At 71.2% G+C, this 56573-nt stretch carries 55 protein-coding genes and 1 pseudogene (1 of these 56 only partly in view); 41 read left to right on the top strand and 15 right to left on the bottom strand.

The window, feature by feature from the left end; translation table 11 throughout:
• The 10 genes and pseudogenes from ACIA77_RS09740 to ACIA77_RS09695 all read left to right on the top strand — a co-directional run.
• Window positions 1-822 (top strand): annotated as a pseudogene (locus tag ACIA77_RS09740) (AMP-binding protein) (its annotated part extends 269 nt beyond the left edge of the window); the annotation flags it as partial.
• Window positions 823-1056: 234 nt separating this feature from the next.
• Window positions 1057-1314, top strand: coding sequence for a hypothetical protein (locus ACIA77_RS09735; RefSeq protein ID WP_395885636.1), 258 nt, complete (start codon window positions 1057-1059; stop codon window positions 1312-1314).
• On the top strand, window positions 1311-2429 hold the full coding sequence (locus tag ACIA77_RS09730) for an LLM class flavin-dependent oxidoreductase (RefSeq protein WP_395885378.1): 1119 nt from the start codon (window positions 1311-1313) through the stop codon (window positions 2427-2429). Before ACIA77_RS09735 ends, ACIA77_RS09730 begins: the two co-directional genes overlap by 4 nt.
• A gap of 27 nt (window positions 2430-2456) precedes the next feature.
• Complete coding sequence (locus ACIA77_RS09725) at window positions 2457-3257, top strand: alpha/beta fold hydrolase (protein WP_395885377.1); 801 nt, start codon at window positions 2457-2459, stop codon at window positions 3255-3257.
• On the top strand, window positions 3254-3967 hold the full coding sequence (locus tag ACIA77_RS09720; protein ID WP_395885376.1) for an SDR family NAD(P)-dependent oxidoreductase: 714 nt from the start codon (window positions 3254-3256) through the stop codon (window positions 3965-3967). Before ACIA77_RS09725 ends, ACIA77_RS09720 begins: the two co-directional genes overlap by 4 nt.
• 142 nt (window positions 3968-4109) lie before the next feature.
• The gene (locus ACIA77_RS09715; RefSeq protein ID WP_395885375.1) at window positions 4110-5198 is read left to right on the top strand and encodes an LLM class flavin-dependent oxidoreductase; all 1089 of its coding nucleotides are present in this window, start codon (window positions 4110-4112) and stop codon (window positions 5196-5198) included.
• Window positions 5199-5257: 59 nt separating this feature from the next.
• Window positions 5258-5758 (top strand): flavin reductase family protein, encoded by a 501-nt coding sequence (locus ACIA77_RS09710; protein WP_395885374.1) that lies wholly within the window; start codon window positions 5258-5260, stop codon window positions 5756-5758.
• Complete coding sequence (locus tag ACIA77_RS09705; protein WP_395885373.1) at window positions 5755-6999, top strand: bifunctional 3,4-dihydroxy-2-butanone-4-phosphate synthase/GTP cyclohydrolase II; 1245 nt, start codon at window positions 5755-5757, stop codon at window positions 6997-6999. Before ACIA77_RS09710 ends, ACIA77_RS09705 begins: the two co-directional genes overlap by 4 nt.
• 51 nt (window positions 7000-7050) lie before the next feature.
• Window positions 7051-7491, top strand: coding sequence for a GAF domain-containing protein (locus tag ACIA77_RS09700; protein WP_395885372.1), 441 nt, complete (start codon window positions 7051-7053; stop codon window positions 7489-7491).
• Complete coding sequence (locus tag ACIA77_RS09695; protein ID WP_395885371.1) at window positions 7455-8882, top strand: helix-turn-helix domain-containing protein; 1428 nt, start codon at window positions 7455-7457, stop codon at window positions 8880-8882. The genes ACIA77_RS09700 and ACIA77_RS09695 overlap by 37 nt, the downstream gene beginning before the upstream one ends.
• Window positions 8883-9466: 584 nt before the next feature.
• On the opposite strand, the gene ACIA77_RS09690 is transcribed toward ACIA77_RS09695, so the two are convergent.
• Both ACIA77_RS09690 and ACIA77_RS09685 read right to left on the bottom strand, forming a co-directional pair.
• Window positions 9467-10105, bottom strand: a complete 639-nt coding sequence (locus ACIA77_RS09690) for an HNH endonuclease family protein (RefSeq protein WP_395885370.1) — start codon at window positions 10103-10105, stop codon at window positions 9467-9469.
• 130 nt (window positions 10106-10235) lie between these two features.
• Window positions 10236-10916 carry a hypothetical protein gene (locus tag ACIA77_RS09685; RefSeq protein WP_395885369.1) on the bottom strand — a complete coding sequence of 227 codons (681 nt, stop codon included), beginning with the start codon at window positions 10914-10916 and terminating at the stop codon, window positions 10236-10238.
• A gap of 73 nt (window positions 10917-10989) precedes the next feature.
• Between ACIA77_RS09685 and ACIA77_RS09680 the strand changes: the two genes are divergently transcribed.
• Entirely contained in the window at window positions 10990-12276 is a 1287-nt protein-coding gene (locus ACIA77_RS09680; protein WP_395885368.1) for an adenylosuccinate synthase, read from the top strand.
• 33 nt (window positions 12277-12309) lie between these two features.
• Here ACIA77_RS09680 and ACIA77_RS09675 read toward each other — a convergent pair whose 3' ends face one another.
• From ACIA77_RS09675 to ACIA77_RS09660, 4 genes are all read right to left on the bottom strand, one after another.
• On the bottom strand, window positions 12310-13950 hold the full coding sequence (locus ACIA77_RS09675; protein ID WP_395885367.1) for a Na+/H+ antiporter: 1641 nt from the start codon (window positions 13948-13950) through the stop codon (window positions 12310-12312).
• A gap of 97 nt (window positions 13951-14047) precedes the next feature.
• Window positions 14048-15592: an amino acid permease gene (locus tag ACIA77_RS09670; protein WP_395885366.1), complete on the bottom strand. Its 1545-nt coding sequence runs from the start codon at window positions 15590-15592 to the stop codon at window positions 14048-14050.
• Between the two features lie 128 nt (window positions 15593-15720).
• Window positions 15721-16701, bottom strand: coding sequence for a serine hydrolase domain-containing protein (locus tag ACIA77_RS09665; protein ID WP_395885365.1), 981 nt, complete (start codon window positions 16699-16701; stop codon window positions 15721-15723).
• 98 nt (window positions 16702-16799) lie between these two features.
• Window positions 16800-17936 (bottom strand): glycerophosphodiester phosphodiesterase, encoded by a 1137-nt coding sequence (locus ACIA77_RS09660; RefSeq protein WP_395885364.1) that lies wholly within the window; start codon window positions 17934-17936, stop codon window positions 16800-16802.
• 208 nt (window positions 17937-18144) lie between these two features.
• Between ACIA77_RS09660 and purD the strand changes: the two genes are divergently transcribed.
• The 9 genes from purD to ACIA77_RS09615 all read left to right on the top strand — a co-directional run bounded on the left by purD (window position 18145) and on the right by ACIA77_RS09615 (window position 27113).
• Complete coding sequence (gene purD, locus ACIA77_RS09655; protein ID WP_395885363.1) at window positions 18145-19410, top strand: phosphoribosylamine--glycine ligase; 1266 nt, start codon at window positions 18145-18147, stop codon at window positions 19408-19410.
• Window positions 19411-19495: 85 nt separating this feature from the next.
• Window positions 19496-19885 carry a hypothetical protein gene (locus ACIA77_RS09650; protein ID WP_395885362.1) on the top strand — a complete coding sequence of 130 codons (390 nt, stop codon included), beginning with the start codon at window positions 19496-19498 and terminating at the stop codon, window positions 19883-19885.
• The gene (locus ACIA77_RS09645; protein ID WP_395885361.1) at window positions 19866-20465 is read left to right on the top strand and encodes a DUF3558 domain-containing protein; all 600 of its coding nucleotides are present in this window, start codon (window positions 19866-19868) and stop codon (window positions 20463-20465) included. The genes ACIA77_RS09650 and ACIA77_RS09645 overlap by 20 nt, the downstream gene beginning before the upstream one ends.
• An 8-nt stretch (window positions 20466-20473) precedes the next feature.
• Complete coding sequence (locus tag ACIA77_RS09640; RefSeq protein ID WP_395885360.1) at window positions 20474-22024, top strand: hypothetical protein; 1551 nt, start codon at window positions 20474-20476, stop codon at window positions 22022-22024.
• The gene (locus tag ACIA77_RS09635; RefSeq protein WP_395885359.1) at window positions 22021-22779 is read left to right on the top strand and encodes an ESX secretion-associated protein EspG; all 759 of its coding nucleotides are present in this window, start codon (window positions 22021-22023) and stop codon (window positions 22777-22779) included. Before ACIA77_RS09640 ends, ACIA77_RS09635 begins: the two co-directional genes overlap by 4 nt.
• A gap of 144 nt (window positions 22780-22923) precedes the next feature.
• Window positions 22924-23235 (top strand): hypothetical protein, encoded by a 312-nt coding sequence (locus tag ACIA77_RS09630; RefSeq protein ID WP_395885358.1) that lies wholly within the window; start codon window positions 22924-22926, stop codon window positions 23233-23235.
• A gap of 48 nt (window positions 23236-23283) precedes the next feature.
• Window positions 23284-25497 (top strand): transglycosylase SLT domain-containing protein, encoded by a 2214-nt coding sequence (locus ACIA77_RS09625; protein ID WP_395885357.1) that lies wholly within the window; start codon window positions 23284-23286, stop codon window positions 25495-25497.
• A gap of 142 nt (window positions 25498-25639) precedes the next feature.
• Window positions 25640-26806 carry an aminotransferase class I/II-fold pyridoxal phosphate-dependent enzyme gene (locus ACIA77_RS09620; protein ID WP_395885356.1) on the top strand — a complete coding sequence of 389 codons (1167 nt, stop codon included), beginning with the start codon at window positions 25640-25642 and terminating at the stop codon, window positions 26804-26806.
• Between the two features lie 121 nt (window positions 26807-26927).
• A complete protein-coding gene (locus ACIA77_RS09615) occupies window positions 26928-27113 on the top strand; it encodes a hypothetical protein (protein WP_395885355.1) in 186 nt (61 codons plus the stop codon).
• On the opposite strand, the gene ACIA77_RS09610 is transcribed toward ACIA77_RS09615, so the two are convergent.
• The 3 genes from ACIA77_RS09610 to ACIA77_RS09600 form a co-directional block, all read right to left on the bottom strand.
• Window positions 27110-27931 (bottom strand): SAM-dependent methyltransferase, encoded by an 822-nt coding sequence (locus ACIA77_RS09610; protein WP_395885354.1) that lies wholly within the window; start codon window positions 27929-27931, stop codon window positions 27110-27112. The genes ACIA77_RS09615 and ACIA77_RS09610 overlap by 4 nt on opposite strands.
• Before the next feature lie 85 nt (window positions 27932-28016).
• Entirely contained in the window at window positions 28017-28598 is a 582-nt protein-coding gene (locus ACIA77_RS09605) for an HAD family hydrolase (protein ID WP_395885353.1), read from the bottom strand.
• On the bottom strand, window positions 28595-29614 hold the full coding sequence (locus ACIA77_RS09600; protein ID WP_395885352.1) for a threonine aldolase family protein: 1020 nt from the start codon (window positions 29612-29614) through the stop codon (window positions 28595-28597). The genes ACIA77_RS09605 and ACIA77_RS09600 overlap by 4 nt, the downstream gene beginning before the upstream one ends.
• A gap of 135 nt (window positions 29615-29749) precedes the next feature.
• Here ACIA77_RS09600 and ACIA77_RS09595 point away from each other — a divergent pair, with 135 nt between their 5' ends.
• Genes ACIA77_RS09595 through ACIA77_RS09580 form a run of 4 tightly spaced genes read left to right on the top strand, consistent with a single transcriptional unit; the run spans window position 29750 to window position 32006 of the window.
• Window positions 29750-30259 (top strand): SigE family RNA polymerase sigma factor, encoded by a 510-nt coding sequence (locus ACIA77_RS09595; RefSeq protein WP_395885351.1) that lies wholly within the window; start codon window positions 29750-29752, stop codon window positions 30257-30259.
• The gene (locus tag ACIA77_RS09590; protein WP_395885350.1) at window positions 30252-30944 is read left to right on the top strand and encodes a hypothetical protein; all 693 of its coding nucleotides are present in this window, start codon (window positions 30252-30254) and stop codon (window positions 30942-30944) included. Before ACIA77_RS09595 ends, ACIA77_RS09590 begins: the two co-directional genes overlap by 8 nt.
• A 37-nt stretch (window positions 30945-30981) precedes the next feature.
• Window positions 30982-31590, top strand: a complete 609-nt coding sequence (locus ACIA77_RS09585) for a TetR/AcrR family transcriptional regulator (protein ID WP_395885349.1) — start codon at window positions 30982-30984, stop codon at window positions 31588-31590.
• Window positions 31587-32006, top strand: a complete 420-nt coding sequence (locus ACIA77_RS09580) for a DUF4232 domain-containing protein (protein ID WP_395885348.1) — start codon at window positions 31587-31589, stop codon at window positions 32004-32006. Before ACIA77_RS09585 ends, ACIA77_RS09580 begins: the two co-directional genes overlap by 4 nt.
• A 3-nt stretch (window positions 32007-32009) precedes the next feature.
• Here the strand turns inward: ACIA77_RS09580 and ACIA77_RS09575 are convergent, their stop codons facing one another.
• Window positions 32010-32714 carry a FadR/GntR family transcriptional regulator gene (locus ACIA77_RS09575; RefSeq protein ID WP_395885347.1) on the bottom strand — a complete coding sequence of 235 codons (705 nt, stop codon included), beginning with the start codon at window positions 32712-32714 and terminating at the stop codon, window positions 32010-32012.
• Between the two features lie 164 nt (window positions 32715-32878).
• On the opposite strand from ACIA77_RS09575, the gene ACIA77_RS09570 reads away from it, so the two are divergent.
• The 4 genes from ACIA77_RS09570 to ACIA77_RS09555 are packed head-to-tail and all read left to right on the top strand — an operon-like array spanning window position 32879 to window position 38043.
• Window positions 32879-34186, top strand: a complete 1308-nt coding sequence (locus tag ACIA77_RS09570) for an ABC transporter substrate-binding protein (RefSeq protein WP_395885346.1) — start codon at window positions 32879-32881, stop codon at window positions 34184-34186.
• Between the two features lies 1 nt (window position 34187).
• Complete coding sequence (locus ACIA77_RS09565) at window positions 34188-35102, top strand: carbohydrate ABC transporter permease (protein WP_395885345.1); 915 nt, start codon at window positions 34188-34190, stop codon at window positions 35100-35102.
• 2 nt (window positions 35103-35104) lie between these two features.
• Complete coding sequence (locus ACIA77_RS09560) at window positions 35105-35992, top strand: carbohydrate ABC transporter permease (protein WP_395885344.1); 888 nt, start codon at window positions 35105-35107, stop codon at window positions 35990-35992.
• Entirely contained in the window at window positions 35989-38043 is a 2055-nt protein-coding gene (locus ACIA77_RS09555; protein WP_395885343.1) for an alpha-galactosidase, read from the top strand. Before ACIA77_RS09560 ends, ACIA77_RS09555 begins: the two co-directional genes overlap by 4 nt.
• An 82-nt stretch (window positions 38044-38125) precedes the next feature.
• Here the strand turns inward: ACIA77_RS09555 and ACIA77_RS09550 are convergent, their stop codons facing one another.
• The 3 genes from ACIA77_RS09550 to ACIA77_RS09540 are packed head-to-tail and all read right to left on the bottom strand — an operon-like array spanning window position 38126 to window position 40685.
• Window positions 38126-39133 carry a lactonase family protein gene (locus tag ACIA77_RS09550; protein WP_395885342.1) on the bottom strand — a complete coding sequence of 336 codons (1008 nt, stop codon included), beginning with the start codon at window positions 39131-39133 and terminating at the stop codon, window positions 38126-38128.
• Window positions 39130-39744: a bifunctional 4-hydroxy-2-oxoglutarate aldolase/2-dehydro-3-deoxy-phosphogluconate aldolase gene (locus tag ACIA77_RS09545; protein WP_395885341.1), complete on the bottom strand. Its 615-nt coding sequence runs from the start codon at window positions 39742-39744 to the stop codon at window positions 39130-39132. Before ACIA77_RS09545 ends, ACIA77_RS09550 begins: the two co-directional genes overlap by 4 nt.
• Window positions 39741-40685, bottom strand: coding sequence for a sugar kinase (locus ACIA77_RS09540; protein WP_395885340.1), 945 nt, complete (start codon window positions 40683-40685; stop codon window positions 39741-39743). The genes ACIA77_RS09545 and ACIA77_RS09540 overlap by 4 nt, the downstream gene beginning before the upstream one ends.
• 138 nt (window positions 40686-40823) lie before the next feature.
• On the opposite strand from ACIA77_RS09540, the gene ACIA77_RS09535 reads away from it, so the two are divergent.
• The 10 genes from ACIA77_RS09535 (at window position 40824) to ACIA77_RS09490 (ending at window position 51864) form a co-directional block, all read left to right on the top strand.
• The gene (locus ACIA77_RS09535) at window positions 40824-42938 is read left to right on the top strand and encodes a hypothetical protein (RefSeq protein WP_395885339.1); all 2115 of its coding nucleotides are present in this window, start codon (window positions 40824-40826) and stop codon (window positions 42936-42938) included.
• Window positions 42939-42952: 14 nt separating this feature from the next.
• Window positions 42953-43657 (top strand): SDR family NAD(P)-dependent oxidoreductase, encoded by a 705-nt coding sequence (locus tag ACIA77_RS09530; RefSeq protein WP_395885338.1) that lies wholly within the window; start codon window positions 42953-42955, stop codon window positions 43655-43657.
• Between the two features lie 28 nt (window positions 43658-43685).
• Window positions 43686-44834: a galactonate dehydratase gene (gene dgoD / locus ACIA77_RS09525; protein WP_395885337.1), complete on the top strand. Its 1149-nt coding sequence runs from the start codon at window positions 43686-43688 to the stop codon at window positions 44832-44834.
• Window positions 44828-45733, top strand: a complete 906-nt coding sequence (locus tag ACIA77_RS09520) for a DUF4380 domain-containing protein (protein ID WP_395885336.1) — start codon at window positions 44828-44830, stop codon at window positions 45731-45733. The genes dgoD and ACIA77_RS09520 overlap by 7 nt, the downstream gene beginning before the upstream one ends.
• 147 nt (window positions 45734-45880) lie before the next feature.
• Window positions 45881-47308, top strand: a complete 1428-nt coding sequence (gene purB, locus ACIA77_RS09515; RefSeq protein ID WP_395885335.1) for an adenylosuccinate lyase — start codon at window positions 45881-45883, stop codon at window positions 47306-47308.
• 92 nt (window positions 47309-47400) lie between these two features.
• Window positions 47401-48507 carry an alpha/beta hydrolase gene (locus tag ACIA77_RS09510; RefSeq protein WP_395885334.1) on the top strand — a complete coding sequence of 369 codons (1107 nt, stop codon included), beginning with the start codon at window positions 47401-47403 and terminating at the stop codon, window positions 48505-48507.
• Between the two features lie 232 nt (window positions 48508-48739).
• The gene (locus ACIA77_RS09505; RefSeq protein ID WP_395885333.1) at window positions 48740-49540 is read left to right on the top strand and encodes a substrate-binding periplasmic protein; all 801 of its coding nucleotides are present in this window, start codon (window positions 48740-48742) and stop codon (window positions 49538-49540) included.
• A 48-nt stretch (window positions 49541-49588) separates the two neighbouring features.
• The gene (locus ACIA77_RS09500; protein WP_395885332.1) at window positions 49589-50362 is read left to right on the top strand and encodes an ABC transporter substrate-binding protein; all 774 of its coding nucleotides are present in this window, start codon (window positions 49589-49591) and stop codon (window positions 50360-50362) included.
• Between the two features lie 6 nt (window positions 50363-50368).
• Window positions 50369-51127 (top strand): amino acid ABC transporter permease, encoded by a 759-nt coding sequence (locus tag ACIA77_RS09495; protein ID WP_395885331.1) that lies wholly within the window; start codon window positions 50369-50371, stop codon window positions 51125-51127.
• On the top strand, window positions 51124-51864 hold the full coding sequence (locus ACIA77_RS09490) for an amino acid ABC transporter ATP-binding protein (protein ID WP_395885329.1): 741 nt from the start codon (window positions 51124-51126) through the stop codon (window positions 51862-51864). The genes ACIA77_RS09495 and ACIA77_RS09490 overlap by 4 nt, the downstream gene beginning before the upstream one ends.
• Here ACIA77_RS09490 and ACIA77_RS09485 read toward each other — a convergent pair.
• A complete protein-coding gene (locus ACIA77_RS09485) occupies window positions 51861-53066 on the bottom strand; it encodes a hypothetical protein (RefSeq protein WP_395885328.1) in 1206 nt (401 codons plus the stop codon). The two genes, ACIA77_RS09490 and ACIA77_RS09485, sit on opposite strands and share 4 nt — an antisense overlap.
• 100 nt (window positions 53067-53166) lie before the next feature.
• Entirely contained in the window at window positions 53167-53958 is a 792-nt protein-coding gene (locus tag ACIA77_RS09480; protein ID WP_395885327.1) for an S-adenosyl-l-methionine hydroxide adenosyltransferase family protein, read from the bottom strand.
• A gap of 47 nt (window positions 53959-54005) precedes the next feature.
• Between ACIA77_RS09480 and ACIA77_RS09475 the strand changes: the two genes are divergently transcribed.
• The 3 genes from ACIA77_RS09475 to ACIA77_RS09465 all read left to right on the top strand — a co-directional run bounded on the left by ACIA77_RS09475 (window position 54006) and on the right by ACIA77_RS09465 (window position 56357).
• Complete coding sequence (locus ACIA77_RS09475; RefSeq protein WP_395885326.1) at window positions 54006-54893, top strand: phosphoribosylaminoimidazolesuccinocarboxamide synthase; 888 nt, start codon at window positions 54006-54008, stop codon at window positions 54891-54893.
• Between the two features lie 32 nt (window positions 54894-54925).
• Window positions 54926-55762, top strand: a complete 837-nt coding sequence (locus tag ACIA77_RS09470) for a patatin-like phospholipase family protein (RefSeq protein WP_395885325.1) — start codon at window positions 54926-54928, stop codon at window positions 55760-55762.
• A 127-nt stretch (window positions 55763-55889) separates the two neighbouring features.
• Window positions 55890-56357 carry an NADPH-dependent FMN reductase gene (locus ACIA77_RS09465; protein WP_395885635.1) on the top strand — a complete coding sequence of 156 codons (468 nt, stop codon included), beginning with the start codon at window positions 55890-55892 and terminating at the stop codon, window positions 56355-56357.
• The last annotated feature ends 216 nt before the right edge of the window (window positions 56358-56573 follow it).

Raw genomic sequence — 56573 nt, 5'->3', positions numbered from 1 at the left:
CCTGCGGCTGGAGCCGACGGAGATCGCGTACGTGCTCGGGCACGCCGAGGACGTCGTCGTGGTCGCCGACACCTCGTTGCTGCCGAAGCTCGAAGCAGCGCGCGCCGAGCGGCCGGGCCTGGTCGTCGTCACGACGGACGGGCCGGCCCCCGGCACGCTGGACTACGAGGCGCTCGTGGCCGAGGGCCCGCCGCTGCTCGACCCGCCGCGCGTCGACGAGAACGCGCTCGCGGCGCTCTGCTACACGTCGGGCACCACGGGTTCGCCCAAGGGCGTCGGGTACTCGCACCGTTCGCTGTACCTGCACACGTTCGCCGCGTGCCTCGCCGACGGCCACGCGATCAGCGAACGCGACACCGTGCTGCACGTCGTGCCGATGTTCCACGCCAACGCGTGGGGCATCCCGTTCGCCGCGCTCATGACGGGCGCCAAGCAGGTGCTGCCCGGTCCCCACCCGGTGCCCGCCCAGATCGCGAAGATCATCGAAACCGAGCGCGTCACCTACACCGGCATGGTGCCGACGGTCGCGGCCGACCTCGTGCGGCACGTCAGCACGACCGGCACCGACGTGAGCAGCTTGCGCGCGCTCGTGCTCGGCGGTTCGCCGCCGGACGACGAACTGCTGCGGGCCCTCGACGCGCTCGGCATCCCGGCGTTCCAGGGCTGGGGATGACCGAGATCTCGCCCATGGGCACGTTCTCGAAGCCGCTCCCGTCCGTGGTCGAGCCCACCGAACGGCGGCGGTCCGTGCGCAAGCAGGGCCGCCTGCTGCCGGGGCTGCAGTGGCGGCTCGTCGGCGACGACGGCACGGACCAGCCGCACGACGGCGTTTCCCGCGGTGAGCTGCTGATCCGCGGACCGTGGGTCGCCACGCGCTACTTCGGCGGCGAGCACCCGGAGAGCTTCCCGGACGGCTGGCTGCGCACGGGCGACATCGCGACCATCGACGCCGACGGGTACCTGGAGATCGTCGACCGCGCCAAGGACCTGATCAAGAGCGGCGGCGAGTGGATCAGCTCTGTCGCGCTGGAACAGGCGCTCACCGCGAACCCCGCGGTGGCCGAGGCGGCCGTCGTCGCTGTGCCGCACGAGCGGTGGCAGGAGCGGCCGTTCGCGCTGGTCGTGCTCGAACCCGGCCGCGCGGACCCGCCGGACGAACTGCTCGCCGACCTGGGCGAACGCGTGCCGCGCTGGTGGCTGCCCGAGGGCGTGCTGGTCGTGGCCGAGCTGCCGCGCACGAGCGTCGGCAAGATCGACAAGAAAGTGCTGCGGGCGAAGGTGGCCGCGGGCGGACCCTGGCAGGGGGCCGGATGAAGTTCGGCGTCTTCTACGTGCTCGAGTGCCGCGACCACGACTTCCGCCGCGCGTACCACGAGATGCTGGCGCAGATCGCCTACGCCGAGCAGCTCGGGTTCGACGAGGTCTGGCTCGCCGAGCACCACGGCAGTGACTACGGCTCGATGCCGTCACCGCAGGTCGCGGCCGCCGCCGTGGCCGAGCGGACGAGCCGCATGCGCATCGGCATCGCGGTCAGCAACCTCACCTTCGACTGGCCGGTGCGCGTCGCCGAGGACTACGCGATGGTGGACGTGCTCTCCAACGGCCGGCTGGATTTCGGTGCGGGCCGCGGGTACCAGCCGGGCGAGTTCCGCAACATGGGCGTCGGCGACCGCCAGGACGTGAGCCGCGAGGTGTTCGACGAGGCGCTGGAGATCGTGCGCGGGCTGTGGCGCAAGCGCGCGGGCGAGCCGTTTTCCTTCCACGGTAAGCACTTCGACCTCACCGACGTCGACTGCCGGCCCACGCCCGTGCAGCGTCCGACGCCGCCGATGTACGTCGCGTCGATCAGCCCCGAGACCTTCCACCTCGCGGCTGCGCAGGGGTACAACCTGCTCGTCACGCCGACGTTGATGACGTTGCCGGAGCTGAACCAGCTCGTCGTCGACATCAAGCGCTCGCTCATCACGAGCGGCCGCGACCCGCTGTCGCTCGACTTCCCCATGAACTGGCAGGTCCACCTCGCCGACACCACGGCCGAGGCCGTCGAGAACGTCACCGAACCGCTGTCCTGGTACTACCGCCACGTGCTCGACCTCGTGCCGAGCGGGCCGCACCCGCCGCACACGTACGAGCGCTACGCCGAACTCGTGGCCGCGTCGGAGGAAGCCGGTGGGCCGACGCTCGACGGGCTGCGCGAGAGCGGCGTCGTCTACGCCGGCGACCCGGCGGGGCTGGTCGCCGAGATCGAGACGCTGTACGAGGAAACCGGGCTGCAGCAGCTCATCTGCTGGATGCGTTTCGGTGGCCTCGCGCACGAAAAGGTGCTGCACTCGCTGGAACTGTTCGCCGAGCACGTGCTGCCCCGCTTCCGCGACCGCCCGCCGGTCGTGCCGCGGGCGCTGCGGGCCGAAGTCGCTGCGATCCACTGAAACCCGTCAAGAGAGAGGCGAGACGCCATGGGCTACCTAGAGGTCGAAGACGGCAGGCGCGTCTACTTCGAGCACTTCCGCGGTTCGGGCCGGCCGATCGTGCTGATCCACGGCTGGGGCGCCACCGCGCGCTGCTGGGACACGACCGCGCCCGCCTTGCGCGCCAACGGGAACGAAGTCGTGCTCCTCGACCTGCGGGCCTGCGGCCGGTCCGACAACGACTTCGCCGACGTCTCGATCTCCGCGCTCGGTTCCGACGTGGTGAAGCTCGTGGAACACCTCGGCCTGCGCGAGCCCGTGGTCAACGGCTGGTCGCTCGGCGGCGCGGTCGCCGTGGACGCGGCGGCGAAGCTCGGGGCGAACTGCTCCGGCGTGGTCTCCACCGGGGGCGCGACCCCGCGGTACACGTCCACTTCGGACTGGCCGCACGGCGGCGGCGTCGACGACGTGAAGGCCGTGCTCGGGGCGGCCGCGGCGGACCGCGCCACCACGTTCAAGGGGGTGGCCGACGCGGTGTGCGCCGAGCCCCCGACGCCGCAGATCATCAGCTGGCTGTGGGGCATGTTCATGGAGATGGGCCCGATCGGCGACGAATCGCTGAAGGACCTGGCGGAGCTCGACCAGCGCAAGATCCTCGGCGGGCTGAGCGGGCCCGTGCTGTTCCTGCACGGGCGCAAGGACGCGTTCGTGCCGTTCTCGGGCGCCGAAGCGGCGCGCGACCTGTGCGCCGACGCGAAGCTCGTCGAGTTCCCGGACGCCGGCCACGCGCCGTTCCTCGAGGACCGCGACACCTACCTCGCCGAGCTCACCGGCTTCCTGAACCGATGACCACCTGGCTCGTCACCGGCGGTTCGCGCGGGATCGGCCGCGCCGTCGTCGACCACGTCGCCGCCGCGGGCGACAACGTGGCGTCGCTGGCGCGCTCGGCCGGCACCGAACCGCCGGCCGTGCCGAACCGCGTGCTCGAGGTGAAGGGCGACGTCACCGACGAGAACTCGATCCGGCGCTGCGTCGAGGCCGTCACCGAGCGGTTCGGCTCGATCGACGTGGTGGTCAACAGCGCGGGCGTGCACCGCGGCCGCCGCATCGACGCGCTGGCCCGGTCGGCGTGGGACGAGGTGCTGGCGACGAACCTGACCGGCGCGTTCGAGGTCTGCCGCGCGATCGTGCCGCTGCTGAGCCGGGGTTCGGCGATCGTGAACGTCGGCGCGGTCGTCGGCTTGCGCGGGTTCCCCGGCGACGTCGCGTACGGCTCGGCGAAGGCGGGGCTGTCGGGGCTCACGCAGGTGCTCGCCGTGGAGCTCGCGCAGCGGGGCATCCGCGTGAACCTCGTGATCCCGGGTTTTGTGGACACCGACATGACCGCCGGGCTCACGGATCGGGCCCGGGCGCGCATCGTCGACAAGATCCCGGCCGGGCGCATCGGCACGGCGACCGAGATCGCCGAGGTCATCGTGGCCGTCGCGCGCTCCACGTACATGACGGGCGCGACCGTGCCCGTCGACGGCGGCCTGCTCGCCACGTTCGGGGGCGGCTGAGCGCCGCGCTTTGTGCGGATCTCCAACAGCACCGCGCGACGACCGTTCTGCCTGCGGCTTCGCGTGGTTAGCGTCGAAGGACGAACCAGGGCATCACCACCCGCTGGACGTGAGAACACCCAACCGAGAAGGAGAACCACCCATGGACGTCGGAATGCTGCTGGTCTTCCAGAACTGGTTCGAAGACGTCAGCGACCACGAGGTCTTCACCCGCGAGCTCGAGATGGGCGTGCAGGCGGAGAAGTACGGCTTCGACTCCGTCTGGTCGGCCGAGCACCACTTCGACGACTACTCGATGTGCCCGGACAACCTCCAGATCATGGCCTACCTCGCGGGGCGCACGTCGAAGATCAAACTCGGCACGGGCGCGGTGATCCTGCCGTGGAACGACCCGCTGCGCGTGGTCGAGAAGGCCGTCATGCTCGACCACATGTCGAACGGCCGGCTGCTGCTCGGCATGGGCCGCGGTCTCGCGAAGATGGAGTACGAGGGCTTCCGCGTCGACATGAACGAATCGCGCGAGCGCTTCGACGAAGCCGCCGCGATGATCATCCGCGGCCTGCAGAACGGCTACGTGGAGAACGACGGCAAGTTCTACAAGCAGCCGCGCGTGACCGTGCGCCCCGGCCTGGCCGGGCATTCGTGGGAAGGCCGGATCTTCGGCGTCGCGATGTCGCCGGACTCGATCCCGGCCGTCGCCGAGCTGGGCGCGCAGATGATGACGTTCATGCAGTACGACTTCGCGCAGCACCTCGAAGCCATCGACCGCTGGCGCGGGCTGCACCGCGAGAAGCACGGCACGGAGCCGGGCGCGCCGCTGATCCAGGACTTCGTGTACTGCCACGAAGATCCCGAAGAGGCCAAGCGCATCGCGCACGAGCACATCTCGCGCTACTTCCTCTCGGTGATCAAGCACTACGACTTCGCCGGCTCGCACTGGCGCGAGACCAAGGGGTACGAGGCCTACCAGGCTGGCGCCGACATGATCCGCGAAGCGGGCATGGAAGCCGCGGCGGGCGCGTACGTCGACGCGAACGTGTGGGGCACGCCCGAAGAGATCGTCGAGAAGTACGCGGCCCGGCGCGAGCAGGGTGGCGAGCTGATGGCCAACGCGGCGTTCTGCTTCGGCGGCCTGCCGCTCGACAAGGCCGAAGCGAGCCTGAAGCTGTTCGGCGAGAAGGTGGTTCCGCAGCTGCACAAGATGTCCTCGCGCGCTCCCGCGGCGGTGTGAGGCCGTGCCGTGGCCCGGGCGGCCCGGGCCACGGCACCTACCTGGTGGAGTGGGGCTGGATGGAAACCGTGACCGGGTCGGCTCTGGGCGCGCAGTTCCGCGAAGTCATGTCGGGTGTGTGCACGCCGGTTTCGGTGGTCACGGCGCTCGACGGCCGCCGGCCGCACGGCACGACGGTGAGCGCGTTCGCGTCGTTGTCGCTCGCGCCGCCGATGGTGCTCGTGTCGCTCGACCGCACGTCGGACCTGCTGACCGTGGTGCGCCGGGGCGGCCGGTTCGGGCTGAACGTGCTCGAGAGCGGGCAGGCGGAGCTCGCGAAACGGTTCGCGCGCAAGGGAATGGCGAAGTTCGACGGCGTCAGCTGGGAGCTCGACGACGACCTGCCTCGGCTGGCGGGCGCGTCCGGCTGGGTGGCGTGCCGCGTCGAAAAGCTGATCGAAGGGGGTGACCACGTGGTCGCACTCGGCCTCGTGCTGGCGGCGGATTCGGTGCCGCTGGCGCCGTTGACCTACCACGCGCGGACGTTCGGGACGCACACCCGTACGGACGGTGCGTCGTGACGATCCCCGGGGAACGGGTGCAGCACTCCGTCGCCGCGCTGGCGCAGGGCCGGCTGGTCGTGGTCGTCGACGACGCCGACCGCGAGAACGAAGGTGACCTCGTCGGCGCCGCGCGCACGATGACGGACGAGCAGATGGCGTTCCTCGTGCGGCACACCACCGGCATCGTGTGCGCGCCGATGCCCGGCGAACGCGCCGACGCGTTGCGGCTGCGGCAGATGGTCGCGGAGAACACCGACGCACACGGCACCGCGTTCACCGTGAGCGTCGACCACGTCGGCAGCGGCACCGGGGTGTCGGCGGCGGACCGGACCACGACCGTGCGGGCACTGGCCGACCCGGCCACGAAACCCGCCGAACTCCGCCGGCCCGGGCACGTTTTCCCGCTGCGCGCCCGCGAAGGCGGCGTGCTCGTGCGGGCCGGGCACACGGAGGCGGCTGTCGACCTGCTCGCGATGGCGGGTGCGGGCGACGTCGGCGTGATCAGCGAGCTCGTCGCCGACGACGGCTCGATGCTGCGCGGCCCGGAGCTGGAGGCGTTCGCGGCCCGGCACGATCTGCCGCTGCTGCGCATCGCCGACCTCGTGCGCTACCGCGGGGCGACCGAACGGCTGGTGGAACCCGTCGCGAGCGCCGCGATGCCCACGGCGTTCGGCGATTTCCGCGCGGTCGCGTACCGGTCCGTGCTCGACGGCACCGAGCACCTCGCGCTGGTGCGCGGCGACGTCGCCGCGGCCGGGCGGACGTCCTCGGGCGCGCTGGTCAGGGTTCACAGCGAGTGCCTCACCGGCGACATCCTGGGTTCGTTGCGCTGCGACTGCGGCGCGCAGCTGGAGTACGCGCTGCGCGAGATCGCCGCCGAGGGCGTCGGGGCCGTCATCTACCTGCGTGGGCACGAGGGCCGCGGAATCGGGCTGGCGCACAAGATCCACGCGTACGCACTGCAGGAGCAGGGTCTGGACACCGTCGAGGCGAACCTGGCGCAGGGCCTGCCGGTCGATTCGCGCAGCTACGGCATCGGCGCGCAGATCCTGGCCGACCTCGGCGTCCGGCGGCTGCGGCTCATCACGAACAACCCGGCCAAGTACGGCGGGCTGGAGGGATACGCGCTCGACATCGTCGGGCGGGTCCGGCTGCCCGTGGCCCAGACCCCGCACAACGTGCGCTACCTGCGGACCAAACAGGAGCGCATGGGCCACGACCTGGGAGTACTCGCCTCGGGCATGGACGGGAGCGGGTGACGTAAGGCACCCTCAGACGGAGTCCGGGTTTCAACGGTGAAGGCGGATCCCATGCGTGATGCGACGGCTTCGGTGCGCGCTTTGCCGCGCCGGGTGGACCCGTCGCACCGTGAGCGCGAGGTCATCGCGGCGTTCAGCGAGATCACCACCGAGGCCATCACCACCACGCGCCTCGAGGACCTGCTGGGGCTGCTCGGCAAGCAGCTGTGCCACCTGCTCGGCGTCACGCGCTGTTCGGTGTACCTGCGCGACAACGACGGCCGTTTCCGCGGCGCCGCCGGCTACTGCGAGAGCGAGGGCGACATCTCGGCCGCCGTGCAGGCGCAGGAGGCCGGCATCCAGGGCGACCGGTTCAGCCGCGAGGTCATCGAATCGGCCGCGCCCGTGCTCATCAGCGACGTCCCGCGCGACCCGCGCCCGCACCGGCGCACGATGGAGCACTGGCACGTGCGCCGGTGCTCGGCGTGCCACTGGTCTTCGACGGCAAGGTGATCGGCCTGATCTTCGTCGACAACGTGCAGCAAGACCACGTGTACACCGACGAAGACGTGGCGCTGGCGGAGCTGTTCGCCCGGCTGGGCGCGCTGTTCCTGCGGCAGGCGATGCTGAACGCGCACCTGAAGAACAAGGCCGCCGAGGTCGTGCGGCAGAAGAACACGCTGGCCTACCTGGCCGACGTCCACCAGAAGCTCACGAACGCCGTGCTCGACGGCGCGAGCATCCAGACCGTGGTGACCCTGCTGGGCGAGCTGTCGGCGAAGCCCGTCGTGCTCTACAACGAGGACTTCCACGTGCTCGCGTGGTCCGCGCCGCCCGGGTTGAAGATGGCGCAGCCGCCGGTGCTGGCTTCGCGGATCCGCGAGCTGCCGTCCGTGAAGCAGGCGCTGGCGTCGCTGAGCGCGAGCTGCCCGTCGACCGTCGTGCCACCCACCCCGGCCGTCTGGGTCGGCCGCCGGCACCTGATGTGCCGCCTCATCATCGAGGGCCAGCCGAGCGGCTACCTCGGCATCGTCGAGGTCGGCCGCGGTCTCGAGGAACTCGACACGAAGCTGGCCGAGCACGGCGCCACGGTGCTGTCGCTGCAGGTGCTGTCCGAGCGCCGCCAGGCGGAGGCCGAGGGCCAAGCCCGCGAAGACTTCCTGTCCGACCTGCTGCACCGCACCCGCGACGCCGAGCAGCTGTCGCGCCGCGCCCCGCAGTTCGGCGTGAACCTGGCCCAGCCGCACGTCCTGGTGCGGTTCTCGCTCGACAACGCCAGCCAGAACGTCAGCGTCTCCGCCGGCCGCAAGCTGGTGATCCGCCAGCTCGCTACGGCGCTGTCCGTGCCGGAACCCCCGGCGGTCAGCCTGCCGGGCGCCGTGGTGGCCCTGCTGACCCTCCCGTCGGGCCTCGAACCCCGCGACCTGCGCGACTCCGTGGCGTCCGTGCGCACCGGCCTGTCGCCCCGGCTGAACGTCCGCACCGCCGTCATCTCCGGCGTCTGCCACTCCCCGGAGGACTTCCCGCTGGCCCACCGCGAACTCCGCGAAATCGACGAACTGGCCTGCTCCTTCGGCTGGTCCGGCGGCGTCCTGGCGGCCGGCGAACTCGGCCTGTTCCGCCTCGTGGCCGCCAGCGGCCGCGTCAAGGAGGCGGTGCACTTCGCCCACGAGACGATCCGGCCCCTGCAGGACGCGGACCCCTCGCTGCTCGAAACCTGGCGCACCTTCGTCGCCTCGGAGGGCCGCGTCCAGGCGACCGCGAGCGAGCTCGGCGTGCACGAAAACACGATCCGCTACCGGCTGGGCAAGATCGGCAAGCTGACGGGCCAGGACCCGAGTGGGTTGGACCGCCTGTTGGAGGCGCGGCTCGCCTTCCAGATCCTGGACCTCGCCGGCTGGTGAGCTTTCGGCGGCCGTGGTTCGGGTCGGCTGTGGTTCGGGGTTTTCGACAACGGCTTGGCCACCGCCGACGGGGCGCCTTGCCCGTGACTGCGGCGTTTGGCTCAACTCGATCGGCGAGGATGGGGATGCTGGGCCAGTGAAGCTGGGCGCTCTGCTGGCGACCTCGGCGGGTTCTGCCGGCGATCGTGGTGGGTCGGTTGGCCGAGCCCGGCCGAGGAGGACGGGGACGGTGAGCCAGTGAGGTCTGCTGGCGACGATCGGAGGCTCGGCCGGCGACCGTGAAGTGCGCGGCCCGGCAGTTGGGGGTTACCTGGCCTGCGAAGCAGGGACGTCTGGCGGCGAGGTCGATCTGACCGTCAGCTGAAGCCAGGACCGGTCGCTGCGTCAGCCCAGGCGGCGAGACGTTGGCGCTGCCGTGGCGGATCGTCCGGTAGGACACGAGCTGGCGGGCGCTCGGCAGCCCGTGGTCGAGGCCGAAAGTGACCGGCCGTGGTTCACGGACCCACCGTCCGGGGGGAACGGGATCGGGGTGACAGTCGACGGACCCCAGACCCCAGCGCCGATCCCGTCCCCGGGCGGGTGCGTCAGCAGCGGCCCAGCATGTCCGTCAGCGCGGACTTCTCGGCCGAGTTGATCGTGAGCTTGAACTTCGACTTCACGGCGACCCACATCTTCGCGTAGGTGCACCAGTAACCGGTCGACGGCGGCTTCCACTGGTCGGGCGAGCGGTCGCCCTTCTCCTGGTTCACGTTGTCCGTCACGGCGATCAGCTGCGGGTCGGACAGGTCGTTGGCGTAGGCCTGGCGCTGCGCGGTGGTCCACGACGACGCGCCGGTGCGCCAGGCGTCGGCCAGGGGGACGACGTGGTCGATGTCCACGTCGGACGCCTGGGTCCAGGTCGCGCCGTCGTAGGGCGAGACCCACTTGCCCGACGTCGGGTAGCAGTCGGAGCCGGTGACGACGTTCGTGCCGTCGCGCTTGAGCACGACCTCACGCGTGTCGCAGTTGTTCCCCTGCTGGATCCAGTGCGGGAACTTGTCGCGGCTGTAGCCGGTGAGGGAACCGTCGGCCTTCACGGTGAGGCCGGCGAGCTCGCTCTGGGCGGTCGCGGCGGACGGGATGCCGGGCGGGGTTGCGTCGGCGACGCCGACCGCGGTCGCGCCGATCAGCGTGACGCCGACCAGCACGGTCAAGGAGTTACGAACAGTACGCACCGTGGGCATATTGCTGCCTCCGTGTCAGGTGAGGGACAGATTCACCATCGGCCACGGAAGTGGCGTGCGCAACACCTACGGGTGACATGTAACAGACCTTCAGTGAACAGCGCGTGCCGTTACGTCACCTGGCTCAGAACTATCGGATGAAACCGGTCACCAACCGGAGGTCCTCGGTGTGCCGGTACCAAGTCCGCTTCGTCAGCTCCCGCGGCTGCGCGACGCCGTCGGTGACCAACGACGTCGTCGGGACGCAGCCGAGCTGGAACGCGCGGCCGTGGAACTCGGCGGTGCGCTTCACGAGCTTCCCGCGCGTCACGCGCGCGACCAGGCCGTCGGCGTCCGCCGACACCTCGACGGCGGTCGCGACGCCGGCGAAGGCCTGGTGCTCGTCGCAGTACGCCTCGCCGCGCACGTCACGCAGGGTGGCGCGACCGGCGAGGACGCCGCCGGTGTCGTCGCGCACGAGCGGCACCCCGGTCGGGTTTCCGTCCAGTGCGAGTTTCAGCGCCTTGTCGGCGTCCGCGGGCAGCCCCCACCGCGCCGCGACCGCCGAATCCCGCTCGGTGGGCACGAACCCCACCGACACGCCCGTTATCCGATCGGTGCGCAACAGCCGTACGAGCACCGCGGCGAGGTCCGCGTCGGTCCCGGCGATCACCACGTGGTCGTGTTTCCGCAGCAAGGGGTCCATTTCCGCCTTGCCGGGCCGCGCCTGGACGCGGACGAGCGACTCCTCATCGAGGCCGGGAAAGGAGTGCTGATCCTCACCGCAGGCCACCACGATTCCGCGCACGGCGGAGTCCTCCGTTACAGTCATGCACCGGCATTTCCCAGCGCCACCCGTGTCCCACCGGGACACTTTCCCTGTTGCCGAACACCTGGAGTGTCACATGCCGGCGATCGTGCTGATCGGTGCCCAGTGGGGGGACGAAGGCAAGGGCAAGGCGACCGACCTGCTCGGTGACCGCGTGCAGTGGGTCGTCCGCTACCAGGGCGGCAACAACGCCGGCCACACCGTCGTCCTCCCGAACGGCGAGAACTTCGCCCTCCACCTCATCCCGTCCGGGATCCTGACGCCGGGCGTGACCAACGTCATCGGCAACGGGGTCGTCGTCGACCCGGGCGTGCTGCTCGAGGAGCTCGCGGGCCTGGAAGAGCGTGCCGTCGACACCAGCCGCCTGCTGCTCTCGGCCGACGCGCACTTGATCATGCCCTACCACGTGGCGATCGATAAGGTCACCGAGCGTTACCTCGGCAGCCGCAAGATCGGCACGACCGGCCGCGGCATCGGCCCGTGTTACCAGGACAAGATCGCCCGCGTCGGCGTCCGCGTGCAGGACCTGCTCGACGAGAAGATCTTCCGCCAGAAGGTCGAAGCGGCTCTGGAGTTCAAGAACCAGGTTCTGGTCAAGGTCTACAACCGCAAGGCGCTCGACGCGAACCAGGTCGCCGACGAGGTGCTCGCCGCGGGCGAGAAGTTCGCGCACCGCATCGCCGACACGCGGCTGCAGCTCAACCAGGCCCTCGAGCGCGGCGAGACCGTGCTGCTGGAGGGTTCGCAGGGCACGCTGCTCGACGTGGACCACGGCACATACCCGTTCGTCACGTCGTCGAACCCGACGTCGGGCGGCGCGAGCGCCGGGTCGGGCATCGGCCCGGGCCGCATCACGACCGTGCTCGGCATCCTCAAGGCCTACACGACGCGCGTCGGCTCCGGCCCGTTCCCGACGGAGCTCCACGACGAGTCCGGCGAGTACCTGCGCAAGCAGGGCGGCGAGTTCGGCGTGACCACGGGCCGCTCGCGGCGCACCGGCTGGTTCGACGCCGTGATCGCCCGCTACGCCGTGCGCGTCAACGGCATCACCGACTACTTCCTCACCAAGCTCGACGTGCTCTCGGGCCTGGAGAAGGTGCCGGTGTGCGTCGGGTACGAAGTGGACGGCCGCCGCACCAGCGACATGCCGATGACGCAGACGGACGTGCACCACGCCGTGCCGGTCTACGAAGAGCTGCCGGGCTGGTTCGAGGACATCTCGACGTGCCGGACGTTCGACGAGCTGCCCGCCAACGCGCGGGCGTACGTCGAGCGCCTCGAAGAGCTCGGCGGCGCCCGCATCTCGGCGATCGGCGTGGGTCCGGGCCGCGAGCAGACGATCGTGCGGCACGAGTTCGTGTGACGGTGCCGGGGCGCCCGCTCGCCGGGCGCCCCGCTACGCCATGCCCATGCGGTTCTGCAGGGCGTTGGTGGTCGAGAGTTCCTCCAGGTCCAGTTCGAGCAGGACCTTGCGCAGCACTTCGTCGTCGAGGCGGCCGGCGCGGTTCTCCGCGATCATCGCCGCGCGTTGCGTGATGAGCAGTTCACGCCGCGCCCGGGCGAACCGGGCTTGCGGGCTGGCCGTGCGTTCCTCGCCGGAGAGCGTGATCGCGGCCTTCGCGAAGCGGTAGCGGGTGTCGACGACGCGTGCCAGCCGTTCCTCCAGCCGCTGCGCGCGCTCCGGTGAGATGTCCGATGTGGACAGTGCGGAGCTCGTGATCTCCTTGAGCCGCGCGTGGGCCGCCTTCTGCGCGACCTCGCGCGCGGCCAGTTCTTCGGCCTGGTCGCGCGCGGCCTCGTCCGGGTCCTGCACCCCGAGCTTGCGGATCAGCGGAGGCAGCGTGAGGCCCTGGATCAGCACGGTGCCGATCGCGACGGTGAACCCGAACAGCTGGATCTCCGCGCGCCCGGGCGTCCCGATCGGCACGGCCGACGCGGCGGCGAGCGTGACGACGCCGCGCATCCCCGTCCACGACACCACCGTCAGCGCCTGCCACGACGTGCCCTCCTTCGCGCGGCCGAACAGGCGCAGCGTTCTCGGCAGGTAGCTCGACAGGAACACCGCCGGGATGCGCACGGCCATCGTCACGCCGAGCACCGCCAAGGCGACGAGCGCGAGCGTGCCGTTGTCGCGGGCCGCGTGGTCGGCACCCTCGAGCACGAACGGCAGCTGCAGGCCCATGAGCGCGAACACCAGCGCTTCGAGCAGGACGTCGATCGACGTCCACACGGACCGGTCCTGCAGGCGGGTCGCGGGCGACGCCCGCAGCGAGCGCTGGCCGAGGTACAGCCCGGCCGTGACCACGGCGAGCACGCCGGAACCGCTGAACTCGCCGCCGAACGGGTGCAGGTGCTCGGCGGTCACGTACGCCGCGAACGGCACGATGATCCCGAACGCCGACTCCAGCAACGGGTCGTCGAGCCGGGAGCGGATGAACACGACGACGAACCCGGCGACCAGTCCCACCGCGACGCCCAGCACCGTCGCCACCGCGAACACGCCGAGCCCGTGGCCGATCGACCCGGCCGTGCCGGCGACGGCCGCGAGCGCGACCTTGTACAGCGTCAGCGCGGCGGCGTCGTTGACGAGGCTCTCGCCGGTCAGCACGGTCATGATCCCGCGCGGCAGCCCGAGCTTGCGCCCGATCGCCACGGCCGTCACCGCGTCGGGCGGCGCGACCACGGCGCCGAGCACCAGCGCCGAGGAGAGCGGCAGGTCGGGCAGCAGGAGGTGCACGACGAGCGCGACCACCACGGCCGTGATCACGACCAGCACCACGCCGAGCCCGATGATCGGCCGCAGGTTCGCGCGGAAGTGCGTGAGCGAACTCTCCAGCGACGTCGAGTACAGCAGCGGCGGCAGCACGACGGTCAGGATCAGCTCGGGCTCCAGCTCGATCCGCGGCACACCCGGGATCAGCGCGACCCCCAGCGCCACCACGACGATCACCAGCGGCGCGGACAGGTTGTAGCGCCGGGCGAGCGCGGTCAGGCCGAGCGAGCCGGCGAGGACTCCGACCAGCGTGAGGGTCTCCATGCCCGCATCTTCGCCCAGACCGGGCCGCGCTCGCCCATCGATGGCGGGTTGGCGCTGGTCACAGTTGATCAGCCGGCGCGGGGCCCGGCCGGTCGCGTCAGCCCAGTTCCTTCAGTTCCCGTTCCACCGCAGCGAGTTCCGCGGCCGAACCCTGGACCTTCGGGCCCTTGAACCACTTCCGGGCCGACACCACCCACCACAGGGCGGCACCGCCGAGAACGACGAGGAACGCGATGGGCGTGTAGTTGAACGTGTCGACCGTGATGGGCGCGGCCTGGGGCAGCATGAAGAGCACGAAGATCACCACGACCCACGCCGTCGCGACGATGCCGATCGGTTTGCCCCAGCGGCCGAGGTTCCAGGGGCCCTTCTCGAAGCTGTTGCCACGGCGCACGCGCAGGAACACGGGGATCACGTACGCCACGTAGAGCCCGACGGTCGCGATCGACGTGACCGCCGCGTACGCCGTCGCGCTCCAGAGGTACGGCAGCGCCAGGATCAGCGCGCCGCCGGCGGCGAGCCACACGGCGTTGGTCGGCGTCTGCGTGCGCTTGTTGATGCTGTGCCACACCTTCGAGCCGGGGATCGCGCCGTCGCGGGCGAACGCGTAGATCATCCGCGAGTTGGCCGTCACCGACGCCATGCCGCAGAACAGCTGCGCGCCGATGCAGATCAGCAACAGGAACTTACCGGTGACCGCGCCCGTCGCGTCGATGAAGATCTGCGCCGGCGGCACCCCGGTCGCCGAACCCGCGGCGCCGTCGTAGTCCTGGATCGCGAACGTCAGGCCGATCAGCAGGATCCAGCCCGCCACCAGCGACACGAGGATCGAGTTGATGATCCCGCGCGGCCCCGCCTTCGCGGCGTTCTTCGTCTCCTCCGTCATGTGCGCCGACGCGTCGTAGCCCGTCAGCGTGTACTGCGCGAGCAGCAACCCGAGCGCGAACACGTACACCGACGAGCCCCAGCCCGTCTCGTTCGCGAAGTGCCCGAACACGAACGACGCTTCCTGGTGCTTCGCCGGCACGAACACCAGCACCCCGACGATCACCAGCACCCCGACCAGGTGCCACCACACGCTGACGCTGTTCAGGACCGCCACCACGCGCACGCCGAACGTGTTCAGCGCCCCGTGGACCACCAGGATGATCGCCAGCAGCAGGATCGTGTGCCCCGGCGTCGCGCTGAAGCCCCACTGCAGGTCGAGGAACGCGTTCAGGAACAGCGCCGCGCCGAAGTCGATGCCCGCCGTCACGGCGATCTGGCCGATCAGGTTGAACCAGCCCGTGAACCACGACCACGCCGGCCCGTTGCGCGTGGCCAGCTTCGCGGCCCAGTAGTACAGCCCGCCCGCCGTCGGGTAGCTCGAGCACACCTCCGCCATGCCGAGCCCTACGAGGACCACGAAGAGGCCGACGAGCGGCCACCCCCAGATCATCGCGACGGGCCCGCCCGTCTTCATGCCGAACCCGTACAGCGTCAAGCACCCGGACAGGATCGAGATGATCGTGAACGACACCGCGAAGTTCGAGAACGACGACATGGTGCGCTTGAGCTCTTGCGCGTAACCGAGCGCGTGGAGCCGGGCGCTGTCCTCGTCGGGCTGGTCGGGTTCGGCGGTCTGCTGGTCGGAGACATCCATCGGGCACCCACCTGAAAGGTATGTGTACAGACCTTTGAAGTTCCGCAGAAGCTAGCCCGGTGCCGCGAGGGGTGTCAAGGTTCCGGAAATTTTCACGGTGGGTCAACCACCTCCGGTGGACTGATCCACTACCGCAGCAACTCACCTCCCAGCCACCGGACCACCGGCCACGCACCCTCCGCCGTGTTGCCCACGACCGTGAACACCAACCCGTCCGACGGCCGAGACACGCTTCGGAAGGAAACGCCGTGGTCGTAGCCCTCCAGCAGCACCGTCGAGCCGTCCGCGGGGAGCCAGAACCCGAGGCCGTACCGGTGCTCCTCGCGGGTGCCGGTCTCGGGACTGTGGACCGCGGTCATGCGCGCGACCCACTCCCGCGGCACGATCCGCCCGGCGTGCAGCGCGCCCCAGAACCGGCCGAAATCGCCGGCGCTCGAGAAGATCCCGCCGTCGCCGCCGCCCACCACCGGCAGGCTGAAGACGTTGGTGCGCCCGTCTGCCAGGTACCCCGTCGCGGCGTCGCCCGGCAACGCGTCGGACCGCAGGAACTCCGTTCCCACCATTCCCGCGGGCCCGGTCACCCGCGTGCGAACCAGGTCCGCGAATGGAACACCAGTGGCCCGTTCGGCCAAGATCGCCAGCAGCGCGTACGCGCCGTTGTTGTACGCGAAGCGCGAGCCCGGCGGAAACCGCTGCGGAAATCCGTCCAGCGCAGGCAAATACGCCGCCGCCGACGACAAGAGCTGCGGCTGTGGCGGCGGCTCGGCGTCCTCGTCGCAGTAGTCGCCGATGCCCGAGCGGTGCGCGAGCAAGTGCTCCACCGTCACCGCGTCGTCGACCAGCGGCAGATCCGTGCCCAGCAACGAGCGCACCCGCGTGCCCAGGCTCAGCAGGCCCTCGACGATCAGGCTCACGACCACCAGTGCCGTGAACCCCTTGGTACCACTGGCGATCCCGAACCGCGTGTCCACTGTGTTCGGTACGCCGTACCCGCGGTGCGCCATTCCGTACGCACGCGCGAACACCCCTGCCCCGCGCCGGCTGACGGACACGACTCCGGAAAACCCGGACCGCTCGGCCAGCCGGTCGATCTCCTCCCCTGCAACCATGCCGAAGACGATAAGGGCGGCCTCCGACAAAACCGACGGGCCCGTCCACCGAAGGGGTGCCCGGGCCCGCCGAAAACCGTTGCGTCACAAGAAAAAGATCAACGACCCAGGAAATCGTGCAGCGAGATCAACGCGGTGTCGGCCTGGTCGGCGAAGAAGCCGTCCACCCCCGCCTTGAAGAAGGCCGCCTCCTCGGCGAACACGTTGCCGAACGCCGTCGGGCTGCTCGACGAGCGCAGGTTCGCCGGCAGGAACGGGTTCTCGTTGCGGAAGGTGTAGGGCTGCACCTTCAGCCCGGCGCGGTGCGCGTCGGCGACCAGCGAGGTCGGCTTGCCCAGGTTGTCCGCGGCGTCGCGCGGGATGACCTGCGACTTGTCCGGCCCGAGGTACTGGGCGTACTTCGCGATCTCACGCAGCCCGGCCGGCGTGACGAGGTCGGCGTACGTGCGCTTGTCGCCCGCGGCCACGAAGTCGGCCGGCGCGCCGGCCGCCTCGGTCAGCTGCAGCAGCGGCACCCGCACCTGCTTGTGCAGCGCCTTGAGGTTCGCCACCTCGAACGACTGGATGATCACCGGCGCGTCGGCGCGGTTGAGGCCGTTGCGGTCGAGGAACGCGACGAGCTTCGGCTCGGTCGGGTTGCCGATCGAAGAGAAGTACGTCGAGTGCTTGACCTCGGGGTAGGTGCCCAGCGTCCGGTGCAGCTCCTTGCCGAGCCGGCGGGTGAGGTCGATGACCTCCTGGTAGGTCGCGATCGGGAAGCGGCCGTTGTAGAGCGTGTTGTTCGGGCGGTTCTCCGGGATCCGCTCCTTCGCGCGCAGGGTCTTGAGCTCGGCGAGCGTGAAGTCCTCGGTGAACCAGCCGGTCATCGTCGTGCCGTCGATGACCTTGGTGGTCTTGCGCGAGGCGAACTCCTTGTGGTCCGCCACGTCGGTGGTGCCACCGATCTCCGGCTCGTGCCGGGCGACGAGCTGGCCGTCCTTCGTCGGGACGAGGTCGACGTCGACGAAGTCCACGCCCATGCGGAACGCGAGCTCGTACGACGCCAGCGTGTGCTCCGGGCGGTAGCCGGGCGCTCCCCGGTGGCCGACGATCACGGGGTCATCGTGCCCGGGCCCGTGCGCCACCGCACCCCGCGCCACCTGCTCCGTGGCCGAAGCGGGACCGATCGCCAGGCTCGCGACGCCGAGCAGGGCGAGACCGGACAGGGCGAGCACACCCACGCGTTTGCGCTTCATTCAGGACCTCTCTCTACCGGGGCACCCGTCCTTTTCGACGGGTTTGCCACGACTACCGCGCCACCCTCACGGCCGCAAGCGTCGGGCGGGCGGAACAGGACGGACAAGAGGCTGACAAACCGGTAAACGGTGCATGGAATCCGGTTTTGGACACCGCAGGTGGACGGCGAAATACCCACGCGGACCAGGGACCGTTACGCTGTTCGGCGTGCGCGTACTGGTAATCGGGTCCGGCGCCCGGGAGCATGCACTCGTCCTCGCGGTGTCCGGCGATCCCGCCGTCACCGCGCTCGCCTGCGCCCCCGGCAACGCCGGGACGGCCGCGGTCGCCGAGCAGATGGGCGTCGATTCGGCTGATCCCGACGCGGTGGCCGCGCTGGCGCGGGAGTGGAAGGCCGACCTCGTGGTGGTCGGCCCCGAGGTCCCGCTGGTCGCGGGCGTCGCCGACGCCGTGCGCAAGTCGGGCATCGCGTGCTTCGGCCCGTCGGCCGCCGCCGCGCGGATCGAGGGCTCGAAGGCGTTCGCCAAGGACGTGATGGCGACCGCGAACGTCCCCACCGCGCGCAGCGAAGTGGTGGACACCCCCGCGCGCCTCGACGCCGCGCTGCAGCGCTTCGGCCCCACGTGGGTCGTGAAGGACGACGGCCTCGCCGCCGGCAAGGGCGTGGTGGTGACGCAGGACGTCGAGGTCGCGCGCAAGCACGCGCTGATGCTCCTCGACGGCGGGCACCCCGTGCTCTTGGAATCCTTTTTGGACGGGCCCGAAGCGTCGCTGTTCTGCTTCGTCGACGGCCGCACGGTCGTCCCGCTGCTGCCCGCGCAGGACTTCAAGCGCGTCGGCGACGACGACACGGGCCCGAACACCGGCGGCATGGGCGCGTACGCCCCGCTGCCGTGGACGCCGGAGAACTTCGTGGACGACGTCGTCACCCGCGTGGTGCAGCCGGTGGTCGACGAACTCGACGCGCGCGGCGCCACCTTCTCCGGTTTGCTCTACGCGGGCCTCGCGCTGACGTCCGAGGGCCCGCAGGTCATCGAGTTCAACTGCCGCTTCGGCGACCCGGAGACCCAGGTCGTGCTGGCGCTGCTGCGCAGCCCGCTCGCCGGCCTGCTGCACGCGACGGCCACCGGCGAGCTCGCCGAGCAGCCGCCGCTCGAGTGGTCGGGCGGCGCCGCCGTGACGGTCGTGATCGCGGCCGACGGGTACCCCGGCAAGCCGCGCACCGGCGACGTCATCACCGGGGGCGAGCTCGAAGGCGTGCTGCACGCGGGCACGCGGCGGCGTGACGACGGTGCCGTGGTGTCGGCGGGCGGGCGCGTGCTTTCCGTGGTCGGCACGGGCAAAACGCTCAAGTCGGCGCGCAAGCACGCGTACGAAACGGTGGAGCGCGTGCACCTCGCGGGCTCGCACCACCGCACGGACATCGCCCTCAAGGCCGCGAACGGCGAGATCACCGCGCCGGTGAACGTCTGAGTTCCCACCTCCTGGGCACGCTGCGGTTGGTAGCCTCGTAGCGGGGCCGAACGGTCACTGTCCGTATCCACCCGAGGGGGAGCGCATGCCGGGGAGCACTCCGCTGTCCGACCTGGCGTCGTCGGTACCGTCCGCGCCCGGCGTCGCGGACCTGATCGTGGCGCCGGAGAAGGTGCTCGACGTGGCGCGGGTCGTCGAAGAGCAGGCCGACGCGCTGGAGGACAAGCTGCTCACGCGGCTCGGTGAGCTGCGCATCGACACCCCGTCGGCCGACACGGTGAGCACGAACTCGGTGGCGGCGTGGAACATGATCGTCGCGGAGGGCGAAGGCTCGTACGCCGGTGAGGCGCGCGCGTACGTCGCCAACCTGCGCCGGCTCGTCGCCCAGCTGCGCGACGCCGCTCAGAAGTACCACGTGAACGACCAGGAGCAGGCGGCGGCGTTCGGGGACCGCGGTGCGCACGGCACCCACTAGCGCGCTGGTCGCGGCGCTGGCGCTCGGCGTGGCCGGGTGCTCGTCCGCCGATCCCGGCACGGCGTACCCCGTCGAGACGGCCGTGAGCTCGGCGTCGCAGGCCGCGAAGGCTTCGCAGCTGCCGCCGCGGCCCGCCGACCTGTCGCTCACCGGCGTGGACCCGTGCGAACTGCTCGGCCAGGCGCAGCTCGACGAGCTGCAGGTGAACTCCGTGCCGCGCAAGGTCGCCGATCCGCAAGACGGCCCGACGTGCGTGTTCGACGCGGACAAGGCCGAGCCGTTCCACGCCTACCACCTGCGCACGGTGAACGCCGACCTGCAGGAGTGGCTCACCGGCACGCGGCGGAAGAACAGCATGACCACGGCGCCGTTCGCCGTCGAGAGCTACCCGGCGCTCACGAACTACCGCGCGGCGGGCACCCCGTCGGACTGCGAGGTGCTCGTCGGCGTCGCGAAGGGGCAGACGCTGGCGGCGCAAGCGTTTGCGGTCACGCAGGGCTCGGACAGCCAGCAGCAGCTGTGCGATCTGGCCGGCCGCACGGCCGACCTGGCCGTGCAGTACCTGAAAACACGGAGCTAGGAGGGCGCGTGGAGATCTCCGACCTCGCGGGCAGGATCCGCGACCACCGCTTCGACGGCTGGACCGACACCGCCATCGCCGACGAGATCCAGAAGTTCTCCGACGGCGACGGCATCGGCAGCATCGGCACGGCCGTCGACGCGCTCAAGGCCGTCGCGACCGCGCTCGCCGAGACCGACCAGACGCTGCGGACGCAGCTGACCAAGCTCGGCGTCGAGTGGCAGAGCCAGGCCGGCGGCGCGGCCGGGCAGGTCCTCACCGAGCAGGCCGGTTTCTCGCAGGACGCCACGCGCAAGGTGGCGCACGCGGCGGAACTGCTGTTCACGCAAGGCGAAGCCTTCAACCGCACCAAGTTCAAGCTGCCCGACCCCGACACGCTCCTGAAGGGCGCGGGCGGCTACACGCTCGGCGACAACCTGCTCAGCCTGATCGGCTTCGAGACCGACCACGCCGACGCCGTCGACGCGGCGCAGAACTCGCGCAGCCAGGCGCTCGAGGCGCTGAACGCGTACGCGCAGCAGAGCGGGGAGAACCTGCTGCAGGCCGAGCCGCTGAACCAGCCGCAGTCGTTGTCGATGACGCAGCCGGACGACCAGCAGAGCGCGCTGGGCCTCGCGGGGTCGGCCGTGGACTTGACGCCGGACGGCGGCGTGCGCCCGGCCTCGGCGTCGGTGCAGTCGCGGCACGTCGAGCCGCCGGTGGTGCAGCCGGTGGCGCAGCACGTCGATCCGCCGACGCCCGCGTACGGGATCCAGGCGCCGGTGCGGCCGGGTGGGTCGGCCGGCCCGGGTGGGTACACGGCGCCCGCCGCGGCCGGGATCCCCGCGGTTCCGCCGCCTCCGCCGGTGCCGGGCCGGCCGCCGATGGGGACGCCGCCGCCTCCGGCCGGGTGGGAGGTGCCGCCCGGACGTGGCGGGCAGGCGCCGCAGCCGGGATTCGGTTCGCCCGGTGGCCCGACGTGGGGTGGCTCGGGTGGCGGGCCGGGTGTTTCCGGTCGTGGGTTCGTACCCGGTGCTCCCGGGGGCGCGGCTCCCGGTGGTGCACCTGCGGGCGGTTCGTCGACGGGCGTCGACGGGGTCCTCGGCCGGGCGCCCGGCGGGGGAACCGGTGGTGGTGACCCGGCGCTGGGCCGCGGCCGGCTGGTCGGCAGTGGGCCGGCCTCGCCCGTCGTGCCCGAGGGCAGCGCGGGATCGCCGATCGCGCCGAAGCCGGGCGTGTCACCCGGAGAGCTCGGCGCGGGCGCCGCGGCGCTGGGCGCGGGGGCCGGGGCCAGCGCGCTGGCCGGCGACCGCGAACGGCAGGGCCGCGGGTTCGGCGGCCCCGCGAAGGGACCGGTGAGCCCGCTGCCGGTGGAGCTGCCTGAAGAAGAGGCGACCGCGCTGCGCAAGACCGAGCAGATCACGCCCGAGCAGCCGTCGGGCGACCCGAAGTTCCTGGGCCCCGCGGCGACGCAGAGCGAAGACGACGGCGAGCACGTGCGCCGCTTCGGCGTCGACGACAAGGACCTGTTCACCGACCGCCGCCTGGTCTCCGACGACGTGATCGGCGACGACGCGTGAACCTGGTGCTCTCGACGCTCGAGTTCGACGTGCTGTGGGAATCGCTCGAGCTGGGCCGCCGCCCGGCCGCGCTCGGCGTCCCGTCGCCCGGTGCCACGCACTCCGCCCGCGCCGCGCTGGTCGAGGAAGCTTGGGCGGGGCTCAGCCGCCGTCGCCTCGCGCGCGGGCGCCGTCCGTCGGGCGAGCTGTTCGACCGGCTGCACCTACTGGCGAGCCCGCAGCTGGCCGTCGACGTGTGGGTGTGGGCCGACCGCGAAATCCACGGCCGCGCCGTCAGCCGCGGCAGCCAGGCCGTGCTGGGCGTCGTCGACCGCGACGAGGTCTGGCTCATCCCCGCCGACGAGGGTTCACTGGCCGAAGCCGCCGTCCCCGTCGCCGGCGACCTCGCCCCGGGCGTCGGCCAGAGCGTCTCGGTGCCCCACACCGCACTCGTCGGCGCCGACACCGAAGCCGGCGGCGACGCGAAGGCTTTGGTCACCGCCTTGGAAGACCGCGGCCTGGCGCTGTGGGAAGCGCAGGAGCTCGCGGGCATGCTGCTCGGCCAGCAGGCCCGCGGCCAGTTCACCGCCGAGCGCACCCTCCGCGACGGCACGATCCGCCGTTCGCCCCACCCCACCGCCTTCTTCGACACCGACGCCGGCCGCTACCTCTTCCACCTCACCCCGGACTCCGACGGAGCCACCTGGGCCACGATCACCCCGGCCGACAACGCGGTGCTGATCGAGCGGGTGCGCGAATTGCAAGCCGCGTTGTGAACCGTTCCCGGCACGCTGGGGTGGATTCCGCGAAGATCCGTACCGGCGGTGCGCGGCAGGTCTTAAAGTGGGCCGGGAACCGACCTGGTCACCGTCACGTCTGATCGGGCGGACACCAGTTTTTCGCGAAGGGGGAACCGGACTGTGCCTGTCTACGACGTCGACTCGATGGCGATCGCGGCGCGTCAGGTGGAGAAGCTGAAGGACGAGTTCCAGAAGTCCAAGGCGAAACTCACCGGTATGGACCACGAGAAGGACAGCCCGTTCGGCGGGATGCCCGGTTCGGCCGACGCGCACAGCGCGGTCGGCGAGTTCAAGAACGGTGTGCACAGCCAGTTCGACGCCGCCGGGGAGCACATGGACGCGCTTTCGTCCGCCATGCGCCGAGCCGCCGGCCTCCTGGCCGAAATGGACGACGTCGCGAAGAGTGACATCACCGTGCACCGGGACGAATAAGACACAACGGCACAATTCGCGGGACGGGAAAACAGGGGGAGTTACGAAGTGGCTTTGGATGCGACCGGTGCCGGGACCCCGGACAACTGGAAGGCGTTCACCGACAAGGTCGACCAGGTCGCCAAGCTGAACGTCGACGCGATCAACAAGGCCGCCGACCAGTTCCGCGGCGCCGCGACCGACGCGGGTGACCACTCGCAGGCGCTGGACAACACGACGAAGGCGCTCGACGGCGGCGTCTGGTCCGGTCAGGCGGCGGACAACTTCTTCGACTACGTGCGGTCGATCCGCACCGCGGGTGCGAAGGTCGAGGCGCACCTCACCGATGTCGCGAACGACTTGTCGACGTTGGCGAAGAACCTCGGGAACATCAAGACGCAGGTCACCAAGGGCAAGCTGGCGGACGCCGAAAAGGCGGTCAACGACCGCAACCACCGCGCGCAGACCGACATGGACGCGGCGGCCGCCGCGGCCAAGACGGCCGCGGACGAGAAGAAGCCGGCGCCCAGCCCCAGCGCCGACCAGATCAAGGCCACGGCCAAGCAGGACATCAACAACCTGACCACACAGGCCGACGGCGAGGTCCAGGGCCTGCTGACCCAGGCCAACGGCATGATCACCCAGTCCCAGACCCTCATGAAGACCCAGATCGAGGGCGGCTACGACAAGGTCCCGCTCCCCGGCAAGGGTGGCACCCACCCCCAGAGCAGCGGCGGCATCCACACCCACGGCGGTGGCGGAGGCGGCGGCGCCGGCGGTGGTGGCGGCGGCCTCGGCCCCAGCGGCGGCCCGCCCTCCTCGCCCCCGCCCGGCAACGTCCAGCAGTGGATCGAAGAGGCCATCAAGATCCTGCAGGCCAACGGCGTCAACGTCACGGACGCCGACATCAAGAACATCTGGGCGATCATCCAGCACGAATCGGGCGGCAATCCCAACGCGATCAACAACTGGGACTGCGTGCCGCTCGACACGACGATCCTCACGAAGCGCGGCTTGCTCAAGCACCGCGACGTCGAGATCGGTGACGAGACCATCGGCTACAACCCGCAGACGGGCCGCAGCGAGTGGACCCGGGTCACGCGCGTGGTGCACCACGAAAACGCGCCGCTGGTGAGGCTCGCCAACTCGCGGTGGCAGGCGACCACCACGCCGAACCACCGCTGGCTGAACTTCCCGCGGATCTCGGTGGCCCGAGGCGGTCCGGTCACCTGCCCCGAGTGCGGTTACGAGCCGCGGACGACGGGTGCTCCGGCGAACGGCGTGGCCGTCCACCGGAGCAAGGCGCACGGTGTCCGGCCGCAGGCGCAGCAGCACACCCACGCCACCGAGGCGACGTTCGTGACGAGCGACGAGGTGGCCAGCCGCGACCGGATCCTGCTGGCCGCGCCCGCCGACACCGTATCGACGCTCGACGTGACCGTGCGTGAAGCGGCGATCCTCGGCTGGCTCGTCGGCGACGGCCACGTCGAGAATCGACGGCACCGGCCGACGGTCTCGATCGCCCAGTCCAAGCCGGCCATGGTGGCGAAGCTGCGGGAGCTGCTCGACGGGGTGCCGCACGCCCTCTACGTCGACGACCGCGGCGGCTGCGGTCCCCGGCACCAGTTCCGCCTCGACCACGACTACGCGCAGGACCTGCTGGGGCGCGCGGGGCACCCGAAATCCGAAGCGGTGCACCAGGTTCTCGCCATGTCGACCGCGCAGCGCGAAGCCTGGCTCGAAGCGGTGACCGACGCCGAAGGCACGCGGCACCTCCGGCCGGGGTACACGAAACCGAAGGTCACGATCTACCAGGCACCGGGCGAGGTGCTGGAGGCGATCACGCTGGCCGTGTACCTCTCCGGTGCGCGCCCGCGCGTTTCCGTGGTCGACCGGACCGGTGAGCACGAGTCGTGGCGGCAGGAGGCGGCTGTCCGGGCGAACAACCCGGTCGTCACCGGAGCGTTCCTGCAGCGCGACCACGCGGGCCGCGGTGACGTCTGGTGCGTGACGACGGAGCTCGGCACCTGGACCGCCCGGGAGGGTGACCATGTGTTCCTCACGGGCAACTCGAACGCCGCCGCCGGGCACCCGTCCAAGGGACTCATGCAGTGCATCGACTCCACGTTCCAGGCGCACAAGCTCGCCGGCCACGACAACATCTACAACCCGGTCGACAACATCATCGCGGGGGTGCGGTATTCGATCGACCGGTACGGGTCGATCGGGAACGTGCCGGGCATCCAGGCGATGTCGCACGGCGGGGCGTACCGCGGGTACTGACGGCGGCGCCCTGGTGGGAACGGCGCACCACCAACCCGACCAAAAGTAGGCGGACCCCCGACACTGCGTAACCGTTGCTGCGCGAGCCGGACAGCCGTGACTGTGGTCGGATGGGTGGTGAACGGCACAGTAGCCTGGCCGCATGGTCGACATCGGTGCTTTCGGCAGGCCCGCGCTGCGGGCCGGTGTGCCTCCGTTCCACGTGATGGACGTGCTGTCCGCGGCGGGGGCGCGGCAGCGCAGTCACGGGGACCTCGTGTCGCTGGCGGCGGGGCAGCCGTCGGCGCAGGCGCCGGAGGCCGTGCGGCGCAAGGCGCAGGAGGCGTTGCACGAGCACACGCTCGGGTACACCGAGCAGCTCGGCATCCCGGAGCTGCGCGAAGCCGTCGCCGGGCACTACCGCAAGACCTACGACGTGGACGTGACCGCGCAGGACGTCGTGCTGACCACGGGGTCTTCGGGTGGGTTCCTGCTGAGCTTCCTGAGCGCGTTCGACCCGGGGGCGCGGGTGGCGATGGCGCGGCCCGGCTACCCGGCGTACCGGAACCTGCTCAAGGTGCTCGGCTGCGAGGTCGTCGAGTTCGCGACGACCGCCGAGACCAACTTCCAGCCGACCGTCGGCCTGCTCGACGCGCTCGGGCCGCTCGACGGGCTGATCGTGGCGAGCCCCAGCAACCCCACCGGCACGGTGCTGCCGCCGGGGGAGCTCGCGGCCATCTCCGGCTGGTGCGCGAGCCACGGGGTGCAGCTGATCAGCGACGAGATCTACCACGGCATCTCGTACGAGAAACAGCTCGACTGCGCCTGGCAGTACGGCCAGGAAGCCCTCGTCCTCGGCTCGTTCTCGAAGTACTTCGCCATGACCGGCTGGCGGCTCGGCTGGATGCTGGTGCCGCAGCGCCTGCACCGGGCTGTGGACGTGCTGACCGGCAACTTCACGATCTGCCCGCCCGCCCTCGCGCAGTACGCGGCCATCGCGGCGTTCACGCCCGAGTCGTACGCGGAGGCGGACGCGCACGTCGAGCACTACCGGAAGAACCGCGACCGGCTCTTCGCCGGGCTCGAGCGGATCGGCCTCGACAAACTCGCCCCCGCCGAAGGCGCGTTCTACGCGTACGCGGACGTCTCCGAGTTCACCACCGACAGCCTCAGCTGGTGCCAGCGCCTGCTCGCCGACACCGGCGTCGCCATCGCGCCGGGCGTGGACTTCGATCCGGTGGACGGCGGGAAGTTCGTCCGGTTCTCGTTCGCGGGCGCGACCGAGGACATCGACGAAGCCGTCCGCCGCCTGGGGAAATGGCTCCGGTGAACCGGTCAGGGGGAACCCGGAGATCCCCCTGAACGTTGGCCTGGACGAGAGAGTTTTCACGCCGCTGGTGGCAGGCTTGGGGAACCGGGCCGAGGTGGTGCGGGAACGTCATGGAGGAACCATGTTCTGGAAGATCGTCGGAGGGCTCATCGTCGCCTGGATCGCGTTCATGGTCCTCGGCGCGGTGATCGGCTTCGTGTTCAAGGCCGTGCTGTGGATCGCGATCATCGGTGGCGTGGCGTTCCTGGCCACCGCGGGCTACCGCGCGATCAGCGGCAGGAAGGACCCGAGGCGCATCAACCGCTAAGGGACGCGCGCCACCCCGGCGAGCGAGGTGGAGTGCACGCTCGCCAGCGGGGCCAGGCGCGGCCCGTCCGGCCACCACAGATGGGGGTGGGTCAGGCCGGGAGGCAGCAGTTCGAGCCCGGTGAACAGGGACGCGATCTCGGCGCGCGTGCGGTAGCGCGTGTCGAGGCCAGTGCCCGCGAACCGGGTTTCCAGTGAGGTCGCCAGTTCGGCGGCCTCACTGCCGTCCGCGGGGTTGTGGTGGTGCAGCAGCACGAGGTACGAGCCCGGCACCAGCGCGTCGATGTACGACTTCACCACCGCTTGCACCACGGCCAGGTCGGGCACGTGGTGCACGACCGCGCACAGGATGAGGCCCACGGGCCGGTCGAAGTCCAGGTGGGCCACCACGTCGGGGTGCGCCAGCGTGCGTTCGGGGTCGAGCAGGTCGGCGCCGGCCACGTGCGTGTAGTCGTTCTCCGCCAGCACGGCGCGGGCGTGGGCTTGCACGACCGGGTCGTGGTCCACGTACACCACGTGCGCCTCGGGGTTCACGCGTTGCGCGACCTGGTGGGTGTTCTCGACGGTCGGGAAGCCCGAGCCGAGGTCCAGGAACTGGTCGACGCCGAGGCGGGCCGTCAGCAGCCGTACCGCCCGGACGAGCCAGCGGCGCACTTCCTGCGCCATCTTCTGCGCGTGGGGCGACAGTTCGAGGATCTGGCGCAGTACCGCGCGATCGGCGGCGTAGTGGTCTCGTCCGCCCAGCAGGGCGTCGAACACCCGGGCGTTGCTCGGCCGGTCGAAGTCGAGCGGCTCGAGGCGTTCTTCCACAGGCGGCACCTACCGGGGAAGACGATCAGGACGCGCTCAGCTTAGGTGATCGTCTGCACCCCGCGTAGGCGGCCGTGCTGCGAGGGTGAGGGATTCAGCCCAGCGCCGCGCGGGCGGCTTCGGCGCCGTCCCACAGCGCGGCCCGGATCCCGACGGCGCGCGCACCCTCCACATTGGACTCTCGGTCGTCGAAGAACAGGCACTCCTCCGGCTGCGCGCCGAGCTTTTCCAGCAGCAGCCGGAAGATCTCCTCGTCCGGCTTCGCGCACTTCACGTCGCCGGAGAAGAGCGTGATGCGGAAGAGCTTCGCCCACTCCTGCTCGCGAACCCAGCGGCCGAAGGACGCCGGCGCGTTGGACAGCAGCGCCAGCGGCGCCCCGGCTTCCGCCAGGCCTTCGAGCAGTTCGAGCGACGACGGCGCGAGGTTCGACCACCCCGCGACGTCGATCGCCGTGAGCTCCTCCGACATCGCCTCGGTCACGCGCGCGCCCACGCGGTCACCGATCGACGTCCAGTACGCCAGATCGCTCGACCCGCGGTCGTAAGCTTCGCGCACGCCCCAGTACACGGGCTCGAACTCCTCGGGCGCGACGCCCATCGTGGCGGCGAGCTTCGGCAGGGCGGTGGTGCGCGTGCACAGCACCTCGCCGTAGTCGAACACGATCCAGTGGGTCACGCGGCGCCGGCCTTGATGCGGTGCAGCGCCTCGTCGACGGCGGTCGGCGCGAGGTCGCGGTGCAGCACGAACCGCACCTTGCCCGCCATCGGCAGCGCCTGGATGCTGAGCGAGCCCAGCCAGTCGAGCGCCGTGCGCAGGTCCGGGACTTCGGCCAGCACGATGTTGGTGTCCGGCGTGTCGACGCCCCAGCCGTGCTCGGCGAGCCCGGCGGCGAGGCGGCGCGCCTGCTCGTGGGTCTCGGCCAGGTCGTCGACGTTCTCCAGCGCGACCAGGCACGCGGCGGCGAGGACACCGCCCTGGCGCACGCCGCCGCCGAGCATCTGGCGCATGCGCCGCGCCCGCTCCACGAACTCGGCGCTGCCCGCGACGACGGAGCCGACCGGCGCGCCGAGGCCCTTGCTGAAACACGCGGACACGCTGTCGACACCGACCGTCAGCGCGGCCGGCGGCAGGCCCAGCGCGACGGACGCGTGCCAGATGCGGGCGCCGTCGAGGTGGACTTTCAGCCCGGCTTCCTTCGCGACGGCCACCAGCCGCGCGTGCTCGTCGGGCGGGGTGACGGCGCCACCGGCCGCGTTGTGCGTGTTCTCCAGGCACAGCAGCGTGGTGCGCAGCGTGAAATACGGGCCGGGCGTTCCGATGGAGGCGGCGAGCAGCTCGGGCGTGCAGCGGCCCGGGCCGGCGTCGTGCTCCAGGATGTCGGGCATGCCGCCGGCGAGCCACGCGGCGGAGCCGAGTTCGTTGGTGAGCACGTGGGCACCGCGCGTCGCGAGGAACCGGTCGCCGCGCTGGAGGTGCACGGACAGGGCGATCAGGTTCGCCATGGTCCCGCTGGGGGTCCACAGCGCGGCGGGCATGCCGAGCAACCCGGCGACGCGCTCCTCGAGCCGCGCGATGGTCGGGTCGGTGCCGATCACGTTGTCGTCGACCTCGGCCTCGGCCATGGCGGCGCGCATGCGCTGATCCGGGCGGGTGACGGTGTCGGAGCGAAAATCGAGGGGGGTCGAGGTCACGCGGCGATCACATCACACCGCCACCCGCGCGATCAACGGAGCCGGGGGTGGAGGGAATCACCGGTCTCGTGCAACCGTGGACGCCCCCGGTTCCGTCATCCAGGCGGACAGTAGAAGAGCGGAGCAGCAGACCGCGTGGACCAGCGCGACGAACAAGAGTTCGCGGAGTACTTCTCCGCGAAGCGTGACGCCGTGCGCCGGACCGCGTACCTGCTCTGTGGCGATTGGCACAAGGCCGACGACCTCGCCCAGACGGCGTTCGTCGCCCTGCACCGGAGGTGGAAGAAGATCAGGGACCGCGCGGCGACCGACGCGTACGTGCGCAAGACGCTCGTGCGTGCCGTCATCGACGAGTCGCGCCGGCCGTGGCGGCGGGAGTGGCAGACCGAGGTGCTGCCCGAACCGGCGTCGGACGACCCGGGGCTCGCCGAGCGCATCGCCACGCGGGAGGACCTGCTCGCGGCGCTGAAGGAGGTGCCGCCGAAGCAGCGGGCGGTGCTCGTGCTGCGCTTCTTCGAGGGCTTGGACGTGACGGCCGCGGCCGGGGTGCTGGGCTGCAGCGAGGGCAACGTGAAGAGCCAGACCGCGCGCGGGCTGGCGAACCTGCGACAGGTACTGGACCGGGAGGTGGAGACGAATGGATGAGCGCGACCTCGAGACGATGTTCTCCGGCGCTCCCGGCGACGTACCGCCCCCGACGTTCGACGTCGACGACGTCGTGCGCGAGTCCAAGCGGCAGACGCTGCGGCGGCGCAACCGCATCGCCGCTGGTGGGGCCGCGGTCGCGCTGGCCGCGGTCGGCTTCGGGACGTTCGGCCTCGTGGCCGGGAAGCCCGATTCGGGTGCGGTGATGAATTCGGCCGCCGGACCCGTGCAACCCAGCGCGTCGGCCATGCGTCCTCTGGGTACTGGAGAGGGGAATGACTTCCCGGCTCAGCCGTCTCGGCAGGGAGACAGCGGTGACGGGAGGACCGGCCCTCGGGTCGAAGGCGCCTCCGGGTGCACGGTGGACTGGGAGCTCGCCACAGCCCTCGCTGGCGAGCTCCCAGGCCACTTCTCCGCCGCCAACGCCTCTCCGGGCAGCGCCTGTACGACGGGTGCGCTCGGCGCCGGGTTCCCGGTTCCCGACGGGATGATCTCGGCCGCCGTCTTCGCGCGCGGCGCTCCGGTGACGGTGCCCGCCCAGCCGGCGGGCGCGGTCACGGTGCGTGCCGCCACCGGTACCGGCGGGACCCTCGTGCTCGTCAGCGCTCCGGGTACTTCCGGGCAACCTGTTCCGTACGTAGGTGACCTGGGTCGGTTCCTGGCGTCGCTGGCCCCCCGGTTCTGACGGGCCCCCGACCCCTCGGCTGGCAGAATGACCGGCCATGACGGCAGCAGCGACCACCCCCAAGGGCGAGCGCCGGCGAGCGACGCTCGTCGAAGCCGCAGCGGAGCTGCTCGCCGAAGGCGGGTTCGACGCCGTGCGCCACCGCGCCGTCGCCGAACGGGCCGGTCTGCCGCTGGCGTCGACCACGTACTACTTCGACTCGCTCGAAGACCTGGTGACCGCCGCGGTCGAACACCACTCGCAGGTCGAGCTCGCCAACGGGCGCCAGCAGCTCGAGGAGCTGGCGACCCGCAACCGCGGCGTGCAGGCCACGGTGGAACTCGTGCTGGACCTCCTGCTCGGCCCGCCCAGCGGCGACCCGGAAGCCGACGCGGAAGCCGTGCTGCTGCGCTACGAACGCTTGGTGGCCACCGGCCGGCGCCCGTACCTGCGGCCGTTGATGCGGACGTTGTCCGACCAGCTGAACGAGCTGCTGCTGGCGATCTTCACCCGCTCCGGCACCCCCGTGACCCCCGCGGAGCTCGAAAAGCTCGTCGCCCTGGTCGACGGCGCCGTCGTGAACGCCCTCATCGCCATCGACCCGGCCCCCCGCGCCGCGGCGGCGCGGATGCTTCAGGCCGCGCTGGCGGAGTCCCACTCGGCATGAGTGAAGTCCCGCTGTGCGGTCCTGATGACCTGGCCGTTTCGCTGTACTGGGAACGCGACGGCCAGGGTCTGCGCGGCACCGTCGTCGCGGAGAACGTCGGGACGCGCACATGCCGGTCGGGGATGAAGCCGGGCGTTCAGCCGCTCGGCCTCGACGGTGTCCCCTTGCCGACTGACACTCTCGTGTCCGCCGAAATGCGACGCCCCGCGCACGTCGTGCTGGAACCCGGCGACCGTGCGGCCGCCCCCGTCTCGTGGCGAAACTGGACCGGTGCCCCGGCCGGTGACCGCGCGATCGTCGGCTGGAACGGTGGCGAATCCGTCGTCGTCGTCGAGGTCGATGCACCGCGACAGCCCGGGTGCCGACCGGGAGTGCCGGAGAACCTCACTTCGAGCTGGTTCAACCCGTTGGATTGATGCTCAGTGCCGCGATTTCTTCGCCCGGTCCAAGTCGTCGCGGGACTTCGTCACGAGGGCGAGCATGGCGGTCTCCGCGGCGGCCGGGTCGCGGGAGGTGATGGCGTCCAGGACCTTGCGGTGGCTGGGGACCGGGTTGTCCGACGGGCCGGAGCCGTGGACGAGTTTGTCGCGTTCGGCGAGGCCGATGGCGATGACGCGTTCGACCTGGAGGAGGAAGTTGTTGTGCGTGGCGGCCATCAGGGCGCGGTGGAAGGTCAGGTCGGCGCGGACGCTGGCCTCCGGGTCGTCCCCGGCGGTGGCCATGTCGTCCAGCGCGGTGCGCAGGGCGGCGAGGTCTTCGTCGCCCGCGCGTTCGGCGGCGATGCGCGCGGCGGCGGGTTCCACGACGGCGCGGACCTCCGTCAGCTCGTCGAGCAGGCCCGGGTTGTCGCTCGCCGCGGTCTGCCAGCGCATGACGTCGGCGTCGAGCACGTTCCACTGGTCGCGGGGCTGCACGAACGTCCCGCGCTTCTGCCGCGCGTCGATCATGCCCTTGGCGGCCAGCACTTTCAGCGCCTCGCGCAGCGCGGTGAGGCTGATGTCCAGCTCTTCGCGCAGCGCGGGCAGGTCCAGCACGGTGCCCTCGCCCCATTCGTCCGAAAGGATCCGGGCGGCGAGCGTTTCCACGGTCTGGCCGTGCAGACCGCGGGGCCGGTGTTCGGTCACTGTGGATCCCCTCAGTCGGCAGTGCGGAGTCATCGTACCTCGGACCCGATTACGTCATAAATTATGAATACATCTTGACAGGTGTCACCCCGGTTGCAAGTCTGTGCCAGCAGTTACTCCCCGGCAGGGGAGCGACGCTCCATTCAGACAAAGGGGTCACCGCGATGACGACTGCAGAAGGCCTGTCCCGCCGTCATTTCCTGCGCAACGCCGGCCTCGTCGGCCTGGGCGCGCTCGGTTCGAGCAGCTTCCTCGCCGCGTGCGCCACCTCGGCCTCCAACGGCCCGGTGAAACAGGCCGCCGGTGCGGTCACCGTCCAGTCCAACCTCTCGTCGCCGCAGGCGAAGGTCGCCATCGAGGCGCTCGCCAAGGCGTTCAGCGACAAGGGCGGGGCGAAGGCGACGGTCAACACGGTCGCGTCGGAGACGTTCCGCACGCAGCTGCCGAGCTACCTGACCTCGGCGAACCCGCCCGACACCTTCACCTGGTACCCGGGTTCGCTGCTGTCCGGCTACGCCCAGAAGGGCCTGCTGCTCGACGTCGGCGACGTGTGGCAGACGATGGGCAACTACTCCCAGGCCATGCGCTCGCTCTCCGGCGACGGCGCCGGCCACCAGGTGTTCGTGCCCACGAGCTACTACTGGTGGGGCTTCTTCTACCGCAAGTCCAACTTCGCCAAGTGGGGCGTGAAGCCGCCGACGAACTGGAGCGAGTTCCTCGCGCTGTGCGAGACGCTGAAGGGCAAGGGCATCTCGCCGATCGGCATGGGTGCGGGCGGCAACACGCAGTGGACCGCCTCGGCGTGGTTCGACTACCTCAACATCCGCATCAACGGCGCCCAGTTCCACCGCCAGCTGCTCGCCGGCAAGCAGCGCTTCGACGACCCGAAGGTCAAGAAGGTCTTCGACCCGTGGCGCCAGGCGCTGCCCTACACCGACCCGAACGGCACGGCCATCGCGTTCCAGGACGCCACCACGGTGCTGCTGCAGGGCAAGACCGGCATGGTGCTCACCGGCACCTTCTTCGCCGACGCCGCCCCGAAGGACGCCCTCGACGACCTCGACTTCTTCCAGTTCCCGATCCTCGACCCGAGCGTGCCGGTCGCGGAGGAGGGGCCGACCGACGGCTTCTTCGCCAGCTCCCGCACGCCGCACGTGGCCGAGGTCAAGGAGTGGTTCAAGTACGTCGCCACGGCCGAGGCGCAGGAGCTCTACATCAAGAACTCCTCCGGCACGGTGCTGCCCGCGAACCCGTCGGCCAAGGACTCCGGCACGCCGCTGGTCCAAAAGGGACGGAAGCTGCTCAACGACGCCAAGGAGCTCACGCAGTTCTTCAACCGCGACTCCTCCGACGCGCTGCAGCCGACGGCCGACGCCGCGCTGATCCGCTTCATCCAGAAGCCCAACGAGCTCGACTCGATCCTGAGCGACTGGCAGACGGCCGCCCAGAAGGTCTGGCAGGGGCAGAGCTGACATGGCGGTGCTCGCAGCTCCGGCTGCCCCGGTGAAGCGCCGACGGCGCGCGGTCCGCCGCGTGCCGCCGGTGCTGCTCCTGTTCGTGCTCGTCCCGGTCGCCGTCGAGGGCTTCTGGGTGTTCTGGCCCGCGCTGCAGGGGTTCTACCTGTCGCTGACCAAGTGGGACGGCGTGTCCGCGCCGGAGTTCGTCGGGCTCGGCAACTACGCCGAGATGTTCACCGACGACATCTTCGGCACGGCCGCGCTCGACACCGTGATCTGGCTCGTGCTGTTCGGCGGCCTTTCGGCGGTGGGCGGGCTCGGCCTGGCCATGCTGCTGAACCGCGACCGCAAGGGCGTCGGGTTCTACCGGGCCGCGCTGTTCACGCCCGTGGTGTTCTCGCTGGTCGCGACCGCGCTGATCTGGCAGGTGATCTACCAGCCCGACGGCGTGTTCAACAAGATCCTCGGCGGCCTCGGCCTGAGCAGCTGGGAACACCCCTGGCTCGCCGACCCCAAGACGGCGCTGTACGCGGTGCTGGTGCCGGCGCTGTGGCGCCAGCTCGGCTACGTGATGGTGCTGTACCTGGCCGGGCTCAAGGGCATCGACCCCGCGCTGTACGAAGCGGCCCGGCTCGACGGGGCCACGGCGTGGCAGCAGTTCCGGCACGTGACGTGGCCGCAGCTGCGCAGCGTCAACTCGGTGGTCCTGTCGGTGATCATCATCGACTCGCTGCGGTCGTTCGACGTGGTGTGGTCGATGACGAAGGGCGGGCCGTACCACTCGTCCGAGTTGCTGAGCACCTACATGTACTCCACCGCGTTCCAGTCGCTGCGGCTCGGCTACGCGTCCGCGCTGGCCGTGGTGATCTTCATCCTCGCGTTCGGCGTGATCGTGACCTACCTCGTGCGGGCGTTCCGGGAGGACCAGTGAGCGTGACCACGACCCGGCCGGCGCCCGCGTCCGCGCCGGAGCGGCGGGTGCCGGCGAAGCGCAACCACCGCAACCAGCGCCGCACGTTCGGCTTCCACTTCGTGGCGGCCGGCCTGTCGATCCTGTGGCTGCTGCCCATCGTGCTCGTGCTCACCACGAGCGTGCGGTCTTTTTCGGACATCGCGAGCAACGGCCTGGGCTCGCTGCCGCACTCGTTCGACCTCGGCTCGTTCGGTGAGGCGTGGGGCGTCGGCGGCGGTGGCCAGGCGATGCTCAACAGCCTCATCGTCACGATCCCGACCGTGCTGCTGTCACTGCTGCTCGCCTCGGCCGCGGCGTTCGCGCTGAGCCGGTTCCAGATCCCGTTCCGGCGCACGATCATCCTCGTGATGCTCTCGGGCAACCTGCTGCCGCCGCAGATCCTGCTGGTGCCGGTGTCGAAGCTGTCGGAGCTGCTCGGCATCTACGACACGCTCACCGCGCTCATCATCGTGCAGGTGGGCTTCGGCCTCGGCTTCTACACGTTCGTGCTGCAGGGGTTCATGCGGTCCATCCCGGACGAGATCCAGCAGGCCGCGCTCATCGACGGTGCCGGCGCGATCGCCATCTTCTGGCGGATCATCCTGCCCATGACCCGCCCGGCGCTGGCGGCGCTCGGCGCACTGGCGTTCACCTGGACGTTCAACGACCTGCTGTGGTCGATCACCGTGCTGCGCACCGAGTCCGTGATGCCGGTGACGCCGGCGCTGCTCGGCCTGCAGGGCCAGTACGTGTCCAACTGGAACGTGATCGCGGCGGGTTCGGTGATCGCCGCCGTGCCGACCGTGGCCGTGTTCCTGCGGTTCCAGAAGCACTTCATCTCCGGACTCGCGATCGGGGCGATCAAGTGACCAACCGGTGGACGCTCGAACTCGAGTCCACTTCGTACACCGTCGCGCTGGAACCGGAAGACCGGTGGCTGGAGCTCGTCGCGTGGGGTCCCCGCGGCGTCGAGCACGGGCCGTCGCCGCTGGCCAACCGCGGCTCCGTGCACTTCATCACGGACGCGGACGCCGCGCCGGTCGAGTACGCGCCGCGCGGCCTGCGGCCGTTCTCGGGTGCGGATCTGGCCGTGGCCGGTGATTCGTGGTGGCGGTTCGCGGCCGACGAGTCCACGGACACCGAGCTGCGGTTGGCCTTCACCGACGAGGTGACGGGCCTGCGCGCGGTCCAGTGCTACCGCGCCGAACCGGGCACGGACGTGCTGTGCCGCTGGGTCGAGTTCACCAACACCGGCTCCGCGGCGATCAGCATCGACCGCCTCGGCTCGGCGGGCGTGTGCGTGCCGACCGGCTCGAAGGGCGCCCGGCTGACGTACCTGACCGGCCAGTGGTCGCAGGAGTTCACGCGCCGCTCGACCGTGCTCGAAGCCGGCGGCTTCCGGATGGAAAGCCGCTTCGGCGTGCCGGGCCACCAGTACGTGCCGTGGCTCGCCGTGCAGGATGCGGCTGAAGCCGACGGCCCCGCGTACGGCGTTTCCCTGGCCTGGTCGGGTTCGTGGGAGATCGACGCGGAGATCGAGCCCAGCGGTCTCACCCGCGTGCGCGCCGGTCGCCTGCCCAGCCCGGGCCCGGTCGTCCTGGAGCCGGGCGCGTCGCTGACCACTCCCGAGCTGGCGCTGGCGTCCAGTGTGGACGGCCTCGGCGGGTTGGCCGGCGGGTGGCACGCGTACTCCCGCAAGCTCGCCGGCCCGCGGCTGGCCAACCGGCGCCCGGTGCTCTACAACTCGTGGGAAGCCACGGGGTTCGAGGTCCTCGGCTCGCGCCAGCTCGACCTCGCCCGGCAGGCCGCGGACCTGGGTGTGGAGCTGTTCGTGGTCGACGACGGGTGGTTCGTCGGCCGCGACGACGACACCGGCGGCCTCGGCGACTGGACGCCCGAGCAGTCGTCGTTCGAAGGCGGTTTCGGCGCGTTCGTGGAGTCCGTGCGCGCGCTGGGCCTCGACTTCGGCCTGTGGGTCGAGCCCGAGGCGATCAGCCCGAAGTCGAAGCTCTACGCCGAACACCCCGACTGGGTCTACCGCGTCGACGGCCGGCCGGCGACGCTGATCCGCAACCAGCTGCTGCTCGACCTCGGCAAGCCCGAGGTGTTCGAGTACGTGCGCGGGTTCCTCGACGACCTGCTCACCGCGTACCCGATCAGTTACCTCAAGTGGGACATGAACCGCCCGCCGACCGAACGCGGCCGCCCGGGTGCGCCCACGGCGGATCTGGACGCCGAGCACGTCGCGAACTACCACCGGCTGCTCGACCACCTGCGCGCGACGTACCCCGAGCTGATCGTCGAATCGTGCGCCGGCGGCGGGGGCCGCACGGATCTGGCCACGGTGTCGCGCAGCGACGTCGTGTGGCCCAGCGACAACACCGCGCCGCTCGACCGCCTGCGCATCCAGGACGGTTTCCTGCTGGCGCACGCGCCGCACCTGATGAGCTCGTGGGTCACCGACGCCCCCGGCGTCTTCGACCCGCGCCCGCGCTCGCTGCGGTTCCGCTTCGTGCTCGCCATGGCGGGGGTGCTCGGCATCGGCGCGGACCTGAGCCACTGGAGCACCGAGCAGCGCAAGGAAGCCGCGGAGCTGATCGCGCGGTACAAGGCGCTGCGCACGACCATCCACACGGGACGGTGCCGGGTCCTGGCGGGACCCGGTGAGCCCACGGCGGCGACGCAGTACACGCTGGGCGAGCAGACCGTGGTGCTGGCGTGGAGCACCGGCGAGCTCGTCGGCACGCCGCTGGTGCCGGGCCGGTCCTCGCGGATCCGGCTGCACGGCCTGGACGCGGCCGCCACCTACCGCGACGAGGACGGCCAGGAGTATTCCGGCGCCCACCTCACGCACGCCGGCCTGCCGATCGAGTGGACCGCCGAGCGCGACGCGGACGTGTTCGTCCTGACCCGGGTCTGAACACAGCAGAACGCCCTGCCGGCTTGACCGAAGCCGGCAGGGCGTTTTCGTCGTGGCCGAGGCCGGAAAAGCTTGAAATGCCTCAGAGGTCGAGCGGCAGCACGAAGCTCGGCGACCCCGTCGGGTACTTCACGACCTCGGCCTCGCCCAGCCGGTCGAGCGGGAACGCCGTGATCGCGTCGTCGGACTGCGCGGCGACGTAGCAGGTCCCCTCGGCGATGGCGAAGTGGCGCGGGTGCCTGCCACTGGGCTGGTCGGCCGTGGCCGTGAGCGGCGAGCCCGCGAACGCGGTGACGACGTCGGCGCCCCGGTTGGACAGGTACGCGCCCGAGCCGTGCAGTTCCAGGTGCGCCACGATGTTCTCGCCCTCGAACGGCGCGTGCGTGGCCGGCGTGGCCGCGACGACCTCGAACGCGCCGGGCGCCGTTTCCCGCACCGTCAGCAGCTCGCTGGAGAGCTCACACGCCACGTACGCAAGATCGGTCCCCGGGAAGCGCACGAGCTGGCGAGGGCCGCTGCCCGGCGGCAAGGCTGACACGGCCAGCGGCGACAGCTTCCCGTCGGCCGAGAGCGAGTAGCTGCGGATCTCGTCCGTGCCCAGGTCCACGGCGCTGACGACGGACCCGTCGGCGTTCGGTACCGCCATGTGGACGTGCGCGGACTCCTGGCGAGCTTCGTTCGGGCCGGTGCCGCTGTGCTGCACGAGGTCCGTGCGGCCCGTGATCCGGCCCTCGGCCGAGAGTCCGAACACCGCGAGGCTGCCGCCGGTGTAGTTGGCGCAGAGGAGGAACCGGCCGTCGGGCGTCACCGCGAGGTGGCACGGGTGCGCTCCGCCGCTGGGCACCTCCTCGTCGAGCACCGAAGGCTCACCGTCCACAAGCGACACCGAGGAGACGGCACCGTCGTCGTGCTCGTTCGTGGTGTACAGCACCGGCAGCACCGGGTGCTTGACCAGCCACGACGGCGACCTGAGGGCGAGCGTCGACTCCCACGTGAGCGCGCCGGCCGAATCACGGCGGAAGGTGGCGAGGCCTGCCCCCTTCCCGCCCATCTCGGCGGTGTAGCAGCCGACCAGCACGACGTCCGTCACGAGCCCTCCCTCACGAGCGCGGCCACGCGGGCGCGGATGTCGTCGGCCGTTCCGCGCGTGAGCGCCGAACCGATGCCGCACGCGACCGCGCCCGCCGCGAGCCACTCCGGCACGTCCTCGGGGGCGATTCCACCCGTCGGCACGAGCGGTGCCTGCGGCAGCGCGGCCCGCACGTCCTTGACCCAGCGCGGCCCGAAAGCCGTGGCGGGGAAGACCTTCACCGCGTCGGCGCCTTCTTCCAGCGCCCGCACGATTTCCGTGACCGAACCGGCGCCGGGGAACGCGGCCGCGCCGTAGCGGTGCGCGGTGCGGATCACGGCGGCCTCGAGGTTCGGCGACACGAGGAACCGCGCGCCCGCGCGGATCGCGAGCACGGCCGAGGCCTCGTCGAGCACCGTGCCGGCGCCGATCACCGCGTCGGGATAGGCGGCCGTGAGCTCTTCGATCGCGGCCGTGGCGCCGGGGTTGGTGAACGGGACCTCGATCGAGCGCAGGCCCGCGTCCAGCGCCGCGCGCGCCGCGACGACCGCCGACGCCGCGTCCGCGGTCCGCACGATGCCCACCACCCCCTGCCGAAGGGCCGCGTGCGTGATCTCCCACCGGTAGCTCATCGATGTACCTCCTCGCCGCCCGAGAGAGCGGCGCTCGTGCGGGCCAGTTCGGCCCTGTTCGGCAGTCCTTCGAGATCCGTGCGCGTGCCGACGACGAGCGCCGCCGACACCGCCCCGGCCAGCAGCGCCTCGGCAGGTGCACCGCCGCGCAGCCAGGCCGACAGGTAGCCGGACGTGAGCGCGTCACCCGCGCCCACGGGGTCCACGACCCGGGTGACCAGCGTGTCCTGGGTCCACTCGTACTCGGCCGTGACCGCTCGTGCCACCTTGTCGCGCTGCTTCACCACCACCGTGCCGACCCCGGCTTGCACGAGGTCGCGCGCCGACGCGTCGAGCAGTTCCAGCTCGTCCTCACCGGCGAACACCAGATCCGCCCGGTGCAGCAGCGGTCCCACGGTCTCGCGCCACTGCGCCGGCGAAGCCAGCTTGAGCCGTACGTTGGGGTCGAACGCGATCGTCGCACCCTCCGCGCGCGCCAGGTCGAACAGCGCCAGCACGGCTTCGCGCGCGGACAGCGACAGCATCGCCGTGATCCCCGAGACGAGCACGAGCCGCGCGCCGGCGAGCCCCGCTTCGCGGACGTACTCCGGGCCGAGCGCGCACGCGGCCGAGCCCGCGCGGTGGTACTGCACGTCGATGCCGCGGCTCGGGGTGTCGTCGCGCATCAGCAGCCCGGTGAACCCGGCCGCGTCGACCTCGACGCCCGAGACGTCCACCCCTTCGGCGCGCAGTGCGCTGAGCACCGCGGCGCCGGACGCGTCGTCGCCGACGCGGCTGAGCCAGCGCACGCGGTGGCCCAGCCGCGCGAGGCCGACCGACACGTTGGCTTCGGCCCCGGCCACGGACGCGGTGAAGTGGTGGGCGCGCCGCAGGGCGACGCCGGGTTCGGCGAGCAGCAAGCGCATCGCCTCGCCGAGGGTGAGGACTTCGGTGTCGTTCATCGCGGGAAGCATACCGCGTCAAATCTTAATTTAGGATTTATTCTTGACGCAGCCTCCGCGGCCCCGGCATGCTGCTCGCGGGCCGGAAACGATCACGGCCTGGTTCGGCGCTGTTTCGACGACGAAAGGTGTCGCCACATGCTCCCCCGTTCCCCGCACAGATCCCGCAGAGCGCTCTCCGCCTCCGCGGCCGCCGTGGTGGCGGCTGTCGCGGTCGGGCTCGCGGCTCCGGCTTCGGCCGCCCCGGCCGCCGGTCCGCCCTTCCAGCCGCAGAACACCGCGGCGGACCAGGGCGCTCCCGACTACTACGACTCCGGCCTGGCGCAGACGCCGTACATGGGCTGGAACAACTACTTCGGCATGCCGACCGTGTCCGAAGCCGGCGTGAAGGGGGTCGCCGACTACCTCGTGTCGAGCGGCCTGGCCAAGGCCGGTTACAAGTACGTGTGGATCGACGGCGGCTGGAACGCCAAGGTCCCGCGCGACGCGCAGGGCAACCTCGTGCCCGACCCCGAGCGCTTCCCCTCGGGTATGGACGCGCTGGTCAGCTACATCCACGACCGCGGCCTGCTCGCCGGCATCTACACCGACGCGGGCCCGTCCGACGGCAAGAACTGCGCCGCGGGCAGCCAGGGCTACTACGAGCAGGACACGAAGCGCTTCGCCAGCTGGAAGTTCGACGCCGTCAAGGTCGACTTCCTGTGCGGCATCGCGAACAACCTCGATCCGAAGACGGCGTACACCGAGTTCAGCGCGGCCCTGCAGAAGGCGGGCCGCAAGATGATCCTGAACATCTGCAACCCGGTGACCGACGACTGGGGCGTGCCGCACACGCCGAGCCAGACCGCCGGCGTCTCCTACACCTTCGGCCCGCTCGTGGCCGATTCCTGGCGCACCAACACCGACGTGGCCTTCGGAACCCCGTACGAGGGGATCTACAAGGACATGCTGCGCAACGCCGACGTGAACGCGGCGCACCCCGAGGCCAACGGCCCCGGCCACTGGAACGACCCCGACTTCCTGATCCCGATGCGCAAGACCGAGCAGGGCACCCTCGAGATGAACGAGGAGGAGTCGACGACCCAGTTCGTGCTGTGGGCGGAAATGGCTTCCCCGCTCATCATCGGCTCGGACCCGCGCACCCTGCGGCAGTCGATGATCGACACGCTGAAGAACCCCGAAATCATCGCCGTCGACCAGGACAAGCTCGGGATCCAGGGCGTCCGCGTGGCTTCGAACGGGTCCACCGACACCTACAGCAAGCGCCTGTCGCAAGACGGTGACCGCGCCGTGGTGCTGCTGAACCGCGGTGACGCGGCGACGCCGATGACGCTGAACTTCGCCGACGCCGGCCTCGCCGGCCAGGTCTCGATCCGCGACCTGCGCGCCCGCGCCGACCGCGGCAGCGCCACCGGGTCCTACACCGTCACGGTTCCCGCGCACGGCACGGCGTTCCTGAAGCTGCACGGCACGGACCTGGTGCCCGGCACCAGCGTCGCGAGCGGTGCGTCGGCAAGCCCGGCCGTCGTGCGCACGGGCGGCAAGACCGTCACCTTCACCCGCGGCCCGGCCGGGGTGCTGCAGGTGCAGGGCCTCGATGGCGGTCCGGTGATCGGCGGTCCGTTCCTGGGCCAGCCGGCCGCGAACGCGGGGCCGGACGGCCGCGTCGACGTCTACGTCCGTGGTCTGGACAACGCGGTGTGGCAGCGCACCTACGACGGCAAGCACTGGGGCGGCTGGCGCGCGCTCGGCGGAAACCTCACCGACTCGCCGTCGGTGACCGCCGACGGCACGCTCTACACCCGGGGCACCGACGGAAAGGTCTGGACCCGCACCACCGACGGCCGCTGGTCCTCACTCGGTTCGCCGAACGACCAGCAGATCTACGGCCGTCCCGGCGCCGCCACCTCGACGGCCGGCACCACGGTGGCCGTCCGCACCCCGGACGACGGCGTGTGGGTCCGCACTCAGGGCACCGACGGCTCGTGGTCGGACTGGACGTCGATCGGCGGCACGATCTCGAGCAGCCCGACGCTCGTCGCGCAGGGCGACAAGGTGTCGGTGTTCGCGCTGGCCAGCGACTACACGCTGTGGCAGAACGACCGGACCGGCACCACGTTCTCCGGCTGGTTCAAGCAGCCGAAGTACCCGTCCGGCAGTGTCGTCGGCACCCTCGGCGGTGCGGCTGACGCGAATGGCGTCTGGCTCGGGGTGCGTGGTCCGGACGACCATGTCCGCGTAGACAAGCTCTGACAGGAGGATTGGCGATGTCCACACCAGACAACCCGACGGCCGTGGTGACCGGTGCCGCGTCAGGCATCGGCGCCGCGACGGCCCGCCGGCTGCAGGCCGACGGCTACCGCGTCGTGGGTGTGGACGTCGCTCCCCTCCCCGACGACCTCGCCGGCGTGCGCGGCGACGTAACGGCCGACGAGACCTGGCGGCAGGTCAGCGAGCTGGCCGGCGAGGTCGACGCTTTGGTCAGCAACGCGTACGTGCCGGCCACCGGCCCGCTCCACGAACTGGCGCGGGAGCAGTGGCAGCACCAGGTCGACGTGAACCTCACCGGTTCGTACCTCGCGGTGAAGGCGTGCCTGCCGTCGCTGCGGGCGCGCCGCGGGGCCGTCGTCCTGGTGTCCTCGGTGCACGCGCGGTTCGGGTTGCCGGGCCACCCGGCCTACGCGGCGAGCAAGGGCGCGCTGGTTTCGCTGGCGCGCCAGCTCGCCGTGGAGTACGCGCCGGAGGTGCGCGTGAACTCCGTGCTGCCCGGGCCCGTGCGCACGCAGGCGTGGGACCGGATCAGTGAAGAGGACATCGAACGCAGTGCGCGGGCGACGCCCGCCGGGCGCCTCGGCGACCCGGCCGAGGTGGCCGCCGTGATCGCGTTCCTGCTCTCGCCCGGGGCCTCGTTCGTCACGGGCGCCGACCTGACCGTCGACGGCGGCTGGTCGGCCGCCAAGGATTCCGCTTAGACCGCGTCTCTTAAGAAAGGGGGGCCAGGTGAAGATCACCGGTATCGAGACGTTCCTCGTCGCGCCACGCTGGCTGTTCCTCAAGGTCAGCACCGACGAGGGCATTTCCGGCTGGGGCGAGCCCGTGGTCGAGGGCCGCGCCGAAACGGTGCGCGCGGCCGTGCACGAGATGGCCGAGCTCGTCGTCGGCCAGGATCCGCTGCGCATCGAGGACCACTGGCAGACGCTGCGCCGCGGCGGGTTCTACCGCGGCGGGCCCGTGCTCTCGAGCGCGCTGGCCGGGTTCGACCACGCGTTGTGGGACATCGCCGGCAAGGTGCGCGGGGTGCCCGTGCACGAGCTGCTCGGCGGGCCGGTCCGCGACCGCGTGCGGGTGTATTCGTGGGTCGGCGGCGACCGGCCGTCGGGCATCTTCGACGCGGTGTCGGCGCAGGTCGAAGCGGGCTTCACGGCGGTGAAGATGAACGTGGCGGGCCCGCTCGCGCCCATCGCGTCACCCGGCGAAGCCACCGCGGCACTCGCCCGCGCGCGCGAGGCCCGCGAAGCGCTGGGCCCGGACCGTGACCTCGCCATCGACTTCCACGGCCGCGTCTCGCCCGCGATGGCGCGCCGGCTGGTGAAGATGCTCGAAGAGGTCCAGCCGATGTTCGTCGAGGAACCGGTGCTGCCCGAGACCCAGGGCGGGGCGCTCGCGTCCATCGTCTCGGCGTCGACGGTGCCCGTCGCGCTCGGCGAACGGCTCTACTCGCGCTGGGAGTTCAAGCCCGTGCTCGACGCGGGTGTCGCGGTGGTGCAGCCCGACCCGTCGCACGCCGGCGGCATCTCGGAGCTGCGGCGCATCGCGGCGCTGGCGGAGGTCTACGGCGCGAGCCTCGCGCCGCACTGCCCGCTCGGCCCGATCTCGCTCGCGGCCTCGATGCAGGTCGCGTTCGCGACGCCGAACTTCCTGATCCAGGAACAGAGCCTCGGCATGCACTACCACCAGGGCACCGAGGCACTGAGCTACCTGGCGGATTCGGCGCTGTTCCGCTTCACCGACGGGTACGCCGCGCGCCCGACCGGCCCGGGCCTGGGCATCGAGATCGACGAAGCCGCCGTGCGCCGCGCCGACGAGGTCGGGCACCAGTGGCGCTCGCCGGTGTGGCGCCTCGACGACGGGAGTCTCGCCGAATGGTGACCGACGTGCACTGGCTCGACAACGGCGTGCTGCGGCTGGGCGTCGTTCCGGCGCTCGGCGGGCGGCTGCTGTCGCTGGTGCACGGTGGTGCCGAGGCCGGCGTCGAGCTGTTGTGGCGCAACCCCGCCGTGCTCGGCGACGACCTGCGGCCGCTCGACGGGCGCGACCCGGTGCCGAACTCCGGGCGCATGGGCGACTGGGTGAACTACGGCGGGGACAAGACCTGGCCCGCGCCGCAGGGCTGGGACGGGCCCGAGCAGTGGGCGGGGCCGCCGGACCCCGTGCTCGACTCGGGCCCGTTCTCCGTCTCCGGGCTCTCCGGCACCGCGATCACCCTGACCAGCGCGGTCGACCCGCGCACGGGCCTGCGGCTCACGCGTGAGTTCACGCTCGGCTCGGGTGCTTCGTACACGCTGCGCCTCACGGCGGAGAACTGCGCCGAGCGGCCCGTGCGCTGGGCGTTGTGGAACGTCACGCAGCTGCCCGGCGGCGGCGCCGTCACCGCCGGGCTCGCCAGCGTGCGCACGCCCGCCGTGGTGGAGCTCGTGGCGGGCACGGGCAATCCGAAGTACACAGTGGACGGTGCCACGGTCGTGGTGCCGCCGCAGGACGTCGTCGGCAAGCTCGGCGTGCCGGACACGGCGGGCTGGGTGTCGTGCGGGGTCTCCGGGGTGACGCTGACGCTGTCGTTCGACGTCGAATCCGGCGCCGAGTACCCCGACGCCGGGTCGCCGCTGGAGATCTGGCTGGAGCACCCGCTGCCCGCGCCGATCGCCGAGCTGGGTGACCTCGACCCGCCCGCGCGGATCGTCGAGCTGGAGGCGCTCGGGCCGTTGACCACGCTCGCTCCGGGCGAGAAGACGTCGCTGACCGTGACCGGAACCGTTTCCGAGGGGTAAACCCCTCGCCTTCCCCGGGTGCCGTGTGCCAAGCTCTTCGCCGGCTCGGCGCGCGGGGTGCCGAGGCCGGTCAGGCCGAACCGGTGGGACCCCTCGCGGGTCCCACCGGCCCCGCCCACCGCTGACCTGCACAGGTATCGTGGCCGCGTGACGGACAAGCCCCGGATTCCCAACGTCCTCGCCGCTCGCTACGCCTCGCCCGAGCTGGTGCAACTGTGGTCGCCCGAGCAGAAGGTGGTGCTGGAGCGGCAGCTGTGGCTCGCCGTGCTCCGCGCGCAGAACGAGCTGGGCGTCGAGGTGCCTGACGGCGTGCTCGCCGACTACGAGCGCGTGGTCGAGGACGTGAACCTCAAGTCCATCGCCGAGCGCGAGCGCGTGACGCGCCACGACGTGAAGGCCCGCATCGAGGAGTTCAACGCCCTCGCCGGCCACGAGCACGTGCACAAGGGCATGACCTCGCGCGACCTCACCGAGAACGTCGAGCAGCTGCAGCAGCTGCGGTCGCTGGAACTGATGCGCAGCCGGGTCGCCGCCGTGCTCGCCCGGCTGGCCGCGCTGGCCGTCGAGCACTCGGACCTGGTGCTGGCCGGGCGCTCGCACAACGTCGCCGCGCAGGCCACCACGCTGGGCAAGCGCTTCGCGACGGCCGCCGACGAGCTGCTGGTCGCGTTCGCGCGCCTGGACAACCTCATCGAGCGCTACCCGCTGCGCGGCATCAAGGGTCCCGTCGGCACGGCGCAGGACATGCTCGACCTGCTGGGCGATGAGTCCACTTTGGACGAGCTGGAGAGCCGGATCGCCGAGCACCTGGGCTTCCGGAACCACTTCGTCAGCGTCGGGCAGGTCTACCCGCGGTCGCTGGACTTCGACGTGCTGTCCACCCTCGTGCAACTGGCCGCGGCGCCGTCGAGCCTCGCCAAGACGATCCGCCTCATGGCGGGCCACGAGCTCGTGACCGAGGGCTTCAAGCCGGGGCAGGTCGGGTCGTCGGCCATGCCGCACAAGATGAACACCCGCTCGTGCGAGCGCGTGAACGGTCTCGCCGTGATCCTGCGCGGCCACCTGTCGATGATCGGCGAACTCGCGGGCGACCAGTGGAACGAAGGCGACGTGTCCGATTCCGTCGTGCGCCGCGTCGCGCTGCCGGACGCCTTCTTCGCCCTCGACGGCCTCCTGGAGACCTTCCTCACGGTGCTGTCCGAGTTCGGCGCGTTCCCGGCCGTGGTCGAGCGCGAACTCGACCGCTACCTCCCGTTCCTCGCGACGACCAAGGTCCTCATGGCGGCGGTCCGCGGCGGTGTCGGTCGCGAGACCGCCCACGAGGCGATCAAGGAGAACGCCGTCTCGGTGGCGCTGGCCATGCGCGAGCGCGGCGCCGGGAACGACCTCCTCGACCGCCTCGCCGCCGACGACCGGTTGCCGCTGGACCGCGGTGACCTGGACAAACTCCTCGCCGACCGCATCTCGTTCACCGGCGTGGCGCCGCAGCAGGTCGAAGAGGTGGCGCAGCGGGTGGCCACTGTGCTGGAGCGCTTCCCGGACGCGGCCGGTTACTCCCCGCGCCCGATCCTGTAAGCAACGCTGACGGGACCCGAAGGAAAATCCGGCTACCGCGGAGCGAGGCGGCTTCCTAGCCTCGGGGCACTGGCGACAGAAGAGAGTCGACGATGCCCCTCGCCCGCCGTGCCCCGCTCCTCCTGCTGATCGGCGTGCTGGCCGCGGCCTGCGCGAGCAGCCCGCCGCCGGCCCCCGCGGCCGCCACCTCGTCGTGCCGCGAGGTGCCGACCCCCGTCTCCGTGCCCGGCGTGGCCGCGCCGGGCCGGCTCACCGGTGATCTGTGCACCCCGGCGAACGGCAACGGGACCGTGCTGCTGCTGGTCGGCGGCGGTGGCGAGAACGCCGACTACTGGAACCTGCCCGAACTGCCGTCGGACAGCCTCGTGCGCGCGGCGCTGGCCGAGGGCTACGCGACGTACGCCCTCGACCGGCTCGGCACCGGCCGGTCGACCGTGCCCGCGTCGAGCAAGTCGGTCACGTACGACGCGCAAGTGTCCACTGTGGACCAGGTCGCGACGGCCCTGCGCGCCGACGCGAAGGTGTTCGGCACCACGTGGCACACCGTCGTCGGGGTCGGCCATTCGCTGGGCTCCGGCACGCTGGCCGGCGTCGCGGCGCGGCACGCCGGGGCGCTCGACGCGCTGGTCCTCACCGGGTACGGCGCCGCCGTGACGCAGGAGACCCTGCAGCTCGACAAGCTCTACCAGGTGCCGGCGCGCACCGTCGGGACCCGGTGGCGGGGGCTGGACGACGGGTACGTCACCGTGCTGCCCGACAAGGTCGAGCAGATCGGGCTCGTCCACGGCCCGGGCACCGACCCGCACGCGCTCGCGGCGATCGGCGCCCACCAGGGCACCCTCTCCGACACCGAACTGTCGTCGCGGCCCCAAGGTGCGGCCGCGGCAGCGCAGGCGGCGCGGATCACGGTGCCCGCGCTGGTGGCCGTCGGCCAGTTCGACCGCCACTACTGCGAAGGAAACCCCGTGGGCGCCCCGCCGTCGCCGACGCCGCAGTGCGGGAGCGCGCAGGCGTTCCAGACCTACGAGAAGAAGCTCCTGCCCACCGCGTGCCTCGCCACGAACCTCGTCACCGGGAGCGGGCACGCGATCCAGGAGGAGCTCGCCGCCCCGAAGGCGAACGAGCTGTACCTGTCCTGGCTGCGGGCCACGTTCAACGGCGGCAAGGCGCGGTGCGCCGAGACCGGGCCAGTGTCGTGACCTTGCTCATCCCGGCGGTCCCCGCACCGGTCGCGTACCCGGCCGGGCCGTGGTCCACGGCCAGCTCGACCAGCGCCACCACGGCCCCGCTGTGACCGCGCGCACCGCGTCCACTCTCTGAGACGGAGTTACTCGATCGGGCGAAATCCCTAATTTGGACGGCGAACCCGGAAGCGCCAGGCCGCACCCCGCGGCCTGGCGTTTTTCCTGCCCGCAGTCACTGGGAAGAAGAATGAGAAAGCTCCTCAGCACCTTCGCCGTCGTGGTCAGCTCCGCCATCGCGCTCACCGCGTGCGGTTCGTCGTCGGACGCGCAGACCCTGCGCGTCGGCACGCTCACCGACGCGCCGCCGAGCATCTACCTCGAGAACGGCCAGTTCACGGGCTACGACAACGAACTGCTGCGCGACATCGCGAAGCGCGAGGGCTTCCAGGTCGAATTCGTCGGCACCGAGTTCTCGGGACTGCTGGCGAAGGTCGCGGGCGGGCAGCTCGACATCGGCAGCTCGACGATCTCCGCGACGGCCGCGCGCAAGAAGACCGTGGCGTTCTCCAACGGCTACGACACCAGCTACACCACCGTCGTGACCAAGAACGGGGCCGGCTTGACGCAAGCCGGCGCGTTCGCGGGCAAGCGGCTCGGCGTGGTCCAGGGCAGTGTGCAGGACGAGTTCGCGGGCAAGCTCGCCGGCGCGCAGGTGGTGCGCTTCCCCGACTACAACGCGGGTTTCGCGCAGCTGCGCAGCGGGGCACTCGACGGCTGGGTCGTGCCGAAGGACATCGGGCAGAAGTACCTCGACCAGAACCCGGGTGTCCCGCTCGAGTTCGGCTACACCGTGCTGGACAAGGACACGCCGTCGGCCTACGCCGTCGCGAAGTCCGATCCGGACCTGCTGACCAAACTGAACGACGGCCTCGCGAAGGCCATCGCGGACGGCACCGTCGCGCGGCTGCACGCGCAGTTCTTCAAGCAGGCGCCGGTGGCGAAGGAGCTCACCCGGGGCGGTCCCGGTCTGCCGGTGAAGAACGCGTGACTGCCCTAAGCTGCATCGACTGTTCCGGCCGGAAAGCTGAGGAGTGACATGAAGAGGATCTTCGTCACCGCCGTCTTGGCGACGACACTCACCGCCACGCTCACCGCGTGCGGCGGCAGCGGCAGCGGCGGGGACACCCTGCGCGTTGGCACGCTGAGCGACTCGCGGCCCAACGCGTACCAGGAGAACGGCCAGTTCACCGGGTTCGACAACGAGCTGCTGAAGGACATCGCGGCCAAGGAGGGCCTGAAGGTCGAGTTCGTCTCGGTCGACTTCTCCGCGCTGCTCGGCCAGGTCGCCAACGGCACGTTCGACATCGGCAGCGCGGGCATCGCGCAGACCGACGCGCGCAAGCAGACCGTCGCCTTCTCCGACCCGTACAACTACCAGTCCCTCGGCATCGAGGCCAAGGAGACGGCGGGTATCACCGACGAGAACTCCTTGGCGGGCAAGCGGATCGGCGTGGTGCAGGGCACCGTGTCCGACACGTGGCTCGCGGCCAACGCGCCCAAGGCGCAGGCGGTGCGCTTCCCGAACGACGCGGCGGCGCTGAGCGCACTGAAGTCGGCCGCGATCGACGGCGCGGTGTTCGACCAGGCCTCCGCCGAGGACTACGCGGCGAAGAACCCGGGACTGAAGGTCACCAAGTCCATCACCACCACGATCCCGCACGGGTACGCGGTGAAGAAGGGCAACAACGAACTGCTCGGCAAGCTCAACGACGGCATCAAGAAGGTCGTCGCCGACGGCACCTGGAAGAAGGTGCACCAGCAGTTCGAGGCCGACGCGCCGGTGCCGGCGGACTTCGCGCGGGGGCAGTAGTCCGCGATGGATCAGTTCCTCGACACCTTCCTGAACTGGCAGTACCTCTGGCAGGTGTTCCCCGACCTGCTCAAGACGGGCCTGGCGAACACGCTGATCCTCGCCGGTGCGTCGGCGATCATCGGCACCGTGCTCGGCATGGTGCTCGCCGTGATGGGACTGTCCACGAAGGTCTGGCTGCGCTGGCCGGCCCGCGTGTACACCGACATCTTCCGCGGCCTGCCGGCGATCCTGACGATCCTCGTGATCGGCCAGGGCCTCGGCACGCTCGCGCGGCCGCTCGTCGGCACGAACCCGTACCCGCTGGGCATCACCGCACTGAGCCTGATCGCGGCGGCCTACATCGGTGAGATCTTCCGCGCCGGCATCCAGAGCGTCGACAAAGGACAGATGGAAGCCAGCCGCGCGCTCGGCATGACCTACACCAAGGCGATGGTGCTGGTCGTGATCCCGCAGGGCGTGCGGCGCGTGCTGCCCGCGCTGGTGAACCAGTTCATCGCGCTGGTGAAGGACTCGACGCTGGTGTACTTCCTCGGGTTCATCACGTCGCAGCGCGAGCTGTTCCGCATCGGCCAGGACCTCGCCGCCAACACGGGCAACCTGTCGCCACTGGTGGCGGCGGGGTTCGTGTACCTGGTGATCACCGTGCCGCTCACGCACCTGGTGAACTACATCGACAAGCGGCTGCAGACGGGCCGCAAGGTCCGCGCCGGCGACGGCGGCGATCTCCAGCTCGTGACCAGTGGAACGGGGATGAGCCGGTGACCGCCGCGGTGCGTTCGTCCAGTGTGGAGCTTCGCGACGTCCACGTCAGCTTCGGCACGCTGGAAGTGCTGCGCGGGGTGGACCTGCGCGTGCCCTCGGGCGGGACGACGTGTGTCATCGGCCCGTCCGGTTCCGGCAAGTCGACGCTGCTGCGCTGCGTGAACCGCTTGCAGGAACCCGATTCCGGCGACCTGCTGCTCGACGGCGAGAGCGTGATCCACGCGAACGCCGACGAGTTGCGCCAGCGCGTGGGCATGGTGTTCCAGCACTTCAACCTCTTCGGGCACCGCAGTGTGCTGGACAACATCGTGCTGCCGCTGCGCAGCGTGAAGGGGCTGGCGAAGGACGAGGCCACCGAGATCGCGCGGGCCCGGCTCGCGGAAGTCGGCCTGGCGGACAAGGCACCGTACCGGCCGTCGGCGCTCTCGGGCGGGCAGCAGCAGCGCGTGGCCATCGCGCGGGCGCTCGCGATGGACCCCGAGGTGATGCTGTTCGACGAGGCGACGTCCGCGCTGGACCCGGAGCTGGTGAAGGGCGTGCTGAACCTCATGGCCGGCCTGGCCGAGCGGGGTCTGACGCTGATCGTGGTCACGCACGAGATGGGGTTCGCCCGCAGCGTCGCCGACGAGGTGGCGTTCATGGACGCCGGCCGCATCGTCGAGCAGGGGTCGCCGGAGCAGGTCTTCGACGACCCGCGCAGCCCGCGGTTGCGGCAGTTCCTGTCCGAGGTGCTCTAACCGGGCAGGTGCTCGTCGAGCCAGTCGAACATCCGGTTCTCCGTGAGCAGCCGGCCCAGCGGCTGCACGTGCTCGTTGGCGCCCTCCTCGACGGTGAACCGCAGCAGGTCGGCCCGGCCGCCGCTCGCGCGCACGCCTTGGGCGAGCCGGCTCGACTGCCCGGGCCAGAACTGCTCGTCGTCGGGATCGGTGATCAGCAGCGGCGTGGTGATCCCGGCGATGGTCTCGTCGTCGAGCCGGTAGCGGGCGACTTCGGTGAACAGGTCGTACCAGTCTTCGTGGCGGTAGGGGCGGCCGCGGAACGTCAGCGTGCGGCGGAGCCCGGGCATCCGCACGGCCAGTCCCACGTTCCGGTTGAACGCCTCGCGGTCACCCTCCTCGAGCGCGGCCCGCATGCTCTTGCCCAGCGAGCGCGTCCACGAAGCCGACACGTCGACCACGCCGGGATCGATCACGGCGGCCGCCAGCCGGTGCTCGTACGCGAGCGCCCGGGGCAGCCAGAAGCCGGCCTGGCTGATGCCGTAGCCGGTGAGCCGGACCGGGTTGACGTCCACCCGCGCCATCAGCGTGTCGACAACGGGCGTCAGCACCGCTTCCCAGTCGGGCCGGAAGAAGGTGCCCTGCTCGAACAGCATCGACTGCTGGCCGGGGCCGTCGTAGAGGAACGCGTTCCAGCCGCGCGCGAGCGCCCCGGCGGCGGCCGACGTCCACAGGTCGCTGATCGCGCCGTCGCTGCCGTTGGTGACGACGAGCGTCGGCCGTGGCGCGCCGGACGTGTCCGGGCGCAGGAGGTAGCCGGGCAGCTGCGTCGATTCGTACGGCACCGGGACGCGCACGAAGGCGCCTTGCGAGCAGTCGACCACGGCGTCCCAGCATTCGCGGTGGGCCACGAACGCTTCCTTCAGCGCGGCCGTGTCCGGTTCCGTCGAGAGGCCGTCGACGACACACGCCCAGTACGTGGCCGCCCGCAGGAAACCCGACTGCGCGCTGACGGCGTGCCCCCGCTCGCGCGCCCGTTCGGCTTCCGACTGAACTTCCCGCGCCGTGCGCTCCCACTGCTTGGCCCAGTCCCCGGCGCGGCGCACGCGCGCCACGGTCGCGAGCACTTCCCCGACTTCACTCGCCCCGCGCACGGCGCGCCCCAGAACTCCGCGCGTTTGGAAATCGAGGCCGTCGTCGCGGAAGAATCCGTCGGAAATCACCTTGTTCCCGTGTGAAAGCAACGCCGCCATTGTCCGCCCTCCGCCCTCCGCCGTTCACGTTCGCTGTCGTGCGCGGGTTTTGGCAAGGGGGCGGGTGTCCTCAGCCGCCTGGGGAAGCGGTGATCGTGCATTCTTCAGCGGCGCCCAAATCCAGTACCGCAGCAGCGGATCCACCGTTCACGGCGATGGCGAGGTGGCCCGCGGAATCGGTGAAAACCAGATTCGCTCCCGGCGGCACGTCGCCGAAGGTGCGCCCGATCGCCGCGGTCAGCGCGACGCGGTTGCTGTGCACCGTGACCGAGCCGGTGAGGCCGGACAGCTCCAGATCGGCCGGCGTCGCGGCGAGCTGGACGTTGCCGAAGTGGTCGACGGTCAGCACGTCGGAGACGAGCTTGCCCGGGAACGCGGCCACGAGCGGTTCCGGCAGGCGCACGAGGTCCGCGGCCGCGGGGCCGAACGACGCGGGTTCGGCGCCCAGCGCCAGCCGGGCCGCGGCGGGAGCGAAGACGTCGCGGCCGTGGAAGGTCGCCGACTCCGGGTCGGGGACGTCGATCTCGTACGCCGCGCGCACGCCGCCGAGCGCCGCCGCGGCGGGCAGGAGCAGCCCGTTGTCCGGCCCCACCAGCACACCACCGGCTGCGACCACGACGACACCGCGCCGCGCGGTCCCCACCCCTGGGTCCACCACGGCCAGGTGCACAGCCTCGGGCAGCGACGGGACCGTTTGCGCCAGCACCGCCGCGCCGGGACGCACCTGCTGGGGCGGCACGAGGTGCGTCACGTCGAGCACGCGCACGTCGGGCGCCAATCGCGCGATCACCCCGTGGCAGGCGGCCACGAAGCCGTCGCGCAGGCCGTAGTCGGTGGTGAACGAGATCCAGCGGTAGCGCATGACCTGCATCATCCTCGATCCGAACGCCCTCGGGTTAGGGTGCAGCCGTGACGACGCTCGCCGATTACCCGAAGATCGCCGCAGGCAAGGTGCGAGAGCTCTACGCCGTGGGAGACGACCACTTGCTGCTGGTCACCTCCGACCGCATCTCGGCCTACGACTTCGTGCTGGACACGCCCATCCCCGACAAGGGCCGGGTCCTGACCGCGATGAGCGTGTTCTGGTTCACCCAGCTCGCCGACCTCATCCCGAACCACCTCGAGGCCTACGACGACCCGCGCATCCCCGCCGAGGTCCGCGGCCGCGCGCTGCTCGTCCGGCGCCTGGACATGCTGCCGGTCGAGGCCGTCGCGCGCGGCTACCTCACGGGGTCCGGGTTCTCCGACTACCAGCGCACGGGCGCGGTGTGCGGGGTCGAGCTGCCGGCCGGGCTGGTGGAAGCGGCGAAGCTGCCATCGCCGATCTTCACGCCGGCGACGAAGGCCGAGCTGGGTGCGCACGACGAGAACGTGACGTTCGAGGTCGTCGCCGCGGAGATCGGGCTCGAGCGCGCCACCGAGGTGCGCGACGCGACGCTCGCCGTCTACCGGCGGGGCGCGGAGCTCGCCGCCGAGCGCGGGATCCTCCTGGCGGACACGAAGTTCGAGTTCGGCCTCGACACTCAAGGTCGTCTCGTCCTCGCCGACGAGGTGCTGACGCCGGACTCCTCGCGCTACTGGCCCGCCGAGGGGTACGAGCCCGGCCGCACGCAGCCGTCGTTCGACAAGCAGTACGTGCGCAACTGGCTCACCGGTCCTGACTCCGGCTGGGACCGGGCGTCGAACACGCAGCCACCGCCGTTGCCGGACGACGTCGTGGCCGCGACGCGCGCCCGGTACGTGGAGGCGTACGAACGGATCACCGGGCTCTCGCTGGCTGACTGGCCGTCCGCCTGAAACTGTCGGACCCCGCTGGCAGACTGGGGCCCATGACCGAGGCGTTGGTACTGGGTGGCGGAGGAGTTGCGGGAATCGCGTGGATCACGGGGCTGCTGACCGGCCTCGCGGACACCGGGCGGGACGTGAGCGGGGCGGACCTGATCGTCGGCACGTCGGCGGGGTCGGCCGTCGCGGCGCAGATCGGGAGCGGCCTGAGCCTGGGCGAGCTGTACGTGCGGCAGACCGATCCGGCGCGGCAGGCCACGGAGATCTCGGCTGATCTGGACGTGGAGAAGCTTGGCGCGGAGTTCGCGTCGGTGCTGTCCGGCGGGGGCACGGTGGCCCAGCTGCGGCAGGCCGTGGGCGCGTTCGCGCTGGCCGCCGAGACCGTGCCGGAGGAGAAGCGCCGCGAGGTGATCGAGTCGCGGCTGCCGTCGCACGAGTGGCCCACCCGGGCGCTGTCGATCGTCGCGGTCGACGCTTCGACGGGCGAGCCGCGCGTGTTCGGCAACGACTCGGGCGTGCCGCTGGTCGACGCCGTCGCGGCGAGCTGCGCGGTGCCCGGTGTCTGGCCGGCGGTGACGATCGAGGGCCACCGCTACGTCGACGGCGGGGTCCGGTCGGCGGCCAACGCGGACTACGCCGCCGGGTACGACCGGGTGCTGATCGTGGTGCCGCTCGGCGAGACCGAGCTGTTCCCGGTGGAGAAGCCGCTGCCGGAGGTGCTGGCTGCGCTGCGCGCGGCGGGCGCCGAGGTCGCGGTGGTGGCGCCCGACGAAGCGTCGCTCGCGGCGATCGGCGCCAACCCGCTCGACCCGGCCACGCGCGGACCGGCCGCGGAGGCGGGCCGGGCGCAGGGGCGGGGGTTGAAGCTCACCTGGGAGTGACCGGGCGCCTCCCGGCTGCGCGTGAGGGAGAAAACCAGTCGCCGACGGCGGTTTCGCTGGCAGACTGGCGTCCGTGATCCTGCTCATCTGCGGCAGTCTGCGGGGCGGTTCGGTGAACGCGGCGGTCATCAACACCACCGCGCACTTCACCGACGCGAAGGTCTACGCGGGGCTCGCCGACCTCCCGCACTTCAACCCCGACGACGACCACGACCCACTGCCCCCGCCCGTCGCCGCGCTGCGTGCGGAGATCGCCGCTGCCGACGGCGTGCTGATCTGCACACCCGAATACGCGGGCGGCCTCCCGGGCTCCTTCAAGAACCTCCTCGACTGGACCGTCGGCGGCGGCGAGATCTACGGCAAGCCCGTGTCGTGGATCAACGCCTCCTCCGTCGCCGCCCCCACCGGCGGCGCGGACGCCCACGACTCGCTGCGCAAAGTCCTCACCTACGCCGGCGCCCGCATCGTCGACGACGCGTGCGCCCGCATCCCCATCCCCCGCCACGCGGTCACCGACGGCGCCGTCACGGACCCCGACCTGCGCGGCCGCATCGCCGTGGCACTCCGCCGGTTGGTCGAGGCCACGAAGCCTTAACCGGACGCGCACTGCCGCGGCGGGCTTGTCATCTCGCGGTGAGAATCAGTGTGCTGCTCTTGTTCGGCGAGCAACGCCTCCGGCGGCATCGCCGTCGCGCTTCGGTGAGGCGGCGGACGCGAAGGCTTGGCCGGACGTGCACCGCCGCTGCGCAGGTTCGGCACCGTGCGGTGAGAATTGGTGCGTTGCTTTTGTTTGGTGAGCTACGCCTGCGGC

The sequence above is a fragment of the Amycolatopsis sp. NPDC051903 genome, assembly GCF_044452505.1.
Lineage (GTDB): Bacteria > Actinomycetota > Actinomycetes > Mycobacteriales > Pseudonocardiaceae > Amycolatopsis.
This window is presented reverse-complemented; position numbering and strand designations above follow the sequence as displayed.

What these genes read in the sequence shown, in the direction of transcription:
- ACIA77_RS09730 (WP_395885378.1), top strand. Translation starts at nt 1,311, where the DNA reads ATGAAGTTCGGCGTCTTCTACGTGCTCGAGTGCCGCGACCACGACTTC.
- ACIA77_RS09725 (WP_395885377.1), top strand. Translation starts at nt 2,457, where the DNA reads ATGGGCTACCTAGAGGTCGAAGACGGCAGGCGCGTCTACTTCGAGCAC.
- ACIA77_RS09720 (WP_395885376.1), top strand. Translation starts at nt 3,254, where the DNA reads ATGACCACCTGGCTCGTCACCGGCGGTTCGCGCGGGATCGGCCGCGCC.
- ACIA77_RS09715 (WP_395885375.1), top strand. Translation starts at nt 4,110, where the DNA reads ATGGACGTCGGAATGCTGCTGGTCTTCCAGAACTGGTTCGAAGACGTC.
- ACIA77_RS09710 (WP_395885374.1), top strand. Translation starts at nt 5,258, where the DNA reads ATGGAAACCGTGACCGGGTCGGCTCTGGGCGCGCAGTTCCGCGAAGTC.
- ACIA77_RS09700 (WP_395885372.1), top strand. Translation starts at nt 7,051, where the DNA reads ATGCGTGATGCGACGGCTTCGGTGCGCGCTTTGCCGCGCCGGGTGGAC.
- ACIA77_RS09690 (WP_395885370.1), bottom strand. Translation starts at nt 10,105, where the DNA reads ATGCCCACGGTGCGTACTGTTCGTAACTCCTTGACCGTGCTGGTCGGC.
- ACIA77_RS09685 (WP_395885369.1), bottom strand. Translation starts at nt 10,916, where the DNA reads ATGACTGTAACGGAGGACTCCGCCGTGCGCGGAATCGTGGTGGCCTGC.
- ACIA77_RS09680 (WP_395885368.1), top strand. Translation starts at nt 10,990, where the DNA reads ATGCCGGCGATCGTGCTGATCGGTGCCCAGTGGGGGGACGAAGGCAAG.
- ACIA77_RS09675 (WP_395885367.1), bottom strand. Translation starts at nt 13,950, where the DNA reads ATGGAGACCCTCACGCTGGTCGGAGTCCTCGCCGGCTCGCTCGGCCTG.
- ACIA77_RS09670 (WP_395885366.1), bottom strand. Translation starts at nt 15,592, where the DNA reads ATGGATGTCTCCGACCAGCAGACCGCCGAACCCGACCAGCCCGACGAG.
- ACIA77_RS09665 (WP_395885365.1), bottom strand. Translation starts at nt 16,701, where the DNA reads ATGGTTGCAGGGGAGGAGATCGACCGGCTGGCCGAGCGGTCCGGGTTT.
- ACIA77_RS09660 (WP_395885364.1), bottom strand. Translation starts at nt 17,936, where the DNA reads ATGAAGCGCAAACGCGTGGGTGTGCTCGCCCTGTCCGGTCTCGCCCTG.
- ACIA77_RS09650 (WP_395885362.1), top strand. Translation starts at nt 19,496, where the DNA reads ATGCCGGGGAGCACTCCGCTGTCCGACCTGGCGTCGTCGGTACCGTCC.
- ACIA77_RS09620 (WP_395885356.1), top strand. Translation starts at nt 25,640, where the DNA reads ATGGTCGACATCGGTGCTTTCGGCAGGCCCGCGCTGCGGGCCGGTGTG.
- ACIA77_RS09615 (WP_395885355.1), top strand. Translation starts at nt 26,928, where the DNA reads ATGTTCTGGAAGATCGTCGGAGGGCTCATCGTCGCCTGGATCGCGTTC.
- ACIA77_RS09590 (WP_395885350.1), top strand. Translation starts at nt 30,252, where the DNA reads ATGGATGAGCGCGACCTCGAGACGATGTTCTCCGGCGCTCCCGGCGAC.
- ACIA77_RS09585 (WP_395885349.1), top strand. Translation starts at nt 30,982, where the DNA reads ATGACGGCAGCAGCGACCACCCCCAAGGGCGAGCGCCGGCGAGCGACG.
- ACIA77_RS09580 (WP_395885348.1), top strand. Translation starts at nt 31,587, where the DNA reads ATGAGTGAAGTCCCGCTGTGCGGTCCTGATGACCTGGCCGTTTCGCTG.
- ACIA77_RS09570 (WP_395885346.1), top strand. Translation starts at nt 32,879, where the DNA reads ATGACGACTGCAGAAGGCCTGTCCCGCCGTCATTTCCTGCGCAACGCC.
- ACIA77_RS09565 (WP_395885345.1), top strand. Translation starts at nt 34,188, where the DNA reads ATGGCGGTGCTCGCAGCTCCGGCTGCCCCGGTGAAGCGCCGACGGCGC.
- ACIA77_RS09545 (WP_395885341.1), bottom strand. Translation starts at nt 39,744, where the DNA reads ATGAGCTACCGGTGGGAGATCACGCACGCGGCCCTTCGGCAGGGGGTG.
- ACIA77_RS09540 (WP_395885340.1), bottom strand. Translation starts at nt 40,685, where the DNA reads ATGAACGACACCGAAGTCCTCACCCTCGGCGAGGCGATGCGCTTGCTG.
- ACIA77_RS09535 (WP_395885339.1), top strand. Translation starts at nt 40,824, where the DNA reads ATGCTCCCCCGTTCCCCGCACAGATCCCGCAGAGCGCTCTCCGCCTCC.
- ACIA77_RS09530 (WP_395885338.1), top strand. Translation starts at nt 42,953, where the DNA reads ATGTCCACACCAGACAACCCGACGGCCGTGGTGACCGGTGCCGCGTCA.
- ACIA77_RS09520 (WP_395885336.1), top strand. Translation starts at nt 44,828, where the DNA reads ATGGTGACCGACGTGCACTGGCTCGACAACGGCGTGCTGCGGCTGGGC.
- ACIA77_RS09510 (WP_395885334.1), top strand. Translation starts at nt 47,401, where the DNA reads ATGCCCCTCGCCCGCCGTGCCCCGCTCCTCCTGCTGATCGGCGTGCTG.
- ACIA77_RS09505 (WP_395885333.1), top strand. Translation starts at nt 48,740, where the DNA reads ATGAGAAAGCTCCTCAGCACCTTCGCCGTCGTGGTCAGCTCCGCCATC.
- ACIA77_RS09500 (WP_395885332.1), top strand. Translation starts at nt 49,589, where the DNA reads ATGAAGAGGATCTTCGTCACCGCCGTCTTGGCGACGACACTCACCGCC.
- ACIA77_RS09495 (WP_395885331.1), top strand. Translation starts at nt 50,369, where the DNA reads ATGGATCAGTTCCTCGACACCTTCCTGAACTGGCAGTACCTCTGGCAG.
- ACIA77_RS09480 (WP_395885327.1), bottom strand. Translation starts at nt 53,958, where the DNA reads ATGCGCTACCGCTGGATCTCGTTCACCACCGACTACGGCCTGCGCGAC.
- ACIA77_RS09470 (WP_395885325.1), top strand. Translation starts at nt 54,926, where the DNA reads ATGACCGAGGCGTTGGTACTGGGTGGCGGAGGAGTTGCGGGAATCGCG.